Source organism: Streptomyces sp. NPDC059900 (assembly GCF_050270335.1).
GTDB lineage: Bacteria > Actinomycetota > Actinomycetes > Streptomycetales > Streptomycetaceae > Streptomyces.
Genome location: NZ_JBNNJZ010000008.1, coordinates 17,936 through 59,842, shown reverse-complemented (window position 1 = coordinate 59,842; position 41,907 = coordinate 17,936). Strand labels below are relative to the sequence as shown.

Sequence of the window (41,907 nt, the reverse complement as noted above, 5' to 3'; positions counted from 1 at the left end):
CATCCGGGTGCTTCCGGGTGCCATGAATTTGATCAAATCGGTACAAGGAGAGTTCTTCGCCGACAATGCCACGGATCGTCGCGGCGCGCTCCCACTCGGTGACTACTCGTCCCAATCCGGTCCGTGGGAGTATCAGGACGTCACAGAAGACAACGGAAGGCAGACCGTGGCCGAGCAGCTCTACGCCACCCTCAAGACCAACCGCGGCGACATCGAGGTGCTGCTGCACCCCAACCACACGCCGAAGACGGTCAAGAACTTCGTCGAGCTCGCTCAGGGCGGGCGCGAGTGGGTCAACCCGGAGACCGGCCAGAAGACCACGGACCGGCTCTACGACGGGACGATCTTCCACCGCGTCATCAGCGGCTTCATGATCCAGGGCGGCGACCCGCTGGGCAACGGCACGGGCGGTCCGGGGTACGAGTTCGAGGACGAGTTCCACCCCGACCTCGCCTTCGACAAGCCCTACCTGCTGGCCATGGCGAACGCGGGTCCGGGCACCAACGGCTCCCAGTTCTTCGTGACGGTCTCGCCGACCGCCTGGCTCACCCGCAAGCACACCATCTTCGGTGAGGTCACGAACGACGCGAGCCGGAAGGTCGTCGACGAGATCGCGGCCACACAGACCAACCCGCGCACCGACCGCCCGGTGAACGACGTGGTCATCGAGTCGGTCGTCATCGAAACCCGCGACGCCTGACACCGGCCCACCCCGCGAGGGAACCAAACCGCCCCGCCCATCCGTAAGGAAGGGCGGGGCGGTGCGTTCGCCACGCGCGCGTAGCTGTGCCTTCGTACGGACATTGAGGGGACCCCATGGACCAGGCACCCGGCAGCCCGCAGGGGCCACAGGACGCATCGAACCTGCCCGGCTGCTACCGGCATCCGGACCGCGAGACGGGCATCAGCTGCACCCGCTGCGAGCGCCCCATCTGCCCGGAGTGCATGATCAGCGCCTCGGTGGGCTTCCAGTGCCCCGAGTGCGTGCGCGAGGGCTCGGGCACCGGGCACCCGCCCGAGGCCAGCCGGCCGCGCACCATCGCGGGCGGCTCGATCGCCGCGGACCCGCGCCTGGTCACCAAGATCCTGGTCGCGATAAATGTCCTCGTGTTCATCGCGATCCAGGTGAACGACCGGCTCGTCGGCGATCTCGCCCTGATCGGTGAGTGGCCGCCCTATCCGTACGCGCCGACCGAGGGCGTCGCCGAAGGCCAGTGGTACCGCCTGGTCACGTCCATGTTCGCGCACCAGGAGATCTGGCATATCGCGTTCAACATGCTGGGTCTGTGGTGGCTCGGCGGCCCGCTGGAAGCCGCGCTCGGCCGCGCCCGCTATCTCGCGCTCTACCTGCTCTCCGGTCTGGCCGGCAGCGCGCTCACCTATGTTCTCGTCGGCGCGAGCGAGGCCTCGCTCGGGGCCTCCGGAGCGATCTTCGGTCTGCTCGGCGCCACCGCCGTCCTGATGCGGCGCCTGAACTACGACATGCGTCCGGTCATCGCGCTGCTCGCGCTGAACCTGCTCTTCACCTTCACCTGGAGCGGCATCGCCTGGCAGGCGCACGTCGGCGGCCTGGTCGCCGGTGTCGCGATCGCGTACGGGATGGTGCACGCGCCCCGCGAGCGGCGGGCGCTCGTGCAGTGGGGGACCTGTGCCGTGGTGTTGATCGTGGTCCTGGCGACCGTGGTCGTCAGGACCGCCCAGCTCGGCTGAGGCCTGCCCCGGGCTCTGACCGGCGGAAGTGCCGTTCGGAGCCCTGTGAAGTCACCCGAAGCTCACAGTTGTCCACAGCGTGTGCCGAATCTTGTGCATGCTGTGGGGAACAACTGTGCCCCTTGTCGCTGACCTGGGTTTACCCAGGAAGGACAAGGGGCCAGTAGCCACTCGGATGTCGATCTGCCAGTCACACCGGCGTCAACGTCACGAGGGTTATCCACAGATCGTCTTTCTTTTCCCCAGTTCGGTCCCCAGTGTGGATAGCGCTGTGGATAACTCAGGGCAAGGCTTGCTTCCCGCCGCCGTGGCAGCTCGCTCACAGCCGGTGGAACAGCGCTACTTCCACTGCGTGGAGACGCCGAACCCGGCGGCGATGAAGCCGAAGCCGACCACGATGTTCCAGTTGCCCAGCGGGTCGATCGGCAGCTTCCCGTCGGTGACGTAGAAGACGACGATCCAGGCGAGCCCGATGAGGAACATCGCTAGCATCACCGGCGCCACCCAGCTGCGGCTGGTCAGCTTGATGTTCGTCGCCTTCTTCGCGGGCGGCGTGTAATCGTCGGCCTTCTTGCGGATCCGTGACTTCGGCACGAGGGTCTCTCCTGTCGATACGGGGAGCTGAGCCCTCCCCCGGGCGTCCGTTAGCGTAGTGCTTCCGCGGCGCTGAAGGAGATAAGGGTACGTTGAGCAATTCTGCCGACTCCCCCGCAGGTCCGGGTCGACGTCCACGCTGGCGGCCGGTCCGGCTGCTCACGGCCGCCGTTTTCGCGCTCGCGGGCCTCATCTTCTTCACCAGCTTCAACACGGCCAAGGGCACGAACATCCGCACCGACGCCTCCCTGCTGAAGCTCTCGGACCTGATCGAGGAGCGCAGCCACAAGAACGGCAAGCTCGACGAGTCCAACGGCTCCCTGCGCGACGAAGTCGAGTCCCTGGCCGAGCGCGACAACGGCGGCACGAAGGCCGACGACGCACGGCTCAAGGCCCTGGAGAAGAACGCGGGCACCAAGAAGCTCAGCGGTGAGGCCGTCTCCGTCACCCTCGCCGACGCCCCGCCGAACGCCACCGCCAAGCTCCCCGGCTACCCCGAGCCCCAGCCCAACGATCTGGTCATCCACCAGCAGGACCTCCAGGCCGTGGTCAACGCGCTCTGGCAGGGCGGCGCCGAGGGCATCAAGGTCATGGACCAGCGGCTCATCTCCACCAGCGCCGTCCGCTGCGTGGGCAACACCCTGATCCTCCAGGGCCGCGTCTACTCGCCGCCGTACAAGGTGACGGCCGTCGGTGACCCGGAGAAGCTCAAGACGGCGCTCGCCGCGTCCCCGGAGATCCAGAACTACATGCTGTACGTCAACGCGTACGGCCTCGGCTGGAAAGTCGACGACGACGGGGCGATGACTCTTCCCGGCTACTCGGGCACAGTGGATCTCCACTACGCGAAGCCCGTGGAGTAAGCCGCTGGGGGACCCTGTGTCGGTGCGAGTGCTCGTCAGGACGTTCAGCGAACTGTGCATCACCGTCGGCACGCTGATCGTGCTCTTCGTGGTGTACGTCCTGTTCTGGACCGGCGTGAAGGCCGACAACGCCATGGACAGCCAGATCGACGATCTCCAGGAGCGGTGGGCGCAGGGTTCGGTGCCCGCGCAGACGGACGGCGGCGGGTCCGCGGAGGCGTCCTCTCCGAAGAAGCCCGCCCCCTACGAGGACGGCAAGCCCTTCGCCGTCATGTACATCCCGCGCTTTGGTTTCACGTGGAACAAGCCGGTGCTCGAAGGCACGGGGACCGGCATCCTGAAGAAGGGACTCGGCCACTACGGGGACACCGCGCAGCTCGGCCAGCGCGGCAACTTCTCCGTGGCGGGCCATCGCCGCACCTACGGAGACCCGTTCAAGGACTTCCCGAAGCTGCGCCCGAACGACCCCGTGGTCCTGACCGACGGCACCACATGGTTCACGTACCGCATCGACAAGAAGCCCTACAAGACGCTGCCCGGCGACATCGGCGTCATCGACGCCGTTCCGCGCAAGTCGGGGTTCGACGGTCCGGGCCGTTACCTCACACTTACGACCTGTGAGCCAGAGTGGGGCCACAGCCACCGGTTGATCGTCTGGGCGCACCTCGATGCCACCCAGCCCGTCGAGGCCGGGAAACCAGAGGCACTGCGCCGTTAGTCTGGTGCCGTACGGCTACGGAAGGGACGGCATGTACGGCTGGATCTGGCGGCATCTGCCGGGAAACGCATGGGTTAGGGCGCTGCTTTCGCTGATGCTCGTCTTCGCTGTGGTCTACGTGCTCTTCCAGTACGTCTTCCCCTGGGCCGAGCCGCTGCTTCCCTTCAACGACGTGACGGTGGACGGCCAGTGAGCGCAGTGAGCACCGAAGAGCGCCCCCGCCGCATCCTCGTCGTCGACAACTACGACAGCTTCGTCTTCAACCTCGTCCAGTACCTCTACCAGCTGGGTGCGGAGTGCGAGGTCGTGCGCAACGACGAGGTCGAGCTGCGCCACGCGCAGGACGGCTTCGACGGCGTCCTGCTGTCGCCCGGCCCCGGCACGCCCGAGCAGGCAGGCGTCTGCGTCGACATGGTGCGGCACTGCGCCGGCACCGGGGTGCCCGTGTTCGGCGTCTGCCTCGGCATGCAGTCGATGGCGGTGGCGTACGGCGGCGTGGTGGACCGGGCTCCCGAGCTGCTGCACGGCAAGACGTCCCCCGTGGTGCACGAGGGCAAGGGCGTCTTCGCCGGTCTCCCGTCGCCGTTCATCGCGACGCGCTACCACTCGCTCGCCGCCGAGCCGGCGACGGTTCCGGCCGAGCTCGAGGTGACCGCGCGTACGGAGGACGGCATCATCATGGGCCTGCGCCACCGTGAACTGCTGGTCGAGGGCGTTCAGTTCCACCCCGAGTCCGTGCTCACCGAGCACGGCCACCGCATGCTCGCCAACTGGCTGGTGGAGTGCGGGGACGCCGGGGCGGTCGGTCGGTCGAGTGGTCTTGCCCCGGTGGTGGGCAGGGCCACGGCGTGACCGCCTTGCGCCCCGAGCGCGATTCCTCCGGCCTTCCGTACGACGACCAGTACGCGTCGTACGGGGAGTCAGGGGCGTCTGAGGAGCTCGGGGCGTTCGAAGCGGCCGTCGACCACCTCGCCGATCCGCTGACCGATCCGCTGCCGGGTCAGCATCCTTCGCCGTGGTTCCGCAGCGGGGCCGCCGAGCCGGAGCCGGTACCTCAGCCGGAGCAGCCGCTGGAGCAGGAGTGGTACGACCCCGCGGGGTACGCCCGCGACTGGCACGGGGTGCGGGAGCCGACGTACGAGGAGCTGTACGGCGCGTACGCCCCTCAGCAGCCGTCCCCGGCGTACGAACCGGCCTCTGCGGCGTACGAGCCGATACCCGAGGCCGCGCAGCAGCCGCAGCCGCAGCCCCAGTCACACCCGCAGCCCCAGTCACAGCCCCAGCCTCCGGTCGACGACGAGACGGTAGGGCTGCGGACGTCCGACACGCGCCGAATACTCGACCCGGACACCGGCCCAGAAGGCGACTCGGACCCCGGACAGGAGCGCCCCGCGGAAGGCGGACGGGCCGCCCGCCGCAAAGCCGCCAGGAAGGGCGCCTCACGCGCCGCCACGAGCCCTGCGGCAGCATCGGCCGCCCCTCTCTCCCGCGTGGAGGCCCGCCGCGCCGAGCGCGCCCGCAGGCCCTCCGCCGGCGCCGTGCTGAGCCGGGGAATCGGCGAACTGTTCATCACCGTGGGCGTACTGATGCTGCTCTTCGTCACGTACCAGCTGTGGTGGACCAACGTCCGCGCCCATCAGCAGGCCAACGGAGCCGCCAGTGACCTCCAGGAGGAGTGGGCGAAGGGCAAGGGCAAGCCGGGCGCCTTCGAGCCGGGGCAGGGCTTCGCGCTCCTGCACATCCCGCGCCTCGACGTGGTGGTGCCGATCGCCGAGGGCATCGACAAGTCGAAGGTCCTGGACCGCGGCATGGTCGGCCACTACAACGAGGGCGCCACCAAGACGCCCATGCCGGACGCCGAGAAGGGCAACTTCGCGGTCGCCGGGCACCGCAACACCCACGGTGAGCCGTTCCGGTACATCAACCGGCTCGAACCGGGCGATCCCATCATCGTGGAGACGCAGGACAAGTACTTCGTCTACAAGATGGCGAGCATCCTGCCGCAGACCCAGCCCAGCAACACGTCGGTGATCGGTCCTGTCCCTCCGGGGTCGGGCTTCACCAAAGAGGGCCGGTACATCACACTGACCACCTGCACCCCGGAATTCACGAGTAAGTATCGAATGATCGTCTGGGGCAAGATGGTCGAGGAACGACCGCGCAGCAAGGGCAAACCGAGCGCGCTCGTCAATTAGCACGGTGAGAACGGGGCGGAACCAGTGGCAGCCACGACCGACAACGACGAGGAGCAGACCGAGGAGCGGTCGAGGGAGCAGGCCGACAAGCCCGCGCCCTCCCGCACACCACGGCCACGGGGACGCGGCCCCATCGCCACGGCGGTCAGCGTCTTCGGCGAACTCCTCATCACCGCGGGCCTGGTGCTCGGCCTCTTCGTCGTCTACTCCCTGTGGTGGACCAACGTCGTCGCGGACCGCGAGGCGCACAAGCAGGGCGACAAGGTGCGCGACCGCTGGGCGGGCGGCCCGGGGGCACTGAACACCAAGGACGGCATCGGCTTCCTCCACGTCCCCGCGATGGGCGGCGAGATCCTGGTGACCAAGGGCACGAGCAGCAAGGTGCTCAACCACGGTGTCGCGGGCTACTACGAGGACCCGATCAAGTCGGCTCTCCCGCAGGACAAGGAAGGCAACTTCACGCTGGCCGCGCACCGCGACGGGCACGGCGCGAAGTTCCACAAGATCGACAAGATCAAGAAGGGCGACGCGATCGTCTTCGAGTCGCGGGACAAGTGGTACGTCTACAAGGTGTACTCGACGCTCCCCGAGACCTCGAAGTACAACGTGAACGTCCTGAACCCGGTCCCGAAGGAATCGGGCGCCAAGAAGCCGGGCCGCTACATCACCCTGACGACGTGCACGCCGGTCTACACGTCCAACTACCGCTACGTGGTCTGGGGCGAGCTGGAGCGCATCGAAAAGGTCGACAACAAGCGCACACCGCCGGCCGAGCTGAACTGAGGCCGCGGCCCCGCACGGAAAGAGCCCGGGACACGGAAAGAGCCCCGGACAACGCCTGCTCGGCGTAGTCCGGGGCTCTTCTCGTACCGCAGTAAGTACTGCGGGCCGGCCGACCGGGGTCAGTCCTCGTCGTTGCGGGAGGAGAAGCCCGTGGCGCCTTCGATGAAGCCGCCGCCTCCTCCGTTGCCCCCGCCGTTGTCGCCCTGGTTCCCGCCTGCCGTGGTCAGGTTGACCGCGCTGCCGGGTTCGACCTCTTCGTTGGCGCCGGGCTGGGAGAGGACCACGAGGGCGTCGTCGTCCTGCGGGCCCTGGATGTTGCCGACCGTCAGACCCGCGTCCTCGATGGCCTTGCGGGCGTCCTTGAGCTTCTGGCCGGTGAGGGTCGGCACGGTGGCCTTCTCGGCCTTCTTGGCGACCTTCAGCGTGACCGTGGAGTTCGGGTCGGCCTGGGTCTGCGGGGCGAGGCTCTGCGAGATGACCTTGCCGGGTTCGACCGAGTTGCTCTCCTCTTCCTCGCACACACCGATGAGGTCGTTGGTCTTCAGCTGGGCCTTGGCCTCTTCGCAGGTCTTGCCGCTGACGTCGGGGACCGTGGACTTCGCGGCCTCCTTGGCGACGTCCAGGGTGATGGTGCTGCCCTTCTGGACCTCGGTACCGGACGTCGGGTCCTGCTCGAGGACCTCACCGGGGGTCTCGGGGGACTCCACCTGCTTGGGCTCGACCTTGAACCGGTACTTGGGGCTCTCGAGCTTGTCGGTGGCCTTGTCGATGTCCAGACCGATGACGCTCGGCACAGCCACCTTCGGCGCCCCCGTGGACACCGTCACGTTGATCGTGTCGCCCTTTTTGACCGAGGCGTTCGCGCCCGGGGTCTGGGCGCAGATCTCGCCCTTCGGGTACTTCTCGCACGGCTTGTGCTCGGAGTCGTCGAGGACGAGGTCCACGTTCTTGGCCGACTTCTTCGCGTCGGCGAGCTTCTCGCCGACGAAGTTGGGGGCCTTGATCGAATCGCTGCCGCCGCTCCCGGTGAACGCCCACTTCCCGATCAGGATCGCGCCCACCAGGACGAGGAGACCCGCGACCACCAGCAGGATCGTGGAGGTGTTGCTCTTCTTCGGGCGGCGGCGCGAATGGTCGTCGTAGCCGTCGTCCGGGCCGACCGGCGGCATCATCGACGTCTGGCCGCCGCCGTTCTGCGGGCGCAGCATCGCCGTCTGCTGGTCGTCCGGATGGCCTCCGTAGCCGACCGCGCCCATGGCGGCGGTGGCCTGGACGGGCTGGCCGTCGAGGCAGGCCTCGATGTCGGCGCGCATCTCGTCGGCCGACTGGTAGCGGTAGTCCGGGTCCTTGGTGAGGGCCTTCAGGACGATGGCGTCCATCTCCGGCGTGATCTCGCCGTCGAAGACGCTGGGGGCCTGCGGCTCTTCCCGTACGTGCTGGTAGGCCACCGCGACCGGGGAGTCGCCCACGAACGGCGGGCGGACGGTGAGGAGCTCGTAGAGCAGGCAGCCGGTCGAGTAGAGGTCGCTTCGCGCGTCCACCTGCTCGCCCTTGGCCTGCTCCGGCGAGAGGTACTGCGCGGTGCCGATGACCGCCGCCGTCTGCGTCATCGTCATGCCGGAGTCGCCCATGGCGCGGGCGATGCCGAAGTCCATGACCTTGACTTGGCCGTTGCGCGTCAGCATGACGTTCGCGGGCTTGATGTCGCGGTGGACGATGCCGTTGCGGTGCGAGTACTCCAGGGCCTGGAGGATGCCGATGGTCATCTCCATGGCGCGCTCGGGCAGCAGCTTGCGCCCGGAGTGCAGCAGCTCACGAAGGGTGGACCCGTCGACGTACTCCATCACGATGTACGGGATGGAGACCCCGTCCACGTAGTCCTCGCCGGTGTCGTAGACCGCGACGATCGCAGGATGGTTGAGCGAGGCGGCCGACTGGGCCTCGCGGCGGAACCGGGCCTGGAATGACGGATCACGCGCGAGGTCGACCCGCAGCGTCTTCACCGCCACGGTGCGTCCGAGCCGGGTGTCGTGCGCGAGGTAGACCTCCGCCATCCCGCCTCGGCCGAGCACCTGGCCCAGCTCGTACCGCCCGCCGAGGCGACGCGGCTCTTCCATAGCTATTCCAGCCCTCTCCGTCAGTCCTGACCGCACCCTTGTGTGGTCCGGCGGTGTGCTGTCCGGGCATACCGTACCCGGCTCGCCTTACGAGACCCGGCCGCCACCGTCACCCGATACAGGACCGGTATCGCAACGTGCACTGATGTGAAGAAGCCGTGACGCGGGTCACTTCTTGCTGTCGAGAACCGCCTGCATCACGTCCTTGGCGATGGGCGCGGCCAGACCGCCACCGGAGATGTCGTCACGGCCGGCCTTGCTGTCCTCGACGACCACCGCGACGGCCACCGGCGAACCGGAGTCGGTCTTGGCGTAGCTGATGAACCAGGCGTAGGGGTTCTCGCTGTTGTCGACGCCGTGCTGGGCCGTACCGGTCTTGCCGCCGACGGTGACACCGGGGATCTTGGCGTTCGTGCCGGTGCCCTCGCTGACGACCGTCTCCATCATGTCCTGGAGCTTCTGCGCGTTCTCCTCGGAGAGCGGCTCGCTCATCTCCTTGGGCGCGTGCTTCTCGATCACGTCCAGGTTCGGCGCCTGGAGCTCGCTGACCATGTACGGCTCCATCAGCTTGCCGTCATTGGCGATGGCCGAGGCGACCATGGCCATCTGGAGCGGCGTCGCGGCCGTCTCGAACTGGCCGATGGAGGACAGCGCGGTCTGCGGCCGGTCCATCTTCTCGGGGAAGACGGAGGCGTTCGAACGGACCGGCACGAACTGCTCTTCGTTGAAGCCGAACTTCTCGGCCGTCTCGAGCATCTTGTCCTTGCCGAGGTCCGAGCCGATCTTGCCGAAGACGGTGTTGCAGGACACCCGCAGTGCCTGACGCAGCGAGGCGTTCTTGCAGGGGATGTTGCCCTCGTTCGGCAGCGGCTGCGTGGTGTCGGGCATCGTCCAGGGCAGCGGGGACTTGGTGGGCGCGTCGATGTCGTCGTACAGACCGTGCTCCAGGGCCGCCGCGGCGGTCACCGCCTTGAAGGTGGAGCCCGGCGGGTACGTCTCGCGCAGCGCGCGATTGAGCATCGGCTTGTCTTTGTCCTTGTCCAGCTTCTGGAAGGCCTTGCCGTCGGCACCGGCGAAGGTGGAGGGGTCGTACGACGGAGCGGAGGCCAGCGCCAGGATCGCGCCGGTGGACGGGTCGATCGCGGCGACCGCACCCTTGCCGCGGCCCTTGAGGCCGTCGTACGCGGCCTTCTGCGCCGCGGAGTTGAGGGTCGTGACGACGTTGCCGCCCTCCTTCTTCTCGCCGGTCAGCATGTCCAGGCTGCGGCGGAAGAAGAGACGGTCGTCGTTACCGGTCAGGATGCCGTCCTCGATGGACTCCAGCTGGGTCGCGCCGACGCTCTGCGACGCGAAGCCGGTGACCGGGGACCACATGGAGCCGTTCGAGTACGTCCGCTGGTACTTGAGGTCGTTGCCGTCGCCCGACTCCTTGGAGCCCGTGACCGGCTTGCCGTTCACGATGATGTTGCCGCGCGGGGTGCCGTACCGCTCGATGGTGACGCGGCGGTTCTTCTCGTCCTTGGCGAGGGTGTCGGCCTGGACGTACTGGAGCCAGTTGTCCCGGACGATCAGGGCAAGGATGAGGAACCCGCAGAAGACCGCGATCCGGCGCAGGGGCTTGTTCACGGTCGGACCACCTGGGTCATCTCGGCGTCAGGGTTCGGTGCAGGGGTCGGCGCCGGTCGGCGCGCGGTATCGCTGATGCGGATGAGGATTCCGATCAGCGCCCAGTTGGCGATCACCGACGAACCGCCGTACGCCAGGAAGGGCATGGTCATACCCGTCAGCGGGATGAGGCTCATGACGCCGCCGGCGACCACGAAGACCTGGATGGCGAAGGCGCCGGACAGGCCGATCGCGAGGAGCTTGCCGAACGGGTCGCGCGCGGCGAGGGCGGTGCGCACACCGCGCTCCACGATCAGGCCGTAGATCAGCAGGATCGCCATGATCCCGGCGAGGCCGAGTTCCTCGCCGAACGTGGCGAGGATGAAGTCCGAGTTGGCGGCGAACTTGATCAGGTCGGAGTTGCCCTGGCCGAGGCCGGTGCCGAGCGTGCCGCCGGAGCCGAAGGCCCACAGGGCCTGCATCGCCTGCTCGGAGTGGCCGACCACGCCCTGCTGGCTCAGCGTGTACTCGCGCATGGGGTCGAGCCATGCGTCGACGCGCTGCTTGACGTGCGGCTCGAAGGAGGCGACGCCGACCGCGCCGACCGCGGACATCAGCAGACCGAACACGATCCAGCTGGTGCGCTCCGTGGCGACGTACAGCATGACGACGAACATGCCGAAGAACAGCAGGGACGTACCGAGGTCGGTCTCGAAGACGAGGATCAGGATCGAGATGATCCAGACGACGACGATGGGTCCCAGGTCACGGCCACGCGGCAGGTAGAGGCCCATGAAGCGGCGGCTGGCCAGGGCCAGGGCGTCGCGCTTCACCATGAGGTAGCCCGCGAAGAAGATCGCGATGACGATCTTCGCGAACTCACCGGGCTGGATGGAGAATCCGCCGACGCGGATCCAGATCTTGGCGCCGAACACGTTCATGCCGAGGCCGGGGACCAGGGGCAGCAGCAGCAGGATGATCGCGCCGACCATCGAAATGTACGTATAGCGCTGAAGGACGCGGTGGTCCTTGAGCAGGATCAGCACGCCGACGAACAGGGCGATGCCGATCGCGGAGTACATGAGCTGGTTCGGCGCGGCGGCGCTGAAGTTGGGCAGCTGCTGCAACCGCTTCGACTGGTCGAGCCGCCAGATGACGACCAGACCGAGACCGTTGAGCAGCGTGGCCAGGGGCAGCAGCAGAGGATCGGCGTACGGCGCGAACTTGCGCACCACGAAGTGCGAGACGCCGGCCAGGAGACCGAGCCCTGCTCCGTACCCGAGCATGCCCGTGGGCAGCTCGCCGTCGATCGCGAGACCTACGTTGATGTAGGCGAACAGCGGGATGACGACGGCGAACGCGAGGAGCGCGAGCTCGGTGTTGCGCCTGCTCGGCGCCCCGATCGCGCCGATGGTCGACGTGTGTGTAGTGCTACTGCTCATGGCGTGCAAAGGCCCCCAACGGCTGCTTACTGCTTACCGCACAGTGGGACCAGCTTCTCCTCGTCCTCGGACAAGCTGGGGCCGGGTGTGGGAGTCGGTGCGGTCGTGGACTTGTTCTTGTCGGTCGATTCGTTCTTGTCGTTCTTGTCCGCCGGGTCGGTCGGATCGTCGCTGGGAGCCTTGGCCGCCAGACCGGTGGTGCCGCCCGCCTCGCCCTCGCCGGGCTTGGCGTTCTCACGCTCGGCCTTGCGGCGCTCGGCGTCCTTCTCGCAGGCCGACGCCTGCAGACTGAGCTCCTTGATCTTGCTCTTGGCGTCGTCGAGGTTGCCCTCGGCAATGGTCGCCTCGACCTGCTTGCGCTGGTACGGCGGCAGGTACTTGAGTTCGATCTTGGGGTAGTCCTCCTCGACCTTCGACAGGCTGACCCATGCCAGGTCCTGGTCGATACCGCGGTAGAGGGCGACGTTCTGTTCGTTCGTGCCTACGAAGTACTGGGTCTGGGTCCAGCGGTAGCCGCCGTACAGGCCGCCGCCGATGACCGCCAGGGCGAGCACGGTGTAGAGCGATCTCTTGAGCCACTTGCGGCCGCCGCGGGGCTTCACGAAGTCTTCGTCGCTGTAGGCGCCGAAGTTCGACTCGGGGACGTACCCCGTCGTGTCACCGCTGCCGGGCGGCCCGAAGCCGCCGCCCGAGGGCTGCGGGGGCACCGGACGGCCGAGGCCGGACGCGCGGCCCGCGGGGGTCTGCATGGCGCCGTCGTCCTGCGCCTGGAGCTGGTTCTCGGCGACCGCGCCGACGACCACGGGGGTGTCGGAGAGCTGTCCGGCGAGGGTGTCGCCGCTGTCGATGTCCAGGACATCGGCGACGATCACCGTGATGTTGTCGGGGCCGCCGCCGCGCAGCGCGAGCTGGATGAGCTCCTGCACGGTCTCCTGGGGGCCCTGGTAGCTCGCGAGGGTGTCTTCCATCGTCTGGTGCGAGACGACGCCGGAGAGACCGTCCGAGCAGATCAAGTAGCGGTCGCCGGAGCGGACTTCACGGATGGAGAGGTCCGGCTCGACGTGCTCGCCACTGCCGAGCGCGCGCATCAGCAAGGAGCGCTGCGGGTGGGTGGTGGCTTCCTCTTCGGTGATCCGGCCCTCGTCGACCAGCCGCTGCACCCAGGTGTGGTCCTGGGTGATCTGCGTCAGGACGCCGTCCCGCAGGAGATAGGCGCGGGAGTCGCCGACGTGCACGAGGCCGAGGCGCTGACCGGTCCACAGCAGGGCGGTCAGGGTGGTCCCCATGCCCTCGAGCTGGGGGTCCTCCTCGACCATCAGGCGCAGTTGGTCGTTGGCGCGCTGCACGGCGGTGCCGAGCGACGTGAGGATGTCCGATCCCGGTACGTCGTCGTCGAGGGTGACGAGCGTCGAGATCACCTCGGAGCTCGCCACCTCACCCGCGGCCTGGCCCCCCATGCCGTCGGCGATCGCGAGGAGACGCGGACCGGCATAGCCGGAGTCCTCGTTCCCCTCCCGGATCATGCCTTTGTGCGATCCGGCGGCGAAGCGCAAAGACAGACTCATGCGCACCTCGCCCGTCGGCTCCGGGTACATCCGCACGGTGCCCACCCTCCGGTCGGGAGCGCGCCGGCGTCCAGTGCCTGGACCGCCGTTTCGGCTCGCTCGCTCCGCTCGCGCTCTGTCATGACGTAGTACTACTTCCGCAGCTCGATGACGGTCTTGCCGATGCGGATCGGCGCGCCCAGCGGAACGGGCGTCGGGGTGGTGAGTCGGGTCCGGTCGAGATACGTGCCGTTGGTGGACCCGAGATCCTCGACGATCCACTGGCCGTCACGGTCCGGGTAGATCCTGGCATGCCTGCTTGACGCGTAGTCGTCGTCGAGCACGATCGTCGAATCGTGTGCCCTGCCCAGCGAGATCGTCTGGCCCTGGAGGGCGACCGTCGTGCCCGCGAGGATCCCTTCGGAGACGACCAGCTTGCTGGGGGCGCCGCGGCGCTGCCGCCCGCCGCCCTGCTGCTGGCGCTGGGCAGGCGGTGCGGCCGCCTGCTGTTGCTGGCGAGCGGCCTGCTGCGGTCGCGCGTTCTCACGGCGCGAACCGCGCTGTGTGACGCGCGTACCGAACAGGTCGCTGCGGATGACCTGGACGGCCACGATCACGAACAGCCACAGAACGGCTAGGAAACCCAGCCGCATGACCGTCAGGGTCAGCTCTGACATTGCCCCCGCTTCACCCTTCGGCTTGCCGGTAAACGATGGTGGTTTGGCCCACGACGATCCGCGAGCCGTCGCGGAGCGTAGCGCGGGTGGTGTGCTGCCCGTCTACCACGATGCCGTTGGTAGACCCGAGATCCTGGATCGTCGAGGGCGTTCCGGTCCGGATCTCACAGTGCCGGCGCGATACGCCGGGGTCGTCGATCCGCACATCGGCGTCGGTGCTGCGTCCCAGCACCAGCGTCGGGCGGGAGATCTGATGGCGATTGCCGTTGATCTCGATCCAGCGCCGCACCTGAGCACCCGGAAGGGGCCCGGCGCCGGGCCCCTGGGGTCGGCTCGGAGCCGGTGAGGCGCCGCCGGGACGGCCGCCCGGGGGCGGCCCTGCGGGCATGGGGGGAGGCGCGTTGGAGGGCTGAGGGGGTTGCGGATAGCCGTAGCCGCCGCCTGCGCCGCCCGCGGGCGGCCTTGCGGGGCTGCCGTGACCGCCGCCGGGGCCCGAGGGGCCGGCGGGAGCGCGCTCGGGGCTCTGCGAGGTGCTGGACGCGAGCGTGCGGCTGCGCACTCGGTACAGACCCGTGTCGAGATCCTCGGCCTTCTCCAGGTGGACCTTGATGGGGCCCATGAAGCTGTACCGCTGCTGCTTGGCGTACTCGCGGACCATCCCGGAGAGCTCGTCGCCGAGCTGTCCCGAGTAGGGGCTCAGACGCTCGAAGTCGGGCGCGCTGAGCTCCACGATGAAGTCATTGGGAACGACGGTCCGCTCGCGGTTCCAGATCGTCGCGTTGTTGTCGCACTCGCGCTGCAGGGCGCCGGCGATCTCGACGGGCTGGACCTCGGACTTGAACACCTTGGCGAAGGTGCCGTTGACGAGACCTTCGAGTCGCTGCTCGAACTTCTTCATGACTCCCATGGGGCACCTCCTCCGTCGTAGTCATCCTGGTACTGCTTACTGATCGTATCCACGCGCCGGGAAATCGGCTGGTTCCCCCTGTCCGCCCAGTCGATGAGTGTCGCCTCTCACAAGGCATGCCCGCACCAGGGTTCCGGGATCCTTCCGGGCTCCTCTCGGGCTCCTTCAACAGGGATCGTAGAGGGGGCCTGATTCCAGTGTCCCGCACCCGCGTGCGGAGCTTGGCCGCGTACGGCGGAAGTCGGTCGGTCCGGCCCTCTTCTGTCCGGCTTCTCTCCGGATCACCTGGGCAGGTGCCCCCGAATACGGATGTGAATCCACCCGCCGCAGCGTGCTAATCTTCTGGATGTCGGAAGGCGCCGCACCACACAGTGTTCGCACACAGTGTGTGCACGAAGCGGTGAGGGGCCTGGGACAACACCCATGCGCGGGTGGCGGAATAGGCAGACGCGCTGGATTCAGGTTCCAGTGCCCGAAAGGGCGTGGGGGTTCAACTCCCCCCTCGCGCACCATGTGGAGCGGGTCTCCACCAGGATGAAAGTCCTGGTGGGGGCCCGCTTCTCGTTGTGTCTGCGGTGCTTGCGGTGCCTGCGGTGCTTGTGCGGGCGGTTTGGCGCCGGGGGCCGGCTCACGGTGATGTATGTCACCGGCGTCCGGTCGGGGCGCCGGTTTGTCCACAGGCTGTGGGTTGTCCACAGGCTCTGACGTGTTTCGGCGCCCGGCGGTACCTTCATGCCAGGTGGGGCCAGGGAATGCCTGCCTGTGCGGTCCGGACGGTGGGGGATGTCATGGCGGGGATCAACGGTGCGCGGCTGCCGTACGTGAAGGGGTTCGCGGAGTGGGGCTCCGGGGAGTCTGCGGGGGCTTCTGAAGCGGGGGCTTCGGGGGCTTCGCCGAAGCGGGAGGGCAAGGCGCTGCGGGCGCGCGTCAGCCGTGCCTCGCACGAGTGGTTCGCCGAGGACGACGGCCGCCCCGATCCGGTCGAAGCCGTGGAGGAGACCAACCGCAGCAGGCTCCCCGAGCTGACGCCGATCCGCGCGGGCAGGATGGCCGCTTCCCCGTTCGCCTTCCTGCGCGGTGCGGCGGGCCTGATGGCGTACGACCTCGCGCGCACCCCTGCCACGGGGATAGGCGCCCAGATATGCGGTGACGCGCACGCGGCGAACTTCGGCCTGTACGCGGACGCGCGGGGCGGGCTCGTCATGGATCTGAACGACTTCGACGAGACGGTGCACGGCCCCTGGGAGTGGGACGTGAAGCGGCTCGCGGCCTCCCTCGTGCTCGCGGGGCGCGAGGCGGGGGCGAGCGAGGACGTCTGCAGGGAGGCCGCGTTCGACGCGGTGGGGGCGTATCGCCGCACGATGCGGCTGCTCGCGAAGCTGCCCGCGCTCGACGCGTGGAACGCCATCGCGGACGAGGAGTTGGTCTCGTACACGGACGCCCGGGATCTGCTCGGCACCCTGGAGACCGTCTCCGAGAAGGCCCGGCACAACACGAGCGCCCGGTTCGCCGCCAAGTCGACCGAGCGCGTCGGGGACGAGGGCGGCCGCGCGGGGCTTCGGCGCTTCGTCGACGCACCTCCGGTCCTGCGGCGGATACCGGACGCGGAGGCCACCGAGGTCGCCTGCGCGCTCGAGGACTACGTGGGCACGCTGTCCGAGGACCGGCTGCCGCTGATCGCGCGGTACGCGATCCAGGACGTGGCGTTCCGCGTCGTGGGCACGGGCAGCGTGGGGCTGCGGTCCTACGTCGTGCTGCTCCTCGACCACCGGGGCGAGCCGCTGGTGCTCCAGGTCAAGGAGGCCCGGCCATCCGTCCTGCTCCCGCATCTGCCCACGGCGGGCTTCGAGGTGCCCGAGGTGGCACATGAGGGGCATCGGGTGGTGCTCGGGCAGAAGCGGATGCAGGTGGTCAGCGACTTCCTCCTCGGGTGGACGACGGTGGCCGGACGGGCCTTCCAGGTACGGCAGTTCAGGAACCGCAAGGGCAGCGTGGACCCGGCGGCGCTGGCCGCCGACCAGATCGACGACTACGGCCGGATGACCGGAGCCCTGCTGGCCCGCGCCCACGCGCACAGCGCCGACCCGCGGCTGATCGCGGGCTACGTCGGCAAGAACGACGAGCTGGACACGGCGGTGGCGGCGTTCGCGGTGGCGTACGCGAACCGGACGGAGGCGGACCACGGGGAGCTGGTGCGAGCGGTCAAGGAGGGTCGGGTCGCCGCGGAGGCGGGGGTGTGAGGGGAGGGCCGCGCCGGGGCCGTGCGGCGGGGGATGCCATGCGGGCGGGGCCGTGTCGCGGTGGCCTACGCTGGACGGGTGACGACCCCGGAAACCGAGCCGACGCAGCCCAAGACGCCTGATCCTGATCCCGTGACCGCCGGTCGCGAAGCTCCTGACGGGGCGGCGGGGCAGGGGGGCGCCGCGCGGCCCGAGGAACGCCTCGAGAAGGCGGTCCGGGCGGCCGAGCAGGCGCTGATCGAGTACGAGATCGCCGTCGAGACGTTCCGGGTCGAGGTGGAGAACTTCTCCCGGCTGCATCATCAGAAGCTCGGCCCGATGTACGCACGCCTCGACGAGCTGGACGCGGAGATCGCCGAAGCCCTCGCGGCCCGCACCGGCGACCCGGAGGACCGGCGCAAGGCGGACGAGGCGCGGGCCCGGGTCATGCCGATGCCGGGTGTCGAGGAGCTGTTCCACGGCTGGATGGACGGCGACGGTCTGTATCCGGAAGCCGCCGCGATGCTGACGGACCAGTCGGTGCGGCCGCCGCAGCGGGTGCGGCCCAGCGACGAGGCCCGCAAGCTCTACCGCGAGCTCGTCCGCAAGTCCCACCCCGACCTGGCGCAGGACGACCGGGAGCGCGGCCGCCGGGACGAGTTCATCACGCGGGTGAACGCCGCCTATGCCCGTGGTGACGAGGCCCTCCTGCGGGAGCTGTCCGAGGAGTGGGCCGCAGGCCCCGTGCCCGAGCAGCAGTGGCCGAACAAGAGCGAAGAGCTCTACGCACGCCTGGAGTGGCTCTCCCAGCGCAAGGAACTGCTCACCGTGGTCGCGCAGGAGCTGGAAGAAGGGGCGATCGGCGCGATGCTGCGGATGGCGCCGGACGATCCGGACCAGCTCCTGGACGAGATCGCCGAGCAGCTGCTCGCGCAGGTCACCGAGCGCGAGGCCGAGCTCGCGCGGCTGACCTCCTAGCCGACCCCTCGGAGGTAGCCGGCCCTCGGACGTCGTTGCCCCGTCGGACGTCGTTGACCCCTTGGGCGTCGTTGACCCCTTGGGCGGTCGGGTAGCGTCGGGGCATGGCTTTCGGATCTCACGTGCCCACGGTCGGTGTCGGCGACCTCGCCGGCGACGACTTTCTCCTTGACGTCCGCGAGGACGAGGAATGGCAGGCGGGCCACGCCGCGGGTGCGCTGCACATCCCGATGAGCGAGTTCGTCGCACGCTTCGGCGAGCTGACCGAGGCCGCCCCGCAGGACGGCAAGGTCAACGTCATCTGCCGGGTCGGCGGGCGCTCGGCGCAGGTCGCCATGTACCTCGTCCAGCAGGGGATCGACGCCGTGAACGTCGACGGCGGCATGCAGAGCTGGGAGGCCGCGGGCCGGCCCGTCGTCGACGACAAGGGCCAGCCGGGCACCGTGGTCTAGCTCTTCGGGTGGGTCAGCCGAGCGGGTGGGTCAGCCGAGCGGGTGGGCGGCGAGCAGGTCGCCCAGGGTCTCCTCGTGCGCCGCTGCCGGGCCGAGGGACAGCTCCAGATGCTTGGCCCACGCGTGGTAGCGGTGCAGGGGATAGTCGGTGTCTGATCCGAAGCCGCCGTGCAGATGCTGGGCCGTCTGCACGACCCTGCGTACGCCCTCCGACGCCCAGATCTTGGCGACGGCGACATCCCCCGTGGCGGGCAGGGCGCCGCTCGCACCGGTGCTGATGCGCCAGGCGGCCTGCCAGAGGGTGGCCTCCATCGCGCGCAGGTCGATGTAACGGTCGGCCGCCTGCACCGCCACGGCCTGGAAGGTGGCGACGGGGAAGCCGAACTGCTCGCGCTTGCCGGTGTATTCGCTGGTCATGGCCAGCACCGCCTCGCCGAGGCCGAGGGCGAGGGCGCAGGTCCCGGTGGTGAGCAGATCGCGCAGCCACTCCCGGGCTCCGTCGGCCTCGATGACGTCGCCGCCGCCGATCCGTACGGAACTCAGGCTGAGCTCGCCGAGGCGCTCACCGCTCGTGGACACCTGCTCGGCGAGGCCGAGGCCTTGGATCTCGCGGGGGACCACCGCGATGACGGACCTGCCGGCGGAGGTGTGGGCGGGCACCATGATGTGGTCGGCGCTCTGGGCCCAGGGCACAGCCGTCTGTGTGCCGTCGAGCAGCCAGTCGTCGCCGTCCTGCCGTGCGGTGACGGAGAGTTCGGCCGGGTCGTGCCCGCTGCGGCCGTTCGCCGCGACGGTCAGGACGAGTTCTCCGCGGGCGGCCTTCGGCAGGATCCGCTGCTTCAACTCCGCGCTGCCGTACGTCTGCACGGCATACGCTGCCGCACCGCTCTCCAGGAGCGGGACCCTGGCGAGCTTCCTCGCGGACTCGCGCAGGACAAGGCAGAGCGCGGTGGCATCCAGGCCCGCACCGCCGTACTCGGGGTCGAGGAGCAGGCTCAGCAGGTCGGCCGCGGCGAGTTTGGCCCACAGCGCGCGGTCGAAGTCCTCCGCGACGGCGCCCGGTACGAGGGCGGGGCTCGGCACTCCGTCGGCGGCGACGGAGGCGAAGAGCGCCTTCGCCGCCTCGACGGCCGCCTGCTGTTCCTCGGTGAAGGTGAAGTCCACTGCTTGTCCTCCCGTGCACCGGCCCGACTGCTCTGTCTCTCCCGCCCGCTGTTTCTGACGGGCCGTCAAGATAGAACAGGTTCTACAGGAAGGGAACAGCGACGGGACAGGCAGTGCGGTATGCCGGGTCGGCAGTGCGGTACGCCGGGCAGGCAGCGCGCTGCGGACCTCTCAGAGGCTGCGGTACGGATGTCGCCGGGGGCCGCGGTCCGGGCCTCTCAGCGGTCGAAGTCCAGCTCCACCCTGTCCGTGGCCGGATGTGACTGGCACGCGAGCACATATCCCGCCTCCGTCTCCTCCGGCTCCAGCGCGAAGTTGCGGTTCATCCGCACCTCGCCCGAGACCCGGAAGGCCCGGCAGGTCCCGCACACCCCGCCCTTGCAGGCGTACGGCGCGTCCGCGCGGTTGCGCAGCACGGTGTCGAGAAGGGACTCCCCGTCCTGGACCGGCCAGGTACCGGAGCGCCCGTCGAGCGTCACCGTCACGGTGCTGTTCGCGGGGGCGGCCGACGTGGCGGCGGGCGCCGGTGAGGCGAGGCCGTCGTCCACGTGGAATATCTCCTCGTGGATGCGCTCGCGCGGTACGCCCAGGCCGCGCAGGGTCTTCTCCGCTCCCTGGACCAGGCCGAAGGGACCGCACAGGAACCAGCCCGACACCTCATCGACGGGCAGCAGCGCGGGCAGCAGCCTGCCGAGCCGCTCCTCGTCGAGCCGTCCGGAGTCGAGCCCCGACTGCTGTTCCTCGCGGGAGAGCACCGTGACCAGCTGGAACCGCTGGGGCCAGCGGTCCTTGAGGTCGGCGACCTCCTCCAGGAACATCGTCGACGCGGTGGTGCGGTCGCTGCGGACGAGGCAGAACGTGGCGCTCGGATCGCGCTCCAGGAGCGTCGTGACGATGGAGAGCACCGGCGTGATCCCACTGCCGCCGACCACCGCCGCATAGCGTCCGGGCGCCGGTTCGAGCGTGAAGCGCCCGGCCGGGGTCATCACCTCGAGAGCATCGCCGACGGCGACTTCCTTCAGGGCATACGTCGAGAAGGCACCGCCCTCCACGAAGCGCACCCCGACCCGCAGGGTCGCCGGTTCCGCGGGGCGCTCGGGGTGGGGCGCGGGTGCGCAGATCGAGTACGTACGCCGGATCTCCGCGCCGTCGACGAAGCGGCGGACGGCGAGATGCTGTCCCGCTGCGTACCGGAACTCCTCGCGCAGTGCGGGCGGCACCTCGAAGGTCAGCGCCACGGAGTCGTCGGTGAGCCGCTCGACGTCCGCTACCCGGAGCTGGTGGAAGCGGGCCATCACAACTCCTTGAAGTGGTCGAACGGTTCACGGCAGGAGACGCACCGCCGCAGGGCCTTGCAGGCCGTCGACGAGAAGCGGCTGAGCAGTTCGGTGTCGGTCGAGCCGCAGTGCGGGCAGCGGACCGAGAGGGTGAGCGGTATCGGGCCGCCGCTGCCGGTCCCGTCGACGCTGTGCGGGCGCGGGGGTGCGATGCCGAACTCCGCCAGCTTGCGTCGGCCCTCTGCGCTGATGTCGTCCGTCGACCAGGCGGGGGAGAGCACGGTGTGCACGCAGACCTCGGCCATGCCGCGCTCGCGCAGCACCTGCTCGATGTCGGCGGTCATGGTCTCTATGGCCGGGCAGCCGGTGTACGTCGGGGTCAGCTCGACGTCGACCTTGCCGATGCCGCGGACGCGGACCCCGCGCAGCACCCCGAGCTCGGCGAGCGTGATGACCGGCAGCTCCGGGTCGGGCACGGAACCCGCCAGGGCAAGGAGCTCCTCTTCCAGGGCGGTGGTCACCATGACGCCCCCGGATGACTGCGGTGCAGATGCTGCATCTCGGCGAGCATCCGCCCGAAGGACTCGGTGTGCAGGCCCTGACGCCCCGCGCCCGCCGCCCAGGCCCCTTCCTGCGGACCGGTGGGCACGGTCAGGGTGGCCTTCTCGATGACGGCGGTCACCGAGGCCGTCCAGCTCTCGCGCAACGCCGGCCAGTCGACCCCCGGGGCGCCGTCCGCGCCGTCGAGGCCCTCCACCGGCTGGAACATCTCTCCGGTGAACCGCCAGAGCGCGTCCAGCCCGCGTGCCATCCGCTCATGGCTCTCCGCGGTCCCGTCGCCGAGCCGCAGCGTCCACTGCTCCGCGTGGTCCTGGTGGTAGGCGACTTCCTTGACCGCCTTCGCCGCCAGCGGGGCGAACGTGCTGTCACCGCTCGCCAGCTGCCCGTACAGCAGGGTTTGGTAGGTGGAGAAGTAGAGCTGGCGGGCGATCGTGTGGGCGAAGTCGCCGTTCGGCTGCTCGACCAGCTGGAGGTTGCGGAAGGCGCGCTCCTCGCGCAGGTAGGCCAGCTCGTCCTCGTCCCCCGCCAGGGAGAGCAGGACGCGTGCCTGGCCGAGGAGGTCGAGGGCGATGTTCGCCAGGGCGACCTCTTCTTCGAGGACGGGTGCGTGGCCCGCCCACTCCCCGAGGCGGTGCGAGAGCACCAGTGCGTCGTCGCCCAGGGCGAGGGCGGTGGCGGTGGCCGTCGGGGTCAGTGGCGTGGTCGGCGTGGTCACAGGTGCTTCACCCCCTCCGGGATTTCGTAGAACGTCGGGTGGCGGTAGGGCTTGTCGCCCGCCGGTTCGAAGAAGGAGTCCTTCTCGTCGGGCGAGGAGGCGGTGATCTGCGCGGACGGCACGACCCAGATCGAGACGCCTTCGCTGCGGCGGGTGTACAGATCGCGGGCGTTGCGCAGGGCCATTTCCGCGTCCGGTGCGTGCAGGCTGCCCGCGTGGGTGTGGGAGAGCCCGCGGCGGGAGCGCACGAACACCTCCCACAGCGGCCATTCGGTCGAGCTGCTCATGCCTTCGCCTCCCCGTGCTTGGCGGCGAACGCCGCTGCTGCCTCGCGCACCCACGCGCCTTCCTCGTGCGCGGTCCTGCGCTGGGTGATCCGTTGTTCGTTGCAGGGGCCGTTGCCCTTGAGGACCGCCCAGAACTCCGTCCAGTCGATCGCGCCGAAGTCGTGCTGCCCCCGCTCCTCGTTCCACACGAGGTCCGGGTCGGGGAGCGTCAGGCCGAGCGACTCGGCCTGGGGGACGCAGATGTCCACGAAGCGCTGGCGCAGCTCGTCGTTCGAGTGGCGCTTGATCTTCCAGGTCATCGACTGCTCGGAGTGCGACGACTCGTCGTCCGGCGGGCCGAACATCATCAGGGACGGCCACCACCAGCGGTCCACCGCGTCCTGCGCCATCGCGTGCTGGGCCTCGGTGCCCCGGCTGAGGGCGAGCAGCGACTCATACCCCTGGCGCTGGTGGAACGACTCCTCCTTGCAGACGCGGACCATCGCGCGGGCATAGGGGCCGTACGAACAGCGGCACAGGGGGACCTGGTTCGTGATCGCGGCGCCGTCCACCAGCCAGCCGATCGCGCCGACGTCGGCCCAGGTCAGCGTCGGGTAATTGAAGATCGACGAATACTTCTGGCGGCCCGAGTGCAGCTTGTCGAGCAGCTCGTCACGGCTGGCGCCGAGGGTTTCGGCGGCGCTGTACAGATACAGACCGTGGCCGGCCTCGTCCTGGACCTTGGCCATCAGGATCGCCTTGCGCCGCAGGGACGGGGCGCGCGTGATCCAGTTTGCCTCCGGCTGCATGCCGATGATCTCGGAGTGCGCGTGCTGCGCTATCTGCCGGACCAGTGAGGCGCGATAGGCGTCGGGCATCCAGTCGCGCGGCTCGATGCGCTCGTCGGCCGCGACCGCGGCGTCGAAGGCCGCCGTGTGCGCCGCTGTGCCCGCGGCGTCGGCCGCTGCCCGGTCCGCTTCGGACCGGGCCGTCTGATGCTCGGCTGCTGTCGCCATCGCGGTCCCCCTCGACCTTTAGCTAGCTACCGACCGATCGTTCGGTTCGTCGAGTTCAATGGTGCGGCTCAGCGCCATAAGGTGTCAACCCTGTGGATAACTTCACGGACGCTGTGCCTGGCGCGCAGGCATGAGTACCGTTCCGGTGCGAAGCGGTCGGCAGGGATTCCTGTGACGGGCAGGCCGACGGGCGCGGCACCACCGTGCGGGAACGGGAATCGGGGCGGAATGGACGCGAACGACAACAACGCCAACGAGTCGCTGCCTCCACCCTCCGGCGCCGTGCCGCCGCGCTCCGACGCCGCGTCCCCGCCCGTCGACGACGCCATGCCCCCGCTCGCCGACGCCGTGCCCCCGCCCCGCAGCGGCATCGCCGCCCTCTCCCCGCGCCACCAGGTGGCCGGGGTGCTCGCGCTGGTGCTCGTCGCCGTCACGGCCTGTGTCCACGTCGGGATGCTCTTCCTCCACGTCGCCCCCTCGAACACCGTGACCAAGCAGCACGGGCAGGCCGTCGACGACTGGATCTATCCCGAGTTCGAGCAGAACTGGAAGCTCTTCGCGCCCAACCCGATGCAGCAGAACATCGCGGTGCAGGCCCGCGCCCAGTTCCGTACGGACAGCGGAACCAACGGGACCACCGGTTGGTACGACCTGTCCGCGCGCGACGGCGCCGCCATCGACGGCAATCTGCTGCCCAGCCACACGCAGCAGAACGAGCTGCGCAGGGCCTGGGACTTCTACGTCGGCGCGCACGACGCGCAGAATCGTCCCCGCGGCCTGCGCGGGCAGCTCTCGGAGCAGTACATCCGCCGCATCGTGGTGATGCGCGTCGAGCGCGAGGAAGCCGGGGGCCCCGGCGCCGCCATCGAGCGCGTCCAGGTCCGCTCCAGGACCACGAACGTGCCGCCTCCCGGGTGGAGCGACGAGAAGGTCAGCAGCAAGCCGGTCATCCGCCAGCTGCCGTGGTGGTCCGTGACAGCCGATGACATGCCCCTGGGCAAGGCTGAGAAGTCCGAGGGGGACGCCCGGTGAACCGCTTCGGCTCCCTGCTCGGGCGCGGCATGGAACGGGTCACCGCATCCGCGCTCGGCCCGTACCAGACCGCGGTGATCCGCATCGGGTTCGCCGCCACCTGGCTGCTCTTCCTGCTGCGCGAACTCCCTCACCGCCACGAGCTGTACGGGCCCGACAGCCCGTGGAACTGGGACATGGCCCAGCAGCTCATCGCCGAGAACCACGCCTTCACGGCACTGATGTGGTCCGACGGACGCATCTGGTTCGAGGTCGTCTACGCGCTCGCCGTCCTGAGCAGCGCCCTGCTGATGCTCGGCTGGCGCACGCGCACGATGTCCGTGCTCTTCATGATCGGCGTGCTCTCGCTGCAGAACCGCTCCATCTTCATGGGAGACGGCGGCGACAACGTCATCCACCTCATGGCCACCTACCTCGTGTTCACGCGCTGCGGCCAGGTCTGGTCGCTCGACGCCCGGCGTGCGGCACGCGCGCGCAAGACTCCGGTCCCGCAGGAAGAGGCGGCGGATCCCCGGGCCGCGGCGGTTGACCGGGTCGGACCCGTGCTGTGGTGGGTCCTCGGCCTCGGCCTCTCCGTGGTGACGTTCATGGGGGAGCTCAGCGGAGGCTGGCTCCTTGTCTTCTGGGGCCTGTGGCTGACGCACGGCCTGTGGTGGGCCGTCGGACGGCGCGCGCCCGACAGCGAGGCGCGCAAGCTGCTCGACGTCATCGTGAAGCTCGCGCACAACGCCGCACTGCTGGTGATCATGGTCGAGGCGTGTCTGATCTACGCGACGGCCGGCTGGTACAAGATCCAGGGCAGCCGCTGGCAGGACGGCACGGCCATCTACTACCCGCTGCGTCTGGAGTACTTCTCCCCCTGGCCCGCGCTCTCCGACCTGCTCGCCTCGCACGGCCTGATGGTGATGCTGGTGACGTACGGGACGGTCGCCGTGCAGGTGGCCTTCCCCTTCACCCTCTTCAACAGGAGGGTCAAGAACGTTCTGCTCGCCGCCATGATCTTCGAGCATGCGGTCATCGCCGTCGTCCTCGGTCTGCCGTTCTTCTCGCTCGCGATGATCGCGGCCGATGCCGTGTTCCTGCCGACGTCGTTCCTGCGGCGCGTCGGCGGCTGGGCGGCACGCGCGCGTGGCGGGCTGGTCGCGCGGTTCTCGCGGGGCCGTAAGGTGCCGGGGCAGCGCACGCAGGACGGAGAGCCGGCCACGGAATCCGCCGAGCACGCGCGCGTAGGCTTCCCTTCATGAACGGGACGTACGCGGGATGAACGGGACGCACCAGCGTGATCCGGACGATGCAGTGCGTGCCTGGCGCGAGGCCGCCGACACGTCCGTGCTGCTCGACGGCTTCCATGCCGTCAAGCACGCGCTGCGCTTCGGAGCGCTGATCCCCTCGGCGCTGACCAGCGACAGGGCCGCCGTCCTCGCCCTCGCCGACGAGCTCGCTCCGGACGTGAAGGACGCCCTCGACACGCTCCTCGTGCAGGTCCCCGACGGCACCCTGCGCGCCCTTGTGCCGCGCCTGCACCCCACCGGGGTGGCCGCGCTGGCGGTGCGCCCTTCTCGTACGGCCAACCTCGACGCGCTCGCCCGCATGCCCAGGACCGCGCCCGTCGTCGTCCTCGACGATCCCCGCAATCTGGGCAACGCGGGGGCCGTGATCCGGCTCGCCGCGGGGTTCGGGGCGACGGGTGTCGTCACGACCGGCACGCTCGATCCTTGGCACCCCACGGTCGTCCGCGGTGGCGCCGGTCTGCACTTCGCCACGGCCGTCGAGCGGATGGAGGTCGACGGGCTGCCGCCAGGGCCGGTGTTCGCGCTTGACGCGGAGGGCGAGGACATCCGCGGCCTCAAGCTGCCGGACGATGCCGTCCTGGCCTTCGGCTCCGAGCGCAGCGGCCTGTCCGCGCGGCTGCGGGAGCGCGCCGACCACCTGGTGTCGCTGCCGATGCGGCCCCAGGTCTCCAGCTACAACCTGGCCACCAGCGTCGGGATGACGCTCTTCCACTGGTCGGCGGGCAGGCCTCCGGGCGCGGAGGCCTGAACCCGCCGCGGGACGTCAGGCGTCCCTGCGCACCTCCACCACGCGGAAGCGGTTGGCCACGAACGCTCCGTCGCACAGCGCGGCGTTCGCCGCGGGGTTGCCGCCCGAGCCGTGGAAGTCCGAGAACGCGGCCGTCTGGTTCACATAGACGCCACCCGTGAGGTTCAAGGAGAGCTGGGCGCACTCCTCCAGGCAGGTCTCTTCCACGGCGCCGGACACCTCGTCCGACGTCGTGTACGCGCCGACCGTCATCGCGCCCTTGTCGCGCACCGTGCGGCGCAGCAGCTCCACGGCGTCCGCCGACGAGTCGACCGCGACGGCGAAGGAGACGGGGCCGAAGCACTCGTCCAGATAGACCGCCTCGGCGTCCGGCTTCGCGCCGTCCAGCTTGACGATCACCGGGGTGCGGACCACGGCGCCGGGGAACTCGGGGTTGCTGATCTCCCGTGAGGGGAGGGCCACTTCACCGAGTCCGGCGGCGGCCTCCAGGCGCGACTTCACGTCCGGGTTCACCAGGGCGCCCAGGATGCCGTTCGCCCGGGCGTCGTCGCCGAGCAGGCCGTTCACCGATGCGGCGAGGTCGGACACCACGTCGTCGTACGACTTGGCTCCGGCGTCCGTCGTGATGCCCTCACGGGGGATCAGGAGGTTCTGCGGGGTCGTGCACATCTGGCCGCTGTACAACGACAGGGAGAAGGCGAGGTTGGCCAGCATCCCCTTGTAGTTGTCCGTCGAGTCGACGACGACGGTGTTCACGCCGGCCTTTTCCGTGTAGACCTGCGCCTGGCGGGCGTTGGCCTCCAGCCAGTCGCCGAAGGCCGTCGAGCCCGTGTAGTCGATGATCTTGATCTCGGGGCGGACGGCGAGAGTCTTGGCGATGCCCTCGTCCGGCCGCTCGGCGGCCAGGCACACGAGGTTCGGGTCGAAGCCCGCGTCGGCGAGGGCCTCGCGCGCGATGCGCACCGTCAGCGCGAGCGGCAGCACCGCGCGCGGGTGGGGCTTGACCAGGACGGGGTTGCCGGTGGCCAGGGAGGCGAAGAGGCCCGGATAGCCGTTCCACGTCGGGAAGGTGTTGCAGCCGATCAGGAGCGCGATGCCGCGCGCCACGGGCGTGAAGCGCTTGTCCAGACCGATCGGGTCCCGCTTGCCCTGGGGCTTGGACCACTCGGCCGCGTCGGGGGTGCGTGCCTGCTCGACGTACGCATACGCCACCGCTTCGAGGCCGCGGTCCTGGGCATGCGGCCCGCCCGCCTGGAAGGCCATCATGAAGGCCTGGCCGCTGGTGTGCATGACCGCGTGCGCCATCTCGTGCGTACGGGCGCTGATGCGCGACAGGATCTCCAGACAGACCATCGCGCGCACTTCCGCGCCCGCGTCGCGCCAGGCACGCATTCCGGCGCGCATCGCGGGCAGCAGCGTGTCGATGTCCGGGTGGGGGTACGTGATGCCCAGCTCGGGCCCGTACGGAGAGACTTCCGCGCCTGTCCAGTCGTCCGTGCCCGGCTGGTCGAGGTCGAAGCGGCTGCCGAGGAGGGCGTCGAAGGCGGCCTTGCCCTCGGGCAGGCTCAGACTGCCGTTCTCTCCATAGGCCTTGGGGTGCTCGGGGTGCGGCGACCAGTACGCGCGCGTGCGGATCGTCTCCAGCGCCTGGTCGAGTGTGGGCCGGTGTGTGGCGATCAGCTGATGCGCGGTGAGTTCGGCGGCCATATCGGACCAACTCCTCGTCGAGCCGGCTCTTCGTCGAGCCGGCGAGCTGGGCAGGGCAGTGGGCAGGAACAGACGGACAGAGCTAGAGTAACCGAACGATCGGTCGGGACAAGGGGGTCCGCCGAACCTGTGGACAACTCCTCGCCGGACACCCCGCACCCTCCGGCGGACACCTCGTGCGGGAGGATCGCGAGCATGACAGCACTCGAGCTCAGCAGCCCCGTTGCCGTGGTCGGCACCGGCACCATGGGGCAGGGCATCGCCCAGGTCGCCCTGCTCGCGGGCCACCCCGTGCGGCTGTACGACGCCGTGGAGGGCCAGGCGAAGGCCGCGGCCGCCGCAATCGGCGCCCGCCTGGACCGGCTCGTGGAGAAGGGCAGGCTCACGGCCGACGACCGGTCAGCGGCGGGAGCCGGACTCGCACCGGTCGACAGCCTCGCCGAGCTCGCGGGGTGCGGACTGGTCATCGAGGCGATCCTGGAACAACTGCCCGTGAAGCAGCGCCTCTTCGAAGAACTGGAAGAGATCGTCGGCGAGGACTGCCTCCTCGCCACCAACACGTCCTCCCTCTCCGTCACCGCCATCGCGGGCACGCTCAAGAAGCCCGGCCGTTTCGTGGGCCTGCACTTCTTCAACCCCGCGCCGCTGCTCCCCCTCGTCGAGGTCGTCAGCGGCTTCGCGACCGACGAAACGGCCGCCACGCGCGCGTACGAGACGGCGCGGGCCTGGGGCAAGACGCCGGTGCGCAGCGCGGACACCCCCGGCTTCATCGTCAACCGCATCGCCCGGCCCTTCTACGCCGAGGCGCTGCGCGTCTACGAGGAGCGGGCCGCGGACCCGGCCACCATCGACGCCGTCCTGCGTGAATGCGGCGGCTTCAAGATGGGCCCCTTCGAGCTCACCGATCTCATCGGGCAGGACGTGAACGAAGCCGTCACCCGCTCGGTGTGGGAGTCCTTCTTCCAGGACCCCAAGTTCACGCCGTCACTCGCCCAGCGCCGCCTCGTCGAGTCCCGGCGCCTGGGCCGCAAATCCGGTCAGGGCTGGTACGCGTACGGGGACGACGCATCGCGCCCCGAGCCGCACACGGCGGCGCCCGCGGCGGCCCCGGCCTCCGTCGTGCTGCACGGAGACCTGTTCCAGGCGCACGACGTCGCCAAACTGATCGACGAATCCGGCATCGACATCCCGTACGAGGAGGCTCCCGACCCCGACCGCCCCGGCTGGCTCGAATTGCCCAGCGGTGTGCGGATGTTCCTGGCCGACGGTTCCACCGGGGACGACGCCGATGAGGCGGTGATCCAGTTCGATCTCGCGCTGGACTACCGTTCCGCGACCAGGATCGCCCTCGCCCCCTCCGTGGCGGTGACCGAGGAACAGCTCAACGAGGCCGTGGGCCTCTTCCAGGCGCTGGGCAAACAGGTCAGCGTCATCGCCGACGTGCCGGGGATGATCGTGGCCCGTACGGTCGCCATGCTCGTCGACTTCGCCCGGGACGCCGTCGCGCGCGGTGTCGCCAGCAAGGAGGACATCGACACGGCGATGCTCCTGGGCGTCAACTACCCGCGCGGACCGATCGAGTGGGGCGAGGCGCTCAACCCGCACTGGGCCATCGAAACCCTGGAATGCCTGCACCAGGAGTACCCCACCGGCCGCTACGCGCCGTCCCGGGCGCTGCGCCGCGCGGCAGCGCGAGAGGACCTCAACGCATGACCACCACCAGGCGCGACACGTACACCCCGGAGAGCCTCCTGGCGGTGGCTGTCCGGGTCTTCAACGAGCGCGGATACGACGGCACCTCCATGGAGCACCTCTCCAAGGCGGCCGGCATCTCCAAGTCCTCGATCTACCACCACGTCACGGGCAAGGAGGAGCTCCTGCGCCGCGCGGTGAGCCGCGCGCTCGACGGGCTCTTCGGGATCCTCGCCGAGGAGCACGCGCGCGTGGGCACCGCCGTGCAGCGCCTGGAGCACGTCACGCGCCGCACCGTCGAGGTGCTGATCGCGGAACTGCCCTATGTGACGCTGCTCCTTCGCGTGCGCGGCAACACGGACACCGAGCGGTGGGCCATGGAGCGGCGCAGGGAGTTCGACCAGCAGGTGGCCGATCTGCTGAAGGAAGCCGTGGCCGACGGCGACCTGCGCTCGGACGTCGAACTGCGCCTAGCCACCCGGCTGCTCTTCGGCATGATCAACTCCATTGTGGAGTGGTACCGGCCGGACGCCCGCGGCGCTTCGTCGGGCGAGCAGGTCGCCGACGCCGTCGTCCAGCTGGCCTTCGCGGGGCTGCGCAGCAGCGGCAGCTGACCGGTCGGCTGCCGGGCGGCTGTGCGGGCAGCCGTCAGGTCAGCTGTCCGGATCGAGGTCGTCCTCCTCGAAGACCAGCAACGTACGCGTGCTGAGCACTTCGGGGATGGACTGGAGCCGGGTCAGGACCAGCTCGCGCAGCGCGCGGTTGTCCGGCGTGTGCACCAGGAGCAGCACGTCGAAGTCGCCGCTGACCAGCGCGATGTGCGAGGCGCCCGGCAGGGTGCGCAGGTGCTCCCGCACCGTGCGCCAGGTGTTCTGGACGATCTTGAGCGTTATATACGCGGATGCGCCCTGACCTGCGCGTTCATGGTTTATTCGGGCTCCGAAGCCGCGGATCACCCCGTCGTCGATGAGCCGGTTGATGCGTGCGTACGCGTTGGCCCGTGACACGTGGACGCGCTCGGCCACGGCCCTTATCGACGCACGCCCGTCCGTATGCAGGATGTGCAGGATGTCGCGGTCGATCGAGTCCAGCGGGCGGGGCAGGCCCTCCTGGCGGTCACCGGACCGGCTCTCCGGCCGATCACCGGGCCGGCCTTCCGGACGATCGCCGTCCCGCCCGTCGGCCATTCGTTCAGATGCCATGTCCCCCCGCCTCCCTACCATGGACGTACTGCATCCATCCCAGGTTGTGGAGAACCGTTTGTCCACAGCCTGGAGGTGCCTGTAGCCAAAATGTGCCGACGACCGAACAATCGGTAGGTGAGGCGCCTCACATTCGCCGCGCCTCTTTGCCGCTCCCCAGAGGAGATCGCTTCCACATGGAGGTGCCGACATGACGGTCATGGAGCAGCGGGGCGTCTACCGGCCCACCCCGCCACCCGCATGGCAGCTCAGGACGGATCCCGCGCCGCTGCTGCCCGACGCCGAGCCGTACCGCGTCCTGGGCACGGAAGCCGCGGGCAAGGCCGACGAGGAGCTCCTGGGCCGCCTGTACGCGCAGCTGGTGCGCGGCCGGCGGTACAACACGCAGGCGACGGCCCTGACGAAGCAGGGCAGGCTGGCCGTCTATCCCTCCAGCACCGGCCAGGAGGCGTGCGAGGTGGCCGCCGCGCTGGTCCTTCAGGAGCAGGACTGGCTCTTCCCCAGCTACCGGGACACGCTCGCCGCGGTGGCCCGCGGCCTCGACCCCGTCCAGGCGCTGACCCTGCTGCGGGGCGACTGGCACACCGGGTACGACCCGCGCGAGCACCGCATAGCGCCCTTGTGCACTCCTCTGGCGACCCAGCTCCCGCACGCCGTGGGCCTCGCGCACGCCGCCCGCCTCAAGGGCGACGACGTGGTCGCGCTGGCCATGGTCGGCGACGGCGGCACCAGTGAGGGCGACTTCCACGAGGCGCTGAACTTCGCGGCCGTCTGGCAGGCGCCCGTCGTCTTCCTGGTGCAGAACAACGGCTTCGCGATCTCCGTGCCGCTCGACAAGCAGACCGCCGCCCCCTCCCTGGCCCACAAGGCCGTCGGGTACGGAATGCCGGGACGCCTGGTGGACGGCAACGACGCGGCCGCGGTGCACGAGGTCCTGAGCGAAGCGGTGTCCCGCGCGCGTGAGGGCGGCGGCCCCACGCTCGTCGAAGCGGTGACGTACCGCATGGACGCCCACACGAACGCCGATGACGCCACGCGCTACCGCGGGGACGCCGAGGTCGAGGCCTGGCGCGACCACGACCCGATCCTGCTCCTGGAGCGGGAGCTGACCGAGCGCGGCCTCCTCGACGAGGAGCGGACCAGGGCGGCCCGCGACGACGCCGAGGCCATGGCGGCCGACCTGCGCGAACGCATGAACAAGGACCCCGAGCTCGACCCCATGGACCTCTTCGGCCAGGTGTACGCCGAGCAGACCAGCCAACTGCGCGAACAGGCGGCGCAGTTGCGGGCCGAGCTTGAGGCATCGGAGGAAGAAGGCGCGGACGGCGCTGAGAACGCTGGGAACGCTGAGGACGCGGACGGCGAGGAGAACGCGCGATGAGCACGGTCGCGGCCGAACGGGCCGCCAAGAAGGCGGCCAAACCGGCCACCATGGCGCAGGCGCTCGGGCGCGCGCTGCGCGACTCCCTGGCCGAGGACCCGACCGTGCACGTCCTCGGCGAGGACGTCGGGGCGCTCGGCGGGGTCTTCCGGGTCACCGACGGACTCACCAAGGAGTTCGGCGAGGACCGCTGTACGGACACGCCGCTCGCCGAGGCGGGCATCCTGGGGACGGCCGTCGGCATGGCGATGTATGGCCTTCGGCCCGTCGTCGAGATGCAGTTCGACGCGTTCGCCTACCCCGCATTCGAGCAGCTGATCTCGCACGTGGCGCGGATGCGCAACCGCACGCGGGGCGCGATGCCGCTGCCCATCACGGTGCGGGTGCCCTACGGCGGCGGCATCGGCGGAGTCGAGCACCACAGCGACTCCTCCGAGGCGTACTACATGGCGACTCCGGGGCTCCATGTCGTCACGCCCGCCACGGTCGCCGACGCCTATGGCCTGCTGCGCGCCTCCATCGCCTCCGACGACCCGGTCGTCTTCCTGGAGCCGAAGCGCCTCTACTGGTCCAAGGCCGACTGGAACCCGGACGCACCGCAGACCGTTGAACCCATAGGCAAGGCAGTGGTCCGGCGCACCGGACGCAGTGCCACGCTTCTCACGTACGGCCCGTCCGTGCCCGTCTGCATGGAGGCAGCCGAGGCTGCGGTCGCCGAGGGGTGGGACATCGAAGTGGTCGATCTGCGCTCCCTCGTGCCCTTCGACGACGAGACGGTGGCCGCCTCCGTGCGGCGGACCGGGCGCGCGGTCGTCGTGCACGAGTCGAACGGCTTCGGCGGTCCCGGCGGGGAGATCGCCGCGCGCGTCACCGAGCGGTGCTTCCACCACCTGGAGGCGCCGGTGCTGCGCGTCGCCGGGTTCGACATCCCGTATCCGCCGCCGATGCTGGAGCGGCACCATCTGCCGGGCGTGGACCGGATCCTGGACGCGGTGGCGCGCTTGCAGTGGGAGGCGGACAGCTGATGGCGCAGGTGCTTGAGTTCAAGCTGCCCGATCTCGGTGAAGGGCTCACGGAGGCGGAGATCACCCGCTGGCTCGTGCAGGTCGGCGATGTCGTCGCCGTGGACCAGCCCGTCGTCGAGGTGGAGACGGCCAAGGCGATGGTCGAGGTGCCCTGCCCGTACGGAGGCGTGGTGACGGCCCGCTTCGGCGAAGAGGGCACGGAACTTCCGGTGGGAGCGCCGCTGTTGACGGTGGCCGTCGGCGCCCCGTCGGGGAGCGCGGACGCGGCCCCGGAAGAGCCTGCGGAGCGGGCCCTTCAGACGGCTGCCGCCGAGGAGTCCTCCGGCAACGTCCTGGTCGGGTACGGCACGGCCGCGGCGCCCGCGCGGCGCAGGAGGGTGCGGTCGGCGGGACCCGGCGCGCAGCTCGCCCCGAAGCCTGCCGCGCAGCCCGCACCGAAGCAGGAGCCCGCCCGGCCGCAGAGCCCGGCCGGGCAGTCCGGGGCCGCGGGGCCGGATGCCCTGCCGGGCGCGGACGGCCCGATACCGGTGATCTCGCCCCTCGTACGGAAGCTGGCCAGGGAGAACGGCGTGGAGCTCCGTCGGCTGACGGGCTCGGGGCCGGACGGGCTGATCATGCGGGCCGACGTGGAGCGGGCCATCGCGGCGGAGCTGACGGCAGTGAACGGGTTCACGGCGCCCGCGCACCCGCCCGTGCCCACGCACCCCCCGGCGCCCGCGCACACGCCGGCGGCATCCGTGCGCGAAGAGCCGCGTGGCTCGGCGGCGGGAGCGGAGATCCGCCATCCGCTGACCGGTATCAGGGGCCTCGTCGCGGACAAGATGTCCCGCAGCAGGCGCGAGATACCGGAAGCCACCTGCTGGGTCGACGCCGACGCGACCGAACTGCTCGCGGCCCGCACCGCGATGAACGCCGCCGTGAAGGAGGGCGGCGGGCCGAAGATTTCCCTGCTCGCGCTGTTCGCCCGCATCAGCGTGGCCGCCCTTGCCCGCTATCCGATGCTCAACTCCACCGTGGACATGGAAGCGCGCGAGGTGGTGCAGCTCGCCGACGTGCACCTCGGCTTCGCCGCGCAGACCGACCGCGGCCTGGTCGTCCCCGTGGTCCGCAACGCGAATACGCGGACCACCGACGGGGTGAACACCGAGCTGATCCGGCTCACGGAGGCGGCGCGGGACGGGAAGCTGACGCCGGGGCAGCTGACGGGCGGCACGTTCACGCTGAACAACTACGGGGTGTTCGGGGTCGACGGCTCCACGCCGATCATCAATCACCCCGAGGCGGCCATGCTCGGCGTGGGCCGGATCGTGCCCAAGCCGTGGGTGCACCAAGGCGAGTTGGCGGTGCGGCACGTCGTGCAGCTCTCGCTCACCTTCGATCACCGGGTGTGCGACGGCGGCACGGCCGGCGGGTTCCTGCGGTTCGTGGCGGACTGCGTGGAGCAGCCCGCGGTGTTGCTGCGGGCGGTGTGAGTCCCGGCACGGTGGTGTGAGTCCCCGTACAGAGGGGTGGCATTGATCCTTCGTGCGCCCATACTCGGGGGATGACCGCGCAGAGGGCTCCGGGTGGCTCCGTATCCGCCGCCTCGAACGCCGCCCCGACCGATGCACCTGCCGACGATCCCGACGATCGGCACGGCGCCCCGGACGCTGTGTACGGAGCCCCGGACGCTTCGTACGACGAGCCGGACGAGCCGGAAGCTCCGCACGGCGAGCCGTACGACGCCGTGGTGCTCGCGGGAGGCGGTGCGAGGCGGCTCGGCGGTGCGGACAAGCCCGGTGTGCGGGTGGGGGTCCGGGCGCTGCTCGACCGGGTGCTCGGGGCCTGTGCCGGGGCGGGGACCACGGTGGTCGTCGCCGGGCCGCGCCCGACCGCGCGCCCCGTGGTGTGGGCGAGGGAGGAACCCGCCGGGGCGGGCCCGCTCGCCGCGCTCGATGCGGGGCTGCGGCGCACGGTGGCGGAGCAGGTGGTGGTGCTCTCCGCCGATCTGCCGTTCCTGGAGGAGCGGACGGTGCACAGGCTGCTAGCCGCGCTGCGGGAGAGCGGCGCGGACGGCGCGGTGCTGAAGGACCCCGAAGGCCGGGACCAGCCCTTGGTCGCGGCCTACCGCAGTGCCTCGCTGCGACGTGAGCTTGCGCTGCTCGCCGACGGGTCCGACCGGAGCGACGGGCGCGACCGGCACGACGGGCCCGACCGGCACGACGGGCGCGACGCGCGCGACGGTTTGACGGGGCTTCCGCTGCGGGCGCTCACCGCGCGGCTCGAACTCACCAGGGTCGCCGACCCCCTCGCGTCCTTCGACTGCGACACCTGGGACGACATCGCCGCCGCGCGGGCGCGGATCAGGGAGCATGGGCACGTGTTGGATGAATGGATTTCCGCAGTCAAGGACGAACTGGGCATCGAGCTCGACGTCGACACCGGCTTGCTGCTCGACCTCGCCCGCGACGCCGCACACGGCGTGGCCAGGCCTGCGGCTCCGCTGACCACCTTCCTGGTGGGGTACGCGGCGGCGCGGGCCGCGGAGGGCGGCGGGCCCGAGGCGGTGGCCGAAGCCACCCGCAAGGCGGCGGCGCTGGCCACGCGGTGGGCACAGGAGGGCGACTCCGAAGCGGGGCCCGGCGCGAAGCCGGGGGCCGACTCCGGCGTGCAGCCGGGCACCACCGCCGGCCCGCATCCGGGTGCCGCGCCCGACGTGGCGCCGCAGGCCGGTCGTCCCGACCCGGGGCAGGACGCGCGGGCCGACATGCGGCCGGACGCCGGATGACTGGGCGGCCCACACCGGACGCCGAGCTCGACGAGGCTCTCGCCCTGGTGAACGACGACCATGAGCGCAGGACCGGCAGGCGCAGCGACGGCGCGCCCGCCGGCGGGAGCGACCTTCGGCACGCGTCGGCCGCCGCGGGCGCCGCGGGCGCCGCGGGCGCCGCGGGCGACCCCGGGCGCGAAGCACAGCAGCCCCAGCCTCCGTCAGGGCGGCCTGCGGCACCCCCCATGCCCACCTCACCCCCCACCGTGAGCGGCCCCACCGCCCCCAACGCCCCCAGCGGCCACGCCACCCCCGCGGACCGGGCGGCAGAGCACCGCGACATCACCCCCTGGCCCGCCGCCCGCACCACCGCCGGACGTGCTGCCCGCACCCCCGCCGGACGTGCCGCCGGGAACAGTCCTGCCGCGCGCACCGCCGTCCCCCTGGGCCAGGCGCTGGGGCTCGTACTCGCCGCGCCCCTCGCCGCCCTCACCGATCTGCCCTCCTTCGACACCTCCGCGATGGACGGCTGGGTCGTCGCGGGACCCGGCCCCTGGGACGTCAGGGCCGACGGGATTCTCGCCGGGCACGGGCAGCCGGACCCGCTCGCCGACGGCGAGGCCGTGCGGATCGCGACCGGGGCGCGGATTCCGCAGGAGGCCACCGCCGTCATCCGCAGCGAGCACGGGCTCATCGACGACAAGGGACGGCTGCACCCCCGGCGTGACGTCACGCAAGGGCAGGACATCCGGCCGCGCGGCCAGGAGTGCCGCTCCGGCGATCAGCTCCTGCCGCCCGGCACCCTGGTGACCCCGGCGGTGCTCGGTCTCGCGGCGGCCGCCGGGTACGACGAGCTGTCCGTCGTGCCGCGGCCCGTCGCCGAAGTGCTCGTCCTGGGGGACGAGTTGCTGACCGAAGGACTCCCCCACGACGGCCTCATCCGGGACGCGCTCGGCCCGATGCTCCCGCCCTGGCTGCGCTCGCTGGGCGCGGACGTCATCGCCGTACGCAGGCTCGGTGACGACGCCGAGGCGCTCCATCAGGCGATCACCACCTCGACCGCCGACGTCATCGTCACCACCGGCGGCACGGCCTCCGGCCCGGTCGACCACGTCCATCCCATCCTGCGCCGCATCGGTGCCGAACTCCTCGTCGACGGCGTCGCGGTGCGCCCCGGGCACCCCATGCTGCTCGCCCGCATCAGCCCCGACCAGCACCTCGTCGGCCTGCCCGGCAATCCGCTCGCCGCGGTCTCCGGCCTGCTGACCCTGGCCGAGCCCCTGCTGCGTACGCTCTCGGGGCGCCCCGCCCCGTCGCCGTACACCGCTGTTCTGCGCGAGGACGTACACGGGCACCCGCATGACACGCGCCTCGTCCCCGTCACCCTCCGCGCCGACCATGCCGTGCCGCTGCACTACAACGGCCCGGCCATGCTGCGCGGGATCGCGGTGGCCGACGGCCTCGCGGTCGTTCCGCCGGGCGGCGGGCGGCAGGGCCAGGAGTTGGAGGTCCTCGACCTCCCGTGGGCCCTGCCGGAAGCCGGAGCGGAAGCAGGAGCAGCCGCCGCAGGAGTGGGAGCGGGAACGGACGCAGCGAGCGGATCGACCACGAATCCGGGAGCGGACAGCCGCACGGACGCGGCCGGGGAGTGTTTCACGTGAAACTTCCCGGACACGACGCCATCGCCCGCCATCCCGACGAACATCTGGTGACCCACCGGATCAAGCTGCCCCGCAGGGTCGTCGAGCGGCCCCTTTTGCAGGTCGGCAAGCGTCTCCTCATGGCACTCGCGGTGCTCGCCCTGACGACCTTCATCGTCTACATCGACCGCGGCGGCTACCACGACAACTCGGACGACCGGCTCGACTTCCTCGACGCCGCCTACTACTCCACCGTCACGCTCTCCACCACGGGTTACGGCGACATCGTCCCGTACAGCGACAGCGCGCGGCTCTGCAACATTCTCCTGATCACGCCGCTGCGCGTGCTCTTCCTGATCATCCTGGTCGGCACCACACTCGAAGTGCTCACGGAACGTACGCGCGAGGAATGGCGTCTGAACCGCTGGAGGTCCAACTTGCGTGAACACACCGTCGTCGTCGGCTTCGGCACCAAGGGTCGCTCCGCGATCCAGACCGTCTGCGCGACCGGTCTGAAGCCCGAGCAGATCGTGGTGGTCGACCCGAGCGCGAAGGTCGTCGACGCCGCCACAGCGGAGGGCTATGCGGGTGTCATCGGTGACGCGACGCGCAGCGATGTGCTGCTCCGCGCCGAGGTGCAGCGCGCCCGGCAGATCATCATCGCGACCCAGCGCGACGACACCGCCGTCCTGGTCACGCTGACGGCCCGGCAGATGAACCGCGGGGCGAAGATCGTGGCCGCGGTGCGCGAGGAGGAGAACGCGCCGCTGCTTCGGCAGTCCGGTGCCGATGCGGTGATCACCAGCGCCAGTGCGGCGGGACGGCTGCTCGGCCTCTCCGTGCTCAGCCCCAGTGCGGGCATGGTCATGGAGGACCTGATCCAGCAGGGCAGCGGGCTCGACCTCGTGGAGCGGCCGGTGATAAAGGCCGAGGTGGGGATGGGAGTTCGGGAGACGGACGATCTCGTCGTGAGTGTCGTGCGTGGGCACCGGGTGCTCGGGTACGACGATCCCGCCGTCGGGAAACTTCAGTTGATGGACCGTCTGATCACCATCGTGCGGGCGACACCGGCGTCACCGATGGCCCCCGACGCCAAGTCGAACCCACCCAGGGGCGGCCTGCGCACGTAGCCCGTGTCCGCCGGGCGGCGGGGCCGCGTGCCCCGGGCGGATTTGCCGTGCGGTGGATTCGCCGTGCGGCGGGTTCGTGGCCGTAGTCCGGCTGGCCGGAAAGCGCAGAGAGTAGCCTCGCCCGCATGCATGCGATCACGATCCCCGAAGCCGGTGGACCCGAAGCGCTCGTATGGGCCGAGGTCCCCGATCCCGTACCCGGCGAGGGCGAGGTGCTGGTCGACGTCGTGGCCAGCGCCGTGAACCGCGCCGACCTGCTCCAGCGCCAGGGCTTCTACAACCCCCCGCCCGGCTCGTCCCCCTATCCGGGTCTTGAGTGCGCGGGCCGCGTCACCGACATCGGCCCCGGCGTCTCCGGCTGGAAGATCGGCGACGAGGTGTGCGCGCTGCTCGCCGGCGGCGGCTATGCCGAACAGGTCGTCGTCCCCGCGGGTCAGCTGCTGCCCGTGCCCGACGGCGTCGACCTCGTCACGGCGGCGGCGCTGCCCGAGGTGACGTCGACGGTCTGGTCCAACGTCTTCATGATTTCCCACCTCCGCCCGGGCGAGACGCTTCTCGTGCACGGCGGCTCCAGCGGTATCGGCACCATGGCGATCCAGCTGGCGAAGGCCGTCGGCGCCACGGTGGCGGTCACGGCGGGCACCAAGGTGAAGCTCGACTTCTGCCGTGAGCTCGGCGCGGACATCCTCATCAACTACCGCGAGCAGGACTTCGTCGAGGAGATCAAGAACGTCACGGACGGGGCAGGCGCGGACGTCATCCTCGACAACATGGGCGCCAAGTACCTGGACCGCAACGTGCAGTCCCTCGCGACCAGCGGCCGCCTCGCGATCATCGGCATGCAGGGCGGCGTCAAGGGCGAACTGAACATCGCCACGCTCCTGACCAAGCGCGCCGCGGTCACCGCGACCTCGCTGCGCGGACGCCCCGCGGAGGAGAAGGCAACGATCGTCGCGGCGGTGCGCGAGCACGTGTGGCCGCTGCTCGGCGCGGGCCACGTACGCCCGATCGTCGACCGGACGGTGCCGATGAGTGACGCGGCGGCCGCCCACCGCGTACTGGAGGAGAGCTCGCACATCGGCAAGGTGCTGCTCGTCCGCTGACGCGGGCCCGGAGCTCCCAGCCCTGCGCCGCGAGCTCCCAGCCCCGCGCCGCGAGCTCCCAGCCGCGCGCCCGCCCCGAACCCCCTGGCCAGGAGCCCTGCCGCTGCCTGGACTGCCCCGCTGCCGGGTCACCGAGATGCCCAAGGTGCCCAAGATGCCGGAGTTGTATCGCTGTGTGACGCTTGATGCAGCTCCAGTGATCTTTCTTGATCTTGGCGACCCGGTAGCGGGAGGGGGTCAGTGCGATGACTCCATGGCTTCGCCCCTTGTTGGTCCTGACGGTGCTCCTGGCCGTCGCACCCGTCTCACCCGTATCCCTCGCATCTTTCGTGTCCCCGTCGTACGCCGCCGATCCCACCCCCGGCGGCACCCGCGCGGGAAGCGTTCCCGGCGAGGGCCGGGCCCGGCCGGGGCGCGCGGATCCGGCGCCCCCACCACCCCCGGCCCCATCGGTCTCCGTACCGCCCCGCGAGCCGCAGCCGGAGCCCCTCGCCGAGAAGGCCGACGAGTCCACCGACACCACCGCGTCCGACGCCACCCGCCGGACCGCCGCCGAACCCGCCTTCCCCGGTCTGCGCGTCCTGCCGCTCGGCAGCGGACTCGTCCTGATCGGCCTCGGCCTCGGTTTCCTCGCCGTGAGGCTGCGCCGCGGCTGAACACGACCGACACGACCGGAACACGGTTGACCCGACCGGAACACGACCGACACGACCGGCCCCGCCGTACACGGTGGATCAGCGGCAAATGGGGGCACCACCGATGTGTGATGTACGTGTGCGAGAGAATGGCGGCATGGAGATGCCGAGGAACGAACGGTCGCCCGAGAGCCCCCAGGTCCTGGTTGTCGGACAGGACGGAATGGCGCTCGGCGGAGGCGGAGACGACGAATCCCGCGAGGTCCCGGTGACGGACATGGTCGAACAGCCGGCGAAGGTCATGCGCATCGGCAGCATGATCAAGCAGCTGCTCGAGGAGGTGCGGGCGGCACCTCTCGACGAGGCGAGCCGAGTGCGGCTCAAGGAGATCCACGCCAGCTCGGTCAAGGAGCTTGAGGACGGCCTCGCCCCCGAGCTCGTCGAGGAACTGGAACGTCTCTCCCTGCCCTTCACCGACGAAGGAGTGCCCAGCGACGCCGAGCTGCGCATCGCGCAGGCCCAGCTGGTGGGCTGGCTCGAGGGACTTTTCCACGGGATCCAGACGGCTCTCTTCGCGCAGCAGATGGCGGCGCGGGCGCAGCTCGAATCGATGCGGCGCGCGTTGCCGCCCGGTGCGGGCGGCGGCGAGGAGGAAGAGGACGGCGGCATCGCGGGACGGACCGGAGGCCCCTACCTGTAGGCGGCAGCCGGACACGACGACGCGGAGGGGCCCGGGAACACGTGTACAGGGCCCCCCCCGCCGTTATG

The 41,907-nt window shown here is 70.3% G+C and carries 39 protein-coding genes and 1 tRNA gene; 25 read left to right on the top strand and 15 right to left on the bottom strand.

All coding sequences use genetic code 11. The annotated features are described in order from the left end of the window. Positions 1-166 precede the first annotated feature (166 nt). On the top strand, positions 167-700 hold the full coding sequence (locus tag ACQKIP_RS03005; RefSeq protein WP_365859350.1) for a peptidylprolyl isomerase: 534 nt from the start codon (positions 167-169) through the stop codon (positions 698-700). A 116-nt stretch (positions 701-816) separates the two neighbouring features. Next, entirely contained in the window at positions 817-1,710 is an 894-nt protein-coding gene (locus ACQKIP_RS03000) for a rhomboid family intramembrane serine protease (protein ID WP_365859348.1), read from the top strand. A gap of 339 nt (positions 1,711-2,049) precedes the next feature. On the opposite strand, the gene crgA is transcribed toward ACQKIP_RS03000, so the two are convergent. Continuing rightward, a complete protein-coding gene (crgA, locus tag ACQKIP_RS02995) occupies positions 2,050-2,304 on the bottom strand; it encodes a cell division protein CrgA (protein WP_160506128.1) in 255 nt (84 codons plus the stop codon). Positions 2,305-2,396: 92 nt separating this feature from the next. Between crgA and ACQKIP_RS02990 the strand changes: the two genes are divergently transcribed. From ACQKIP_RS02990 to ACQKIP_RS02970, 5 genes are all read left to right on the top strand, one after another. Further along, positions 2,397-3,167: a DUF881 domain-containing protein gene (locus tag ACQKIP_RS02990; RefSeq protein ID WP_365859346.1), complete on the top strand. Its 771-nt coding sequence runs from the start codon at positions 2,397-2,399 to the stop codon at positions 3,165-3,167. Between the two features lie 22 nt (positions 3,168-3,189). Next, positions 3,190-3,885: a class E sortase gene (locus ACQKIP_RS02985; protein ID WP_365859344.1), complete on the top strand. Its 696-nt coding sequence runs from the start codon at positions 3,190-3,192 to the stop codon at positions 3,883-3,885. A 198-nt stretch (positions 3,886-4,083) separates the two neighbouring features. Then, positions 4,084-4,737, top strand: coding sequence for an aminodeoxychorismate/anthranilate synthase component II (locus tag ACQKIP_RS02980; protein ID WP_365859342.1), 654 nt, complete (start codon positions 4,084-4,086; stop codon positions 4,735-4,737). Continuing rightward, positions 4,734-6,080 carry a class E sortase gene (locus ACQKIP_RS02975; RefSeq protein WP_365859340.1) on the top strand — a complete coding sequence of 449 codons (1,347 nt, stop codon included), beginning with the start codon at positions 4,734-4,736 and terminating at the stop codon, positions 6,078-6,080. The genes ACQKIP_RS02980 and ACQKIP_RS02975 overlap by 4 nt, the downstream gene beginning before the upstream one ends. 24 nt (positions 6,081-6,104) lie before the next feature. Next, positions 6,105-6,863, top strand: coding sequence for a class E sortase (locus tag ACQKIP_RS02970; protein WP_365859338.1), 759 nt, complete (start codon positions 6,105-6,107; stop codon positions 6,861-6,863). A 119-nt stretch (positions 6,864-6,982) separates the two neighbouring features. Here ACQKIP_RS02970 and pknB read toward each other — a convergent pair whose 3' ends face one another. The 6 genes from pknB to ACQKIP_RS02940 form a co-directional block, all read right to left on the bottom strand. Beyond that, the gene (pknB, locus tag ACQKIP_RS02965) at positions 6,983-8,980 is read right to left on the bottom strand and encodes a Stk1 family PASTA domain-containing Ser/Thr kinase (RefSeq protein ID WP_365859336.1); all 1,998 of its coding nucleotides are present in this window, start codon (positions 8,978-8,980) and stop codon (positions 6,983-6,985) included. A gap of 168 nt (positions 8,981-9,148) precedes the next feature. Then, on the bottom strand, positions 9,149-10,606 hold the full coding sequence (locus tag ACQKIP_RS02960) for a peptidoglycan D,D-transpeptidase FtsI family protein (RefSeq protein ID WP_365859333.1): 1,458 nt from the start codon (positions 10,604-10,606) through the stop codon (positions 9,149-9,151). Next, positions 10,603-12,027, bottom strand: a complete 1,425-nt coding sequence (locus ACQKIP_RS02955) for an FtsW/RodA/SpoVE family cell cycle protein (RefSeq protein ID WP_365859331.1) — start codon at positions 12,025-12,027, stop codon at positions 10,603-10,605. Before ACQKIP_RS02955 ends, ACQKIP_RS02960 begins: the two co-directional genes overlap by 4 nt. Before the next feature lie 26 nt (positions 12,028-12,053). Beyond that, entirely contained in the window at positions 12,054-13,592 is a 1,539-nt protein-coding gene (locus ACQKIP_RS02950; protein ID WP_365859329.1) for a Stp1/IreP family PP2C-type Ser/Thr phosphatase, read from the bottom strand. A gap of 131 nt (positions 13,593-13,723) precedes the next feature. Next, positions 13,724-14,248 (bottom strand): FHA domain-containing protein FhaB/FipA, encoded by a 525-nt coding sequence (locus tag ACQKIP_RS02945; protein ID WP_361200297.1) that lies wholly within the window; start codon positions 14,246-14,248, stop codon positions 13,724-13,726. Between the two features lie 10 nt (positions 14,249-14,258). After that, the gene (locus ACQKIP_RS02940) at positions 14,259-15,155 is read right to left on the bottom strand and encodes a DUF3662 and FHA domain-containing protein (RefSeq protein ID WP_365859327.1); all 897 of its coding nucleotides are present in this window, start codon (positions 15,153-15,155) and stop codon (positions 14,259-14,261) included. A gap of 425 nt (positions 15,156-15,580) precedes the next feature. On the opposite strand from ACQKIP_RS02940, the gene ACQKIP_RS02935 reads away from it, so the two are divergent. The 4 genes from ACQKIP_RS02935 to ACQKIP_RS02920 all read left to right on the top strand — a co-directional run bounded on the left by ACQKIP_RS02935 (position 15,581) and on the right by ACQKIP_RS02920 (position 18,804). After that, positions 15,581-15,667: transfer RNA gene (locus tag ACQKIP_RS02935), tRNA-Leu, on the top strand. A 276-nt stretch (positions 15,668-15,943) separates the two neighbouring features. Further along, positions 15,944-17,395: a DUF2252 domain-containing protein gene (locus tag ACQKIP_RS02930; protein ID WP_365859325.1), complete on the top strand. Its 1,452-nt coding sequence runs from the start codon at positions 15,944-15,946 to the stop codon at positions 17,393-17,395. A 78-nt stretch (positions 17,396-17,473) separates the two neighbouring features. Continuing rightward, positions 17,474-18,352, top strand: coding sequence for a hypothetical protein (locus ACQKIP_RS02925; protein WP_365859323.1), 879 nt, complete (start codon positions 17,474-17,476; stop codon positions 18,350-18,352). Between the two features lie 104 nt (positions 18,353-18,456). After that, positions 18,457-18,804 (top strand): rhodanese-like domain-containing protein, encoded by a 348-nt coding sequence (locus ACQKIP_RS02920; RefSeq protein WP_365859321.1) that lies wholly within the window; start codon positions 18,457-18,459, stop codon positions 18,802-18,804. Between the two features lie 30 nt (positions 18,805-18,834). Here ACQKIP_RS02920 and ACQKIP_RS02915 read toward each other — a convergent pair whose 3' ends face one another. The 6 genes from ACQKIP_RS02915 to paaA form a co-directional block, all read right to left on the bottom strand. Next, complete coding sequence (locus tag ACQKIP_RS02915; protein ID WP_365859319.1) at positions 18,835-19,968, bottom strand: acyl-CoA dehydrogenase family protein; 1,134 nt, start codon at positions 19,966-19,968, stop codon at positions 18,835-18,837. Between the two features lie 218 nt (positions 19,969-20,186). Beyond that, a complete protein-coding gene (gene paaE, locus ACQKIP_RS02910) occupies positions 20,187-21,263 on the bottom strand; it encodes a 1,2-phenylacetyl-CoA epoxidase subunit PaaE (protein WP_365859317.1) in 1,077 nt (358 codons plus the stop codon). Next, positions 21,263-21,769, bottom strand: a complete 507-nt coding sequence (gene paaD / locus ACQKIP_RS02905; RefSeq protein ID WP_365859315.1) for a 1,2-phenylacetyl-CoA epoxidase subunit PaaD — start codon at positions 21,767-21,769, stop codon at positions 21,263-21,265. The genes paaE and paaD overlap by 1 nt, the downstream gene beginning before the upstream one ends. Next, positions 21,763-22,521, bottom strand: coding sequence for a 1,2-phenylacetyl-CoA epoxidase subunit PaaC (gene paaC / locus ACQKIP_RS02900; protein ID WP_365859313.1), 759 nt, complete (start codon positions 22,519-22,521; stop codon positions 21,763-21,765). The genes paaD and paaC overlap by 7 nt, the downstream gene beginning before the upstream one ends. Then, on the bottom strand, positions 22,518-22,808 hold the full coding sequence (gene paaB, locus ACQKIP_RS02895) for a 1,2-phenylacetyl-CoA epoxidase subunit PaaB (protein ID WP_365859311.1): 291 nt from the start codon (positions 22,806-22,808) through the stop codon (positions 22,518-22,520). The genes paaC and paaB overlap by 4 nt, the downstream gene beginning before the upstream one ends. After that, positions 22,805-23,803, bottom strand: a complete 999-nt coding sequence (paaA, locus tag ACQKIP_RS02890) for a 1,2-phenylacetyl-CoA epoxidase subunit PaaA (RefSeq protein ID WP_365859309.1) — start codon at positions 23,801-23,803, stop codon at positions 22,805-22,807. Before paaA ends, paaB begins: the two co-directional genes overlap by 4 nt. 228 nt (positions 23,804-24,031) lie before the next feature. Here paaA and ACQKIP_RS02885 point away from each other — a divergent pair, with 228 nt between their 5' ends. The 3 genes from ACQKIP_RS02885 to ACQKIP_RS02875 are packed head-to-tail and all read left to right on the top strand — an operon-like array spanning position 24,032 to position 26,875. Then, entirely contained in the window at positions 24,032-24,835 is an 804-nt protein-coding gene (locus ACQKIP_RS02885) for a DUF5819 family protein (protein WP_365859307.1), read from the top strand. Then, entirely contained in the window at positions 24,832-26,079 is a 1,248-nt protein-coding gene (locus tag ACQKIP_RS02880) for an HTTM domain-containing protein (RefSeq protein WP_365859305.1), read from the top strand. Before ACQKIP_RS02885 ends, ACQKIP_RS02880 begins: the two co-directional genes overlap by 4 nt. 16 nt (positions 26,080-26,095) lie before the next feature. Further along, entirely contained in the window at positions 26,096-26,875 is a 780-nt protein-coding gene (locus tag ACQKIP_RS02875) for a TrmH family RNA methyltransferase (RefSeq protein ID WP_365859303.1), read from the top strand. Positions 26,876-26,890: 15 nt separating this feature from the next. On the opposite strand, the gene paaN is transcribed toward ACQKIP_RS02875, so the two are convergent. Continuing rightward, positions 26,891-28,582, bottom strand: coding sequence for a phenylacetic acid degradation protein PaaN (paaN, locus tag ACQKIP_RS02870; RefSeq protein WP_365859301.1), 1,692 nt, complete (start codon positions 28,580-28,582; stop codon positions 26,891-26,893). A gap of 195 nt (positions 28,583-28,777) precedes the next feature. On the opposite strand from paaN, the gene ACQKIP_RS02865 reads away from it, so the two are divergent. Together ACQKIP_RS02865 and ACQKIP_RS02860 are read left to right on the top strand one after the other, a co-directional pair. Continuing rightward, positions 28,778-30,295, top strand: coding sequence for a 3-hydroxyacyl-CoA dehydrogenase (locus tag ACQKIP_RS02865; protein ID WP_365859299.1), 1,518 nt, complete (start codon positions 28,778-28,780; stop codon positions 30,293-30,295). Continuing rightward, a complete protein-coding gene (locus tag ACQKIP_RS02860) occupies positions 30,292-30,888 on the top strand; it encodes a TetR/AcrR family transcriptional regulator (protein WP_365859297.1) in 597 nt (198 codons plus the stop codon). The genes ACQKIP_RS02865 and ACQKIP_RS02860 overlap by 4 nt, the downstream gene beginning before the upstream one ends. Before the next feature lie 39 nt (positions 30,889-30,927). Here the strand turns inward: ACQKIP_RS02860 and ACQKIP_RS02855 are convergent, their stop codons facing one another. Continuing rightward, positions 30,928-31,476 carry an Lrp/AsnC family transcriptional regulator gene (locus ACQKIP_RS02855; RefSeq protein ID WP_365859295.1) on the bottom strand — a complete coding sequence of 183 codons (549 nt, stop codon included), beginning with the start codon at positions 31,474-31,476 and terminating at the stop codon, positions 30,928-30,930. A gap of 190 nt (positions 31,477-31,666) precedes the next feature. Here ACQKIP_RS02855 and pdhA point away from each other — a divergent pair, with 190 nt between their 5' ends. The 9 genes from pdhA to ACQKIP_RS02810 all read left to right on the top strand — a co-directional run bounded on the left by pdhA (position 31,667) and on the right by ACQKIP_RS02810 (position 41,839). Then, positions 31,667-32,857, top strand: coding sequence for a pyruvate dehydrogenase (acetyl-transferring) E1 component subunit alpha (gene pdhA / locus ACQKIP_RS02850; RefSeq protein WP_365859293.1), 1,191 nt, complete (start codon positions 31,667-31,669; stop codon positions 32,855-32,857). Next, positions 32,854-33,882, top strand: coding sequence for an alpha-ketoacid dehydrogenase subunit beta (locus ACQKIP_RS02845; RefSeq protein ID WP_365859291.1), 1,029 nt, complete (start codon positions 32,854-32,856; stop codon positions 33,880-33,882). Before pdhA ends, ACQKIP_RS02845 begins: the two co-directional genes overlap by 4 nt. Further along, entirely contained in the window at positions 33,882-35,354 is a 1,473-nt protein-coding gene (locus ACQKIP_RS02840) for a dihydrolipoamide acetyltransferase family protein (RefSeq protein WP_365859289.1), read from the top strand. The genes ACQKIP_RS02845 and ACQKIP_RS02840 overlap by 1 nt, the downstream gene beginning before the upstream one ends. Positions 35,355-35,611: 257 nt before the next feature. Beyond that, complete coding sequence (locus tag ACQKIP_RS02835) at positions 35,612-36,649, top strand: DUF6457 domain-containing protein (RefSeq protein WP_427742014.1); 1,038 nt, start codon at positions 35,612-35,614, stop codon at positions 36,647-36,649. Continuing rightward, positions 36,646-38,292 (top strand): molybdopterin molybdotransferase MoeA, encoded by a 1,647-nt coding sequence (locus tag ACQKIP_RS02830; RefSeq protein WP_365859285.1) that lies wholly within the window; start codon positions 36,646-36,648, stop codon positions 38,290-38,292. The genes ACQKIP_RS02835 and ACQKIP_RS02830 overlap by 4 nt, the downstream gene beginning before the upstream one ends. Then, positions 38,280-39,401 carry a potassium channel family protein gene (locus tag ACQKIP_RS02825; protein WP_365859283.1) on the top strand — a complete coding sequence of 374 codons (1,122 nt, stop codon included), beginning with the start codon at positions 38,280-38,282 and terminating at the stop codon, positions 39,399-39,401. The genes ACQKIP_RS02830 and ACQKIP_RS02825 overlap by 13 nt, the downstream gene beginning before the upstream one ends. Positions 39,402-39,526: 125 nt before the next feature. Further along, positions 39,527-40,504, top strand: a complete 978-nt coding sequence (locus ACQKIP_RS02820; RefSeq protein WP_365859281.1) for an NAD(P)H-quinone oxidoreductase — start codon at positions 39,527-39,529, stop codon at positions 40,502-40,504. Between the two features lie 245 nt (positions 40,505-40,749). Further along, on the top strand, positions 40,750-41,160 hold the full coding sequence (locus ACQKIP_RS02815; RefSeq protein ID WP_365859279.1) for a hypothetical protein: 411 nt from the start codon (positions 40,750-40,752) through the stop codon (positions 41,158-41,160). 136 nt (positions 41,161-41,296) lie between these two features. Then, complete coding sequence (locus tag ACQKIP_RS02810) at positions 41,297-41,839, top strand: bacterial proteasome activator family protein (RefSeq protein WP_361200225.1); 543 nt, start codon at positions 41,297-41,299, stop codon at positions 41,837-41,839. The last annotated feature ends 68 nt before the right edge of the window (positions 41,840-41,907 follow it).

Bases quoted from the DNA above. Each gene is read 5' to 3' on its own strand.
- ACQKIP_RS03000 (WP_365859348.1), top strand. From the start codon at position 817: ATGGACCAGGCACCCGGCAGCCCGCAGGGGCCACAGGACGCATCGAAC.
- pknB (WP_365859336.1), bottom strand. From the start codon at position 8,980: ATGGAAGAGCCGCGTCGCCTCGGCGGGCGGTACGAGCTGGGCCAGGTG.
- ACQKIP_RS02955 (WP_365859331.1), bottom strand. From the start codon at position 12,027: ATGAGCAGTAGCACTACACACACGTCGACCATCGGCGCGATCGGGGCG.
- ACQKIP_RS02950 (WP_365859329.1), bottom strand. From the start codon at position 13,592: ATGAGTCTGTCTTTGCGCTTCGCCGCCGGATCGCACAAAGGCATGATC.
- ACQKIP_RS02945 (WP_361200297.1), bottom strand. From the start codon at position 14,248: ATGTCAGAGCTGACCCTGACGGTCATGCGGCTGGGTTTCCTAGCCGTT.
- ACQKIP_RS02940 (WP_365859327.1), bottom strand. From the start codon at position 15,155: ATGGGAGTCATGAAGAAGTTCGAGCAGCGACTCGAAGGTCTCGTCAAC.
- ACQKIP_RS02930 (WP_365859325.1), top strand. From the start codon at position 15,944: ATGGCGGGGATCAACGGTGCGCGGCTGCCGTACGTGAAGGGGTTCGCG.
- ACQKIP_RS02920 (WP_365859321.1), top strand. From the start codon at position 18,457: ATGGCTTTCGGATCTCACGTGCCCACGGTCGGTGTCGGCGACCTCGCC.
- paaE (WP_365859317.1), bottom strand. From the start codon at position 21,263: ATGGCCCGCTTCCACCAGCTCCGGGTAGCGGACGTCGAGCGGCTCACC.
- paaD (WP_365859315.1), bottom strand. From the start codon at position 21,769: ATGGTGACCACCGCCCTGGAAGAGGAGCTCCTTGCCCTGGCGGGTTCC.
- paaB (WP_365859311.1), bottom strand. From the start codon at position 22,808: ATGAGCAGCTCGACCGAATGGCCGCTGTGGGAGGTGTTCGTGCGCTCC.
- paaA (WP_365859309.1), bottom strand. From the start codon at position 23,803: ATGGCGACAGCAGCCGAGCATCAGACGGCCCGGTCCGAAGCGGACCGG.
- ACQKIP_RS02885 (WP_365859307.1), top strand. From the start codon at position 24,032: ATGGACGCGAACGACAACAACGCCAACGAGTCGCTGCCTCCACCCTCC.
- ACQKIP_RS02875 (WP_365859303.1), top strand. From the start codon at position 26,096: ATGAACGGGACGCACCAGCGTGATCCGGACGATGCAGTGCGTGCCTGG.
- paaN (WP_365859301.1), bottom strand. From the start codon at position 28,582: ATGGCCGCCGAACTCACCGCGCATCAGCTGATCGCCACACACCGGCCC.
- ACQKIP_RS02865 (WP_365859299.1), top strand. From the start codon at position 28,778: ATGACAGCACTCGAGCTCAGCAGCCCCGTTGCCGTGGTCGGCACCGGC.
- ACQKIP_RS02860 (WP_365859297.1), top strand. From the start codon at position 30,292: ATGACCACCACCAGGCGCGACACGTACACCCCGGAGAGCCTCCTGGCG.
- ACQKIP_RS02855 (WP_365859295.1), bottom strand. From the start codon at position 31,476: ATGGCATCTGAACGAATGGCCGACGGGCGGGACGGCGATCGTCCGGAA.
- pdhA (WP_365859293.1), top strand. From the start codon at position 31,667: ATGACGGTCATGGAGCAGCGGGGCGTCTACCGGCCCACCCCGCCACCC.
- ACQKIP_RS02845 (WP_365859291.1), top strand. From the start codon at position 32,854: ATGAGCACGGTCGCGGCCGAACGGGCCGCCAAGAAGGCGGCCAAACCG.
- ACQKIP_RS02840 (WP_365859289.1), top strand. From the start codon at position 33,882: ATGGCGCAGGTGCTTGAGTTCAAGCTGCCCGATCTCGGTGAAGGGCTC.
- ACQKIP_RS02830 (WP_365859285.1), top strand. From the start codon at position 36,646: ATGACTGGGCGGCCCACACCGGACGCCGAGCTCGACGAGGCTCTCGCC.
- ACQKIP_RS02820 (WP_365859281.1), top strand. From the start codon at position 39,527: ATGCATGCGATCACGATCCCCGAAGCCGGTGGACCCGAAGCGCTCGTA.
- ACQKIP_RS02815 (WP_365859279.1), top strand. From the start codon at position 40,750: ATGACTCCATGGCTTCGCCCCTTGTTGGTCCTGACGGTGCTCCTGGCC.
- ACQKIP_RS02810 (WP_361200225.1), top strand. From the start codon at position 41,297: ATGGAGATGCCGAGGAACGAACGGTCGCCCGAGAGCCCCCAGGTCCTG.